The following is a 57,671-nucleotide window of genomic DNA, read 5'->3' as shown; positions in this document are numbered from 1 at the left end:
CTGGGTTGTCATGAAGGGTTTGATGTCCAAGTGATTCAACGCCTATGGGGTGGATATGGCGAGTTAGTTCGCTTAGTCTTTTCTCAAGAAAGCAGTGCGGAACTCAAGAGTGTGATTGTTAAACATGTCGCGTTGCCAGATAAAGCTGAACACCCAAAGGGTTGGAATACCAAACTCTCTCACCAACGAAAGGTACACTCTTACCAAGTGGAAACAGCTTGGTATCAGTCATTCACCCAACAATGGGATGAGCGCTGCCCTGTACCTGTTGGGCTGCAATGTGAACTAGAAGAGAATGAGTGGCTGATTGTGATGCAAGACTTAGCGGATATAGGTTTTCCGTTAACCTCTCATTTTGATGTTCTTGCTGCTTCTGACTATCAGGCACCTAGTTACACACGAGAAGAGCAAAAACAACGCGATGCTTGCCTTAAATGGCTCGCTAACTTTCACGCAAAGCATATCAATATCAATCAAGAGCAGTTGTCATCATTGTGGCAAGTCGGTACTTATTGGCATCTAGATACACGTCCTGATGAGCTCAATGCCTTGGCTGATTTACCATTGAAGAATCAAGCCAAGCACATCGACCGTTTACTCAAAGAGTGTCCATATCAAACCTTAGTCCATGGCGATGCCAAGCTCGCCAATTTTTGTTTTGATTCTGAAAGCGAGCGAGCAGCTGCGGTCGATTTCCAATATGTGGGTTACGGCTGTGCGATGAAAGACGTCGCCTTGTTCATGAGCAGCGCGATTAGGCCACAAGATTGCGCAGAGCTTGAATCAGAAGTACTAGATGCTTACTTCCACTACTTGAAAGAGGCATTGGCGTACTATCAGCCACACCTTTCATTTGATGAGGTAGAAGCAGCATGGCGACCAATGTTTTACGTGGCGTGGGCCGATTTCCAACGTTTCGTAAAAGGCTGGAGCCCAGAGCATTGGAAGATTAACCCTTATACTGAGCAGTTGACCTTACGAGTGCTCACTCAATTAGACGAACAGGAGTCCGTCAATGTTCGATAGAACCGCGAGCTGGAAAACGCCGCAAAACTTTTTATTACTGATTTCGATTGTTGTACCGATCGCGTTTTCGAGCTGGATGGCTCTGCTTAATAACTTCGTGATTGAGAAGGCGAACTTTGATGGCGCCGATATTGGTTTGTTGCAAAGTGTTCGTGAGATCCCAGGCTTCTTAGCGTTTACCGTGGTGTTTGTTTTAGCCTTCATTCGAGAGCAACGCTTTATGTTGATATCGCTGGCGATGCTGACCGTGGGCACGGCGATAACCGGTTTATTCCCTTCACTCACTGGATTGTTGCTGACTACGGTTTTGATGTCGACGGGTTTTCACTATTTTGAAACGCTGAAGCAGTCTCTGTCACTGCAATGGTTGAGTAAAGAAGAAGCGCCAGAGATGCTAGGTAAGATGATCTCCGTTGGCGCGTTGGCATCTTTAATCACTTATGGCTCTATTTGGGTGATGTTAGAGCAACTCAAACTCGACTTTGCTTGGGTGTATGGCATCACTGGCGGAATTGGTTTTGTTTTAGTTTTGGTGATGACCTTTGGCTTCCCTGAGTTTCAAACCAAGACGCCACAGAGTAAGAAGTTGGTACTGCGGAAGCGTTACTGGCTCTATTACGCGCTAACGTTTATGAGCGGTGCGAGAAGACAAATCTTCACTGTGTTTGCAGGCTTCTTGATGGTAGAGAAGTTTGGTTACTCGGCTGCCGACGTCACATTGTTGTTCTTGGTTAATTACCTATTTAACTTCTTGTTTGCGAAGCGCATTGGTCGATTTATCGGTGTGGTTGGCGAGCGTAAAGCGTTGATCTTCGAGTATGTTGGCTTGATTGGTGTGTTTGTCGGTTATGGTTTGGTGCAAAGCGCGGAATGGGCGGCGGCACTTTACGTGATCGATCACCTGTTCTTTGCATTGGCGCTGGCGATCAAAACTTACTTCCAGAAAATCGCAGACCCGGCAGACATGGCATCAACTGCTGGTGTCTCTTTCACCATCAATCATATTGCAGCGGTCGTTATTCCTGTCGTGTTTGGTGTGATTTGGTTGTCTTCTCCTGCAACGGTTTTCTATATTGGTGCAGTGATGGCCGTGGTTTCTCTAGCGCTATCTTTAAACATTCCGAAGAAACCTGAAGAGGGCAACGAAGTGCGAATGTTTAGCTGGCGCTAATGTTGGTCTCGATATTATGAAATAAGCAAAAAGCTCCAATAGTGATATTGGAGCTTTTTGTTTATGTGGGATATGTATATCTAATCCGCAAAATAGGTTTCACACGGATCAGTTTCTTACGGTTTTTAATTCGGTACGCAGCTTGAAGATTCCCTTTGGTGCTTTGGTCAGTAAGATGCCGCAAAGTAGAGGAATCATCATTACAAGTGACTGTTCAGATAGAACCTCACCATTGATGTAGCAAGAGATCAGCAGCGCAACCACTGGGAAGATTAGGAAGCAGATAGACGCTTGGAAAGGTGTCGAAACCTGACCTAATTTAAAGTAAGCCACAATGCCGCCAACACTCGCCACAAAGCCTAGGTAAACCACAGCAGAGATTGAGTCCCAAGTGAAAGATTCAATATTCACGTTTTCACCTATAGCTGATACAGCAAATAAGAATAGAGCTGCAATTAAGCTTGGTACGGCGTTGTAGGTCAGTACTTCAATACCTTTGCAGTGCTTTTGAACCAGCACATACATCACTGCGTGAATCGCAACAGCAAGGCCTAAGCAAACCGTGCCAATTAGGTAGTCATCGCCACCCATCTGCATTTCATTACCAAGGATTAAACATAGGCTCACAACAGCGGTAATCAAACCGAATATTTGGTGCTTCGCCAGTCGTAGACCTAAGAATAAGCCAGACATCAACATCACAGCCACAGGCATGTTGGCGAAGATGATCGACGCTAAACCTGAAGAGATGTATTGCTCGCCATAGATCATCAACGTAAACGGAATCGCGAAATACATCAACGCAACAATAAGCAGCCATTGGCGCTTACCTTTAGGGAACAGCAGTGGTTGGTTGAAGACTTTCGCCAATACTGCAAGCAGAGGTGCTGCAAGTAAAAAGCGTAACGCAGTAGCAAAAATAGGTGGGATAGAATGCAATGCTACTTCCATAGCGAACCAAGTGGTTCCCCAAATTAAGCAAACAGAGACAAAAAGCAAGATAGTTAGCGACTTCGAATTCATGGTGACTACTTATTAATAATTATTTTAAATCATAGGCTTGTAGCGCCTTAATGACGTGGCACAGTATAGAAAGGTAGTCGGAGAAAAGTTTTGTTTTTTTATCTCTAATTTGAGTTTTATGTGGAAATTAGATCTCTAATATGATTATTTTATAGAAAATAAATTCACTTTAGATAGCCTGAGTAAAGTCATTGTTCTTTGTGAGGTCTAATTTTGCTCAGGAAGTAATCAACTCGTCTAGTATGGCTGTTGGGTTATTGCTTTCAGCGTAGCAACAAAAAACGCGCCCTCAATGAGGCGCGTTTTTGAGCAATACGTTTAAGAGGCTGCGTCTACTGCGTAACAGGCTTAACTTGTTTGGATTGTCTTACCGCAAGGATAAGTTGTGGTAGCAGTGACATCACTATCATGCCGGTCATTAGTGAGTATTGTACTGCAGTGAATGATTCACCCATTAACACCATGCCTGTCACGATGCCAGCCACTGGGTTTGCGATTCCACCGAAGGTGAAATCAACCACCGACATACGTTGTAGCAACCACACATACATGCCGTAACCCAGCGCTGTGTTTAGGCCAATCACCCACACGAGTCCCATAGCATTACGAGTATCGAAATGAGTCACGGCATTAACATAAGGCTGCGGGTCGATGAATGCATGAACGCCAGACGCGACAGACAAAATCGTACCACCCAGAATCAACTGCCACGTTAATACCTTCCACCAGTGCATGCGGTTACCCAGTGACTTGGTAATGCTGCTGCCGATGACAATACACATTATTGCGGCGAACATTGCGCCTAAACCGATTGGGTTCAGAGCAATTTGGCTTGGGTTAAACAGTATCCACGCTAAGGTGATCAAGCCAATACCCGAAAGGGCCTGAATCAGATGCGGGCGCTGTTTTTTCACTACCCAGTGGAAGATCATCGCGAACACTGGCACAGAGATCATACCCACGCCAGAGATTGCCGAAGGCAGCGTTAGCGCCATCACGAAGATCAAGCCAAAGAAGGTCGCGATATTGATAAGGCCCAGTGTGAAAATGATTTGCCACTCGCCTTTTTTAGGCAGTGTTGGTTTTACTGCTAGCAATAACAAACCAGCAGGTAACGCACGCAAAGCACCCAATAATAATGGTGGCCACTCCTGTAGCGTAAATTGCGTCACTGCATAGGTTGTTCCCCAAAAGAACGCGGGGATCATTGCTAATAATATGTTCATTTAAAATATCTTTACGTTAAGATAACTATTGTGTGAACTGTATACTGAGAACTAGTGGTTGTAAAGTATCTTTATGTTAAACTAGTTTGAAGTAATCAGACTAACAACGGAGCGAGATTGCAAATGGATGCTATCGACCGCGTAGTAGAGCAATGGGCAAAGGAAAAGCCCGAACTAGATACTGAGCCTATGGCAATGATGGGTCGGATTATGCGTATTGCCAAGTATATGGAGACGCAAGTTGCCGAGCTTCATAAAAAATACGACATGAAGCTGGGTGAGTTTGATGTGCTGGCGACGTTGCGACGTTCTGGGAAGCCTTACCGACTGACGCCATCTGAACTGATTGGATCCATGATGCTGACATCTGGCGCGATGACCAATCGCCTTGATAAGCTAGAAGCCAAAGGGCTGATCAGTCGTGAACACAGCAAAGAAGACAGACGCAGCGTGAGTGTCCAGTTAACTAAAGATGGTCTTATTCTGATTGACCAAATGATGACTGAGCATGTTGAAACGCAGAAGAAGCTTGTGAAATCTCTGTCTGCGAGCCAGAAGAAAAATACTAACCAGCTGCTGAAAACATGGTTGAGTGCGTACGAGTAGTTTTTCTGATCTTCCTTTAGATTCAATAAAAAACCGAAGCCTAATCGCTTCGGTTTTTTTGTTCCTGTCTAAGAATTTCAAGTACAGAGAGTTAGCGAGTTAAGCTTGCAGCATCTCATCACTGAACAGTTCTGCGCAGCCAATACCATTAATGGCGCAGCTTTCATCAATGTCTGAAATGTCACCGCTGACCCCAATCGCGCCAAGTACCGTTTTGTCCTTATCTCGAATCAGTAGCCCCCCTGGTACTGGTACCATGTTTCCGTGTGCGAGCACGTTTACGGCGGAGATAAATGCTGGTCGATTATCAGCATCTTGGGCGAGTTTTCTAGAGGAACAACCCAGTGCGAGTGCTCCCCACGCTTTAGCAATCGCGATGTCTGGTCGCATCATGCTAGAGCCGTCTTGACGTTGCAGAGAAATCAGCTTGCCACCGCTGTCTAAGACGGCGACCGTCAAAGGTTCTGTGTGGATCTTGTTTCCTGCTTTTAAGGTGCCATCAATGATGGTTAACGCTTGTTGTAGAGTCAAACTTCCCATGTTATCTCCTAGTTTTTCAAGGGGCCGTGTACCAAGCTAAGTCAGCCAATCATTACGCTTGTTGTGAATATCATCGACTGATTCAGCTCGGTACAAGAGTCCTAACTGGACTCTTGTAATAGCCCATAGCTGGGTAAAGTTAGGAAGGCGGCGAACTCTTCGGCTGTAGAAAGTTGATAGAAAAGATCAGCTGTCTCTTCAAATCGACCAGCTGAATAGCGCGAGTCTCCGACTTCATGTTTTATCGTGTCTAACTCCTGGTAAAGCCAAGAGTGGAATAGTTGCTTGGTAAAGGTTTGGCCGTCATCAAGCGTGACGCCGTGGTGGATCCATTGCCAAATATTGGCTCTTGAGATCTCTGCGGTGGCGGCATCTTCCATTAGCCCGTAGATAGGCACACAACCGTAGCCTTGAATCCAAGCTTCGATGTAATACAGCACGATGCGTATATTCTTACGTACTCCTACTTCGTCGCGACTGCCCTCACAAGGCTTTAGCAACGAGTCTGCATTGATCACATGCTCCGGGCTTTGAAAATCCATTTGGTTTACTTTGCCATCTAAGTGCTTATCAAAGATCGACATTGCCAAATCAACCAGTGCAGGGTGCGCGACCCATGTGCCGTCGTGTCCGTTCTGAGATTCTCTTTGCTTATCTTCGATAACCTTGGCGGTTACACGCGCCATTTCTTGCGGATCTTTCGCTGGAATAAAGGCCGACATACCACCCATCGCCAGTGCGCCGCGAGCATGACAAGTACGCACCAACAGTTGGCTATAGGCATTTAGAAACTCTTGATCCATGCCGATCCCGTGGCGGTCAGGCAGGATGCGGTCTTTATGGTTTTTCAGCGTTTTGATGTAGCTGAAGATGTAATCCCAACGGCCACAGTTCATTGCCACGATATGATCACGCATTGCGTACAAGATCTCTTCCATTTGGAATACGGCTGGAAGCGTCTCAATCAAAACCGTCGCACGAATGGTGCCTTTGGGTACGTGGAAATAGTTTTCGGTGAAGCTGAAAATATCGTCCCACCACTGTGCTTCTTCCATGCTCTCAAGCTTGGGAATGTAGTAGTAAACCCCTAAACCTTGTTGTGCTCGTGATTGATAGTTATGGAAAAAGTACAAGGCGAAGTCCATCAAGCAACCGCCGATAGGCTGATTGTTGAATTGGATGGATTGCTCAGGAAGGTGGATCCCTCGTGGGCGTGCGATCAGCAGTGCAGGATCGTCGTTTAATTGGTAACGCTTCTGCTTCTTCTCATCGAAATAACTAATGGTGCCAAGGTTGGCGTCTCTTAGGTTGATTTGCCCTTCGACCATATTGGCCCAAGTCGGGGAAGAGGCATCCTCAAAGCAACACATGAAGACTTTCGCGCCTGAGTTTAGCGCGTTGATCACCATCTTTCTTTCGATAGGTCCGGTGATCTCTACGCGGCGATCCAGTAACTCTGGCGGCGGTGTTGCCACTTTCCATTCATTATTCTGACGAATGGATATGGTGTCCTTTCTGAAATTGGGTAACTCGCCGTTGTCATATTGAGCTTGTTTTATGTCGCGGTCATTTAGCAGGGTATGACGGCGATCTCCAAACTTATTAACAAGGGCTTCTAAGAACTTTAATGCATCTTTAGACAAGATCTCTTTGTACTCGGAGTTGTCCATCTTCCCAAGTACCTGCATACACAGCACATCTTTTCTCTCTTTCACGTCATTCATCATTGCTTGTCTCCTTTACACAATACGATGTCATTTTGTATACAAAATGCTCTTTTTAAGGATATTTATATTGTAGAAATTGTAAACAAGCAAACGGTATTTAACATTTATTTATCATTTGATCTTTTTGTAATTTATTTTTACGTAAAGATATTTTATGTAAAGCAATGAATTGTAAGCTTTTCAGGATGAGTACGTACTTAATGCGATGGGTTGATGTAACAAAATTGTTTCATTCTGGGGTTGATAAATAGCGAGGATGGTTCATAGTACACAAAAGTTGGTTTAATTGTATACAATCTGAATTGGAGGTTCGAATGGCAATTATGAAAGCGATTGAAGCAGCGGTAGAAGTGCTTAAACGTGAAGGTGTAGACATCGCATTTGGTGTTCCCGGCGCAGCAATTAACCCTATGTATGCGGCTATGAAAAAGCTTGGAGGAATCGACCACGTCTTAGCTCGACATGTAGAGGGTGCATCGCATATGGCCGAAGGGTACACGCGTACCAATCAAGACAATATCGGTGTGTGTATTGGTACTTCTGGCCCTGCGGGAACGGACATGATCACGGGGCTTTATTCGGCGTCTGCAGATTCAATCCCAATCCTATGTATTACAGGTCAGGCTCCGCGTGCTCGCCTTCACAAAGAAGACTTCCAAGCGGTTGATATTGAATCTATCGCTAAACCAGTCACTAAGTGGGCAACCACGGTGCTGGAACCTGCTCAAGTACCACGCGCATTTCAAAAAGCCTTTCATTTGATGCGTTCTGGACGCCCTGGCCCTGTTTTGATCGACTTGCCTTTAGACGTGCAGTTGGCTGAGATTGAGTTCGATATTGATACCTATGAGCCGCTTGAACCATACAAACCAAAAGCGACACGCGCGCAGGTTGAGAAAGCATTAACCATGATGTCTCAATCTGAAAAACCGCTGATTGTATCGGGCGGTGGCGTGATTAACGCTGGCGCGTCTGAATTGTTGCAGCAGTTTGCCGAGATCACTGGTGTTCCTGTGATTCCAACCTTAATGGGTTGGGGCTCGATTCCGGATGATCATGAGTTAATGGCGGGTATGGTAGGGCTACAAACTTCTCACCGTTATGGCAATGAAACCATGCTTAATTCTGATTTTGTGTTTGGTGTTGGTAACCGCTGGGCTAACCGTCATACCGGTTCTGTGGATGTTTACACCGAAGGCCGAAAGTTCGTACATGTAGACATTGAACCAACCCAAATAGGCCGTGTGTTCTGTCCTGATTTAGGCATTGTCTCTGATGCGAAAGCAGCACTAGAGCTAATGGTTGAAGTGGCGCAAGAGTGGCGTGATGCTGGCAAGCTGCCGAACCGAAATGCTTGGGCAAGTGAGTGTCAGGAACGCAAGTCGACCATGCTGCGTAAAACCAATTTCGATGAAGCGCCAATGAAACCGATGCGTGTTTATGAAGAGATGAACAAGGCATTTGGTCGTGACACTTGTTATGTGAGCACCATTGGTTTGTCGCAAATTGCTGCCGCTCAGTTCCTGCATGTTTATAAGCCGCGTAACTGGATCAACTGTGGTCAAGCTGGCCCATTGGGTTGGACAACACCAGCCGCATTGGGTGTACGAGCGGCCGATCCAAATCGCGATATTGTCGCTATCTCTGGTGACTATGATTTCCAATTCATGATTGAAGAACTGGCCGTCGGCGCGCAATTCAATCTGCCATACATTCATGTGTTGGTGAACAACTCGTATCTAGGTTTGATTCGCCAAGCACAGCGCCAATTTGATATCGACTATTGTGTACAACTGGCGTTCGATAACCAGAATGCACCAGAGCTTGAAGGCTACGGTGTTGACCATGTTGCCGTTGTTGAAGGCCTAGGTTGTAAGGCAATTCGAGTTCGTGAACCAGAGCAAATTGCGGCAGCGTTTGAGCAAGCCAAAGAGCTGATGAACAAGCACAAGGTGCCAGTGGTCGTTGAGCTGATTCTTGAGCGAGTAACCAACATTGCGATGGGCGTAGAGATCAATGCCATCAACGAATTTGAGCCACTTGCCGAAAGCCGCGGCGATGCCCCAACAGCGTTAGCGTACAAGTAATCATTAAGTCATGTGTATACGTAGAGCTGAGGTTTAGCTCTACGGAAAGTCTCCAAGAAATCGGAGCCTTACTAAGCAACCGTAGCTCCATCAAATAACCGTTGCTTCACTAAACAGTCATAGTTTCACCAAATAAAGAATAAGGACAGAGTCATGGCAAAATTTGCAGCAAACTTGTCAATGTTATTCACGGAAGTTGATTTTATGGACCGCTTTGAAGCTGCCGCAGAAGCGGGCTTTCAAGGTGTCGAATATCTTTTCCCTTACGCCTTTGATGCTCAGGCAATCAAAGAAAAACTCGACGCTAATAACCTAGAGCAAGTGCTATTCAACCTGCCCGCGGGTGATTGGGACGCTGGCGACCGTGGTATCGCGGTCGACCCTGCACGAGTTGAAGAGTTTCAAGCGGGCGTACCTAAAGCCATCGCTTACGCAAAAGCACTGGGTTGTACTCAAGTGAATTGCTTGGCCGGGATTGTTCCGCAAGGTGTCACTCAACAAGACGCGCAATCGGCGTTTGTGATTAACCTGCATTATGCGGCGAACGCGCTAGCAGCAGAGGGCATCAGCTTAGTGATAGAAGCGATCAATACCCGCGATATTCCGGGCTTCTTCTTAAACACCACTGAGCAAGCCAAAGCGATCATCAAAGAGGTAGGGAGCGATAACCTTTCTATCCAATACGATATTTATCACATGCAGATTATGGAAGGTGATCTTACGCCGACCATGCAGCAGAACATTGGTCAAATTGCACACGTGCAACTGGCGGATAACCCAGGCCGACACGAACCGGGTACTGGCGAAATCAACTACCCATTCGTGCTCAACTATCTTGATGAGCTTGGTTATCAAGGCTGGGTGGGCTGCGAATATAAACCTAAAACGACAACGACAGAAAGCCTTGGTTGGCTGCACCAGTACCGTTAATTGCGTCTGGTAACCCTCAAACGTTAAGGAGAACAACATGTCTAAAATTGCATTTATCGGAACTGGCATCATGGGTAAACCTATGGCGAGTAACCTTCAAAAAGCAGGTCACGATTTGATTCTGTCTGATCACTTTAATGCAGCACCTGCTGATCTTGTGGCAGCGGGCGCAACGGTCTGCCACTCACCAGCAGAAGCGGCTGAAGCAGCGGATATCATTATCCTAATGGTGCCGAATACCCCTCAAGTTGAAGATGTCCTGTTTGGTGACAACGGCGTCGAGAAAGGCCTCACGGCGGGCGGAGCAACTGGGAAACTGGTTATCGACATGAGTTCAATCTCGCCAATCGCAACCAAAGCCATTGCCGCTCGAATCAACGAAGGTGGTGCTTCATACCTTGATGCTCCGGTTTCAGGTGGTGAAGTTGGCGCGATAAACGCGGCTCTGACTATCATGGTGGGCGGTGAGCAAGACGCCTTTGATAAAGCACGACCTCTTTTCGAAATCATGGGTAAGAACATCACGCTGGTGGGTGATAACGGTGCAGGTCAAACCTGTAAGGTCGCAAACCAAATCATTGTGGCGTTGAATATCGAAGCCGTGTCTGAGGCACTGGTGTTTGCATCAAAAGCAGGCGCTGATCCAGCGCGAGTACGTCAGGCTTTATTAGGTGGCTTTGCTAACTCTAAGATATTGGAAGTGCACGGTGAGCGTATGGTTGAAGGCACATTCGACCCGGGCTTTAGAATCTCACTTCACCAAAAAGACCTCAACTTAGCGCTAACGGGCGCACAAGAGCTAGGGGTTGCACTACCTAATACGGCTAACGCTCAAGAGTTGTTTGGCGAGTGTGCCGAAATGGGTGGCGAAGGTTGGGACCACTCTGCGCTTATCCAAGCGATTGAGAAACGTTCTGACCACTCGATTCGTTAATCTAGTTAACGGTTTGTCCGTTTAGTGGTTAGTCAATCAACCGATTATCCGTTAATTAATTAGGGCTGCTATCGATTCGTAGCCCAACAGTTTGTTTATAAATCGCGTAGTTTCGTCTCCTTTTATACGCGTTCCTGATACGAGGCAGAGGTTGAAGTTGTTCCTTTCCAACTTGATCTTAGCAGGCACCCTTTGGCCTTGTATCGGGGTTCTTTTTTTCTCCGTCAACTAAGGAGTGGCTGATGGACATTGATGCTAAGCAGTTTCTGCAAACCCTTTTCTCAAGTGCTGTTAATCAGGCGCTACCTAAAAATCACATCGAACCTTTTCTTCCTCAAGACATTTTTTATCGCTCTGCTAACCAAGCTGGGCGAACTGTCGTTATAGGAGCAGGTAAAGCAGCCGCGTCGATGGCAGCAGAACTTGAAGCGGTTTGGCAGGCAAAGAAACAACAAGACCTTGCACTGCGTGACCTTGAAGGCTTGGTGGTGACTCGTTATGAGCACACCGCCCCTTGCGAACACATTGAGGTGATTGAAGCAGCGCACCCAGTCCCAGATGCGATGGGCTTAGAAGTGAGCCAACGTATGCTGCAATTGGTGAGTAGCTTGAGCGCAGATGACACGGTTATTTGCCTACTGTCGGGTGGCGGTTCCGCTTTGCTAAGTCTGCCCGGTGGCGACATCAGCTTGGCGGAGAAGCAACAAATCAATAAGGCGTTGCTTAAATCAGGCGCCGCCATTGATGAGATGAATTGTGTTCGCAAACATCTATCTTCGATAAAAGGCGGTCGACTCGCCAAAGCGGCGTATCCTGCAAGGGTAGTGTCACTGGCGATTTCTGATGTGCCGGGTGATGACATTAGTGTGATTGCATCGGGCCCGACCGTACCCGACACCACCACGCGTTTTGATGCGATGGCCATTTTAGAACGTTATCAAATAGAAACACCACGCTCGGCATTTGAATGGCTAAATAATCCAGAGTCAGAGACCATTAAGCCAGATGATGCCTGTTGGAAGAACGCGGAGCACCATATTATCGCCACACCAATGTCGGCATTGGAATCCGCTGCTGCAGAAGCTGAAGGTTTGGGCATTCCTGCTTATGTGTTGAGTGATTGTATAGAGGGAGAAGCGCGAGATGTTGCGAAGGTGCACGCTGCGTTGGCTAAGCAAGTGGCCAATCACAAGCACCCATTTGAGGCGCCTTGCGTGATACTTTCCGGTGGCGAAACCACAGTAACCGTTAAAGGCAATGGTCGCGGTGGGCGTAACTGTGAGTTCTTGTTGAGCCTATATAACGAGCTTAAAGGCCAAGACAACATATTTGCATTGGCTGCTGATACCGACGGGATTGATGGCGTGGAAGACAATGCGGGCGCATGGATCACGCCTCAAACATGGCAACAAGGTTCGAGCCTGTCGCTTAAAGCGCAAGACTACCTCGATGCCAACAACAGCTACGATTTCTTCAAGCAAGTCGATGTGCTTCTTACCACGGGGCCGACGCTGACAAATGTGAATGACTTCCGCGCAATATTGATTCTTTAACTTGAACAGTTCAAAAACACGGTATGGAATGGTCGCTTCTTAACAAATAGAGCGGCCATTTTATTGTTATCAATGCGGTGACCTTGAGTTCTGAGATTATCTTCTGGACTAATGAAGCACGTTGATTACTATGATTTTAGTAACGAGCTGTAAAGGATGCAATATGTCTAGGATCAGACAAAAGAATCAAGATTTAATCATCGAAGTCGCGTGTGAACAATTCGCCACTCATGGTTATGCTGCAACAAAAATGGCCGACATCGCGAAAGCGGCCGACATTCCCAAGCCTAACGTATTCTATTATTTCAGCTCAAAAGATAAGCTCTACAACGCTGTGCTTGAAACCGTCACTCAGCCTTTACTAGAAGCGTCTCGTCCGATTGAAGAGCTCAGCGATCCTGTTGAAGCCTTGTCTCAATATATTCAAACCAAGCTGATCATTTCTCGCGATCATCCACATGCCTCTAAGGTATTTGCCAATGAAGTGATGTCTGGCGCTAAAGTATTGCCGAAAGAGATTGGTGACGAGCTGTATAAGCAATCCCAGATGATCCTCGATAAGTTCTCGACATGGTCGGCGCAAGGCTTAATGGACGATGTACCAGCGCACCACCTCATGTTCACCATTTGGGCGGCCACCCAAACCTATGCCGATTTTGGCTGGCAGATTTGCAGCGTAATGCAGAAAGACCAACTCGATGATAAAGACTATGCCGATGCCGCTCAGTTCATCACACAGTTAGTGATTAAAGGCTGTGGTGTGAAAAGCTAATGTTGTTTGAACGTTTATCTAGGTGTGTGAGTGACTATAAGCGCAGAACCTCTTTTGTGACCTGTTGTGCAATAACTCATTTATCTTGAATTCGGTTCGATTAGGTATGCCATTTTATTTAAATGACAGGTTATAGTATCGCGAAAATTGGCGGCACTTACTCTTCTGAAAAGCGAAAAGCTGGAAACTTATAGATGAAGCCGCTAACAATATTACACGCACAACATTAAGGTTTAGCAATGACGCTTAAAAGCTTGGCATGCACCATCAGCGCAGTTCTGCTTGCAGGTTGCGGTTCAACGGTCGCGACGCAAACATACAACGCTGATCTGATCATCACCAACGGACAGGTTCTCACCATCAATTCAGAAATGGATGTGATTGAAGATGGTGTTGTTGTAGTGAAAAACGACCAGATCATCGCAGTCGGTACCGAGGATTTGATCACTCAATATCGCGCTGAAAAGGTGATTGACGCCCAAGACGGGATTGTTATGCCGGGTATGGTGAATGCACACAACCATTTACCGATGATCGCGTTTCGTGGCTTAGGGGAAGAGGGCATCTCGAACCGCTTGTTCGCTTACTTCTTCCCTCTAGAAGCCGAAAAGCTAAGCCGTGAACTGATTTACAACGCAACCAAGCTTGGTTCTATCGAATTGGCACAGAGCGGTGTAACCACTTATGCCGATATGTATTACCACATGGATGAAATGGCAAAAGCGACCAAAGAAGTTGGATTACGCGCCGTGCTCGGCGAAACCGTGATTAAGTTCCCGGTGGTCGATGCTAAAGAACCTTACGGTGGGATTGAGTATGCCAAAGGCTTTATTGAGCAATACAAAAGCGACGAGTTAATCACACCTGCTTATGCACCACACGCGGTGTACACCGTGAGTAAAGATAAGCTGCAAGAAATTAATAAACTGTCGGCTCAATACGATGTACCCGTGTTGATTCACGTTGCTGAATTCCCGAATGAAGAAAAGCGCATCAAAGACGAAACCAAAGCGACATCGCCAGTTGAATACATGGATGAAATCGGTGTGCTTGATGAGCGTGTAGTGATTGCTCACGGCATCCACCTTTCAGAAAATGACCAAAAGCTATTGAAACAAGCAGATGCAGGTATCTCATACAACCCAATGGCGAACGCCAAAGGGGCGACAGGCATTGCGCCTGCTTGGGAGATGTATCGTGCCGACATGCGCATTGGCTTAGGAACCGACGGCCCAATGAGCTCAAACCAAGTCGATATCATGCGCACATTAAGTTACGCAGCTAACATGCAGCGCTTAAAGCATTCTGACCGCACTATTATGATTCCTGAACAAGTGATTGAGATGGCGACATTAGGTGGCGCAAAAGCCCTACACATGGAAGACCAAATCGGTTCTCTTGAAGCCGGTAAAAAAGCGGATATCGTGATTGTCGAGACACAATCGGCGAACATGATGCCAAGTTACGACCCATACGCGACTTTGGTTTATCAAGCGAACCCAAGCAACATCGACACCACGATTGTTAACGGCCAAATCGTAATGGAAAACCGCGTGATGCAGACGGTTCAACTGGATGACATCCGCCAAAGCGTCGATGAGTTTGAAACAGATATCAAAGCCTTTGCCAAAGAGCTTTCTAAGAAGGCGATTAAGTCGAAGAGCTTGATGGATTAAGATGTAAATCGGTTTCTAAAAATCGAACTGAATGAACAAGGCCGACATCACGTCGGCCTTTTTTCGCTTTTCTAGTTAGAGAGTATTTAATTATTCATCGCCAGTTTACCTAGCTTCATTGCAGCTGCATGGTGGCGGTGCATTAGTTGTTCCATGTCTACGCCAATCACAGCGCCATCGTTCACTCGCCACTTACCTGCAACCATCACTTTATCCGCTTGTTGAGCACCACAAAGTAGTAATGCGGCCAGTGGGTCGTGGCTGCCAGAAAAACGAATATCATCGAGCTTGAACATCGCGATATCGGCTTGTTTGCCAACCTCTAGTGTACCAATGTCGGTTCTGCCCATTGCCGCGGCAGAACCGGATGTCGCCCAGCGCAATGCATCAAAGTGTGAAACGTTGGCGGAACCATATTGCAGGCGTTGTAGATACATCGCCATGCGCACTTCGGCAATCATATTAGAGCCGTCGTTTGAGGCCGAACCATCCACACCTAGCCCGACTTTTACGCCTGCTGCTTCTAGATCGTTGTTTTTACAAATACCGGAAGCCAACATCATATTGGAAGTTGGGCAGTGACTGATACCAATGCCTGCTTTACCCAAACGTTTGATCTCTTCTGGATTGAAGTGAATACCATGAGCGAGCCAAGTGCGCTCGTTCAGCCAACCCACATCTTCTAGGTAATCAACTGGGCGCAAGCCAAACTTCTCTATACAGAAGTCTTCTTCATCGAGCGTTTCGCATAGGTGCGTGTGCATCATGACGTTTTCACGCTCACTGATCTTGGCGGTCTCTTTCATCAGGTCGGTAGTGACTGAGAACGGCGAACAAGGCGCGAGCGCGATTTGAATCATCGCCCCTTCATCACGCTGGTGGTAATCACGAATCAAGCGCTGGCTGTCATCAATGATGGTTTGTTCGGTTTGAATGGTGTGTCTTGGTGGCAATCCACCCTCATCTTCCCCTAGGCTCATGGAACCTCGGGTAAATATCGCTCTAACGCCCAGTTTCTCTGCGGCCTCGACTTGCAAATCAATAGCGTGCTCAAGCCCGTCTGGTAGCAAGTAATGGTGATCGGAAGCAGTGGTACAGCCCGACATCATCAGCTCAACCAGAGCAAGCTCTGTTGCGAGGCTCATCATCTCCGAATCGAGGTTGGCCCAAACTGGGTAGAGGCTTTGTAGCCAATGGAAGAGTTCTTTATTGAGTGCGCTGGGGTAGGCTCGCGTTAGGGTTTGATAGAAGTGGTGGTGCGCATTGATAAGCCCAGGAGTCACAACATGACGAGAGGCGTCGACGCTGTGATCTACGGGTAAGGTCGGTTCTTTGTGTTTGCCAACCAGCTCAATGATTGTATTACCTTTAATGACAATACCGCCTTCTGCATCAGCCAGTGAGCCAGTGTAGATTGCGAGAGGATTCTTAATCCAGATGGTTTCCATTCATAGTAGTCCTTAGCCATCTCAGCCTTTTCAGGGAAGAGGGTCTTTATTGGTATTTGCTGTTGAAAGATAAATTCGAATCAGGGGCGTTAAAACGTTCAATGCTCTAATCATTCCCTGATTCTGTGAAAATCGGTTTTACGTTAGTCAGTGAACCAGTTAGTTCTAGACTCAGTTAATTTGAGACTTAGTTAGTTCCAGACTTAATTAGTTCGAGAGTTAGCTAGTTAGTTCGCTTTGGGCTCAGGATTTTCTGATGCCGCTTGAACATCTGTTTCTGTACTTGCTTGTCGAATCTCTAATTGCTCGTCTGAGTGTCGTTCTTCTTCAGCTTGCTCTTTCATTTCTAGCTCAACTTGCGCTTGGCTTTCGGCCAGTGCTTCTTGCTCTTCTGCTCGTGAAGACTTTGGTAAAACAAGGTTCAATAGCACCGTCATGATAGTACCGGTAGTGATGCCTGAGTGAAGAAAGTTCGCAAGGTCATGCGGCAAGTGTTGCAGCAATCTTGGTTCGAAAGTGACGGCTAAGCCAGACGCTAAACCAACACAGATTACCAAGGCATTTCGCTTGGTGTCTGCGGCCTTGATCAACATGCGGATACCCGCGTAGGCAATCATACCGAACATCACAAAACCCACACCACCTAGAACAGGTTTCGGAATCGTGACGGCAATAGCGGCTAATTTCGGGAATAAACCGCCTAAAATTAGCAAACCACCGGTTGCAGCCACTACATAACGACTTGCTACACCTGTGATACCCACAATACCGACGTTTTGACTGAACGATGCCAGTGGCATTGCCGTTAAAATCGAAGATAAGGTACTGCCAAGGCCATCGCCCAATAGACCACGTTTTAAGTCTTTACCGGATACTTGGGTTTGGCAGTTGTTACCGAGAGCCATGAAATCGCCCGTTGCTTCAGCGATAACCACGATGTACACCAAGCTCATGCTGATGATGGCACTCGCAGAAAAGGTGAAGCCATATTTGAAGGGTTCAGGGCCGCCAACCCAAGCGGCAGAACTGATTTGCTCGAGGTCGACCATGCCAAGCGATAGCGCCACAATGTAACCGCCCGCTAAACCAATCACGATAGCTGAAGCAGCAACCGCGCCTTTACAGTAAACCGATACTCCGACCACAATCCCTAAAGATACAAGGGCTAGAAACAGCTTTGGTAAGGTCGCGAATTGTTCTGTGTTGGCAGGAGCGTCTCCGACCCAATTCATGGCAACCGGTAAAATGGTTAAACCGATTAAGGTAACCACCACACCACTTACCACGGTTGGGAACAGTTTCCGAACCTTGTCCATGTAGAAGCTGGCACCAATTACCACGAATGAACCGATAAGCGCCGAGCCCATGATCGCGGCGACACCACCTTCGTTACCGATGGAAATAGCCACACCTAAAAAGGCAAAGCTTGAGCCCATTACAACAGGCAGTCGAATACCAACAGGGCCAAAACCGAGACATTGCGCGACAGTCACAATACCAGAAGCCAATAGCGCCGCGTTGATCAGCGAGACGATCTCTGTGTTAGGTAGGCCGATAGAAGCACCGACAATAAGCGGGACAGCGACGATGCCACCAATCGAGGCGAGCATGTGTTGTAAAGCAAGTAGAAGGGTTAGCCCATGAGGCGGTCTTTCATTTAGGGTGTACAGAAGTTTCATTTGATATTCCTCTGCCTGCGTTTCCGTTTACAGGCGATTGGCGGTCAAATAATGACTTCTACAAACTGCGTAGTGTCATAAAAAAGGTGCACTAACCGAGCGGATGTTTGTGCGTTCCGCTGATTAGCACAATTAGCTTTTTCTTAAAAATGGTGTTGTAACCTGTTTCTTGATAGCTCAGCCTGCGAACAGGCCAAGCGATAGTTACGTTGGGTGATTAGCCGATGAACACGAGCTTGGCGATGAAGATAGCCGCTAAGAAGTACATCGAAATTGATACGTCTTTTGTTTTACCTGTCGCCAGCTTAAGTACTGTGTAGGTAATGAAGCCCAGTGCGATACCATTCGCGATAGAGAACGTCAGTGGCATCATCAAAGCGGTAATCGCTGCGGGTGCACCGTTGGTGAAATCTTTCCAATCAACGTGCTGCATGCTGCTCATCATCACAAACGCTACGTAAATCAACGCGCCAGAGGTGGCGTAAGCCGGGATCATACCTGCAAGAGGAGATAGGAAAATCGCCGCTAAGAACAACACACCAACCACAATTGCCGATAGGCCAGTTCGTGCGCCTGCTGCAACGCCCGCTGCACTTTCTACGTAACTGGTTACTGGCGGACAACCTACACACGCACCTGCCACACTTGAGATACTGTCGGCTTTCAGCGCTTTGCTTAGGCCTTCGATCTTGCCTGTTTCAGGATTAGTTAGGTTTGCACGCTCAGCCACGCCCATCAAAGTACCCGCGGTATCGAACATGTTTACAAAAAGGAAAGCCAAGATAACGCTGATCATTGAAACATCGAGAGCGCCCATAATGTCCATTTTTAGGAACGTAGGCGCTAAGCTTGGTGGCGCCGCGAAGAAGCCGTTGTAATGCACTAAGCCAAGCATCATGCCGACGAGCGTTCCACTCAAAATACCGATTAACACCGCACCAAATACTTTACGCTCACTAAGAACAGCGATGATAAGGAAAGCGATAGCGGCCAGTAGCGCTTCAGGTTTAGTGAAGTCACCTAGTGATACCAGTGTTGCTGGGTTTTCGACGACGATACCTGCTGTTTTAAGACCAATTAGACCTAAGAACAAACCAACGCCCGCAGTCATGGAGTAACGTAAACTCACAGGGATACTTTCAATGATCCATTGGCGGACTTTGTAGAAACTCATCCCGACGAACAAGATACCTGAGATAAACACCGCACCCAGTGCCACTTCCCAGCTGTAGCCCATTTCGCTTACTACCGTGAACGAGAAGAAGGCATTCAAGCCCATGCCCGGCGCAAGTCCGACAGGCCAGTTCGCAAATAACCCCATTAACAAACAACCGATAGCTGCACCAATACAGGTTGCGACGAATACCGCTCCTGCATCCATACCCGATGCGGCCATGATTTGTGGGTTAACGAAGATGATGTAAGCCATGGTTGCGAAGGTGGTGACACCGCCGACCAACTCATTTTTCACACTGCTTCCGTGTGCCTTAATTTTAAAGAGTTTCTCTAAAATTCCGTTATTCGCATCTTGGTTGAGTATTTCTGTTTTACTCTCACTCATGTCAGCAAGTCCTTTTATGTTGTGATCCATTTATTGAATACAGCGAGATTTCAATATTAAGTTTTAAGGTTTTTTCCTAGCCGCTATTTCTTTAGCTATCAGTTGATTAGTCATCAACTTCTAACTAATAACGTTGTTAGTATTTTTATATGAACGTGTTTAGTGAGTGCACACCTTTTGGGATGTACACGTGAATTTGTTTAATATTTGGTGATTGAGCCTAGTTAGAAGTTCTAGGTCACGAGACTAACTGCCCCGATAGGTTGAGAAACTGTAAGGCGAGACGAGAAGAGGAACGTGATAATGCGCTTCTGGATCATCTAAGCCGAAACGAATAACAACATCGTCTAGGAAAGGCACGCCATCCAATTCCACGCCTTTACTTCTGTAGTAATCGGCTACGTAAAACACTAATTGATATTTCCCCGGTCGGAAATCATTCCCTGCCAGAATCGGCGCATCGGTTCGGCCATCGGAGTTAGTGATTACCGTCGCCAGCTTTTCTGTTGAGTCTTCATTGACCTTATAAAGCTCTACCTTGATCTCTGCACCCGGTAAGCCGTGAGTTGTGTCTAATACGTGTGTTGTTAATCTTCCCATAGTCCTTTAATAGCGCTTTTGGCGCTCCTCTGTTCCGTGGTTTATCTGTCTGTTTCGACCTTGCAAAGAATGCAACTGGTCACTTTGTTATCACTAACTATGTACGAACTGTACACAATTAGTAAAGGAAATTGTTGGAAAAATGTTAACTATTGTGTCGTTTTTTCTGACTTTATAGATCTTGATTATCGTTTTTTGGTGAGCTTTGACTTTATTAAGTTGTTGTTTTTAAATGGCAATAGTGCGTAAATTTAACTTGAATAACAAAATCTTTACATTGAGATAAATAATTGTATACAATAAATGTACAGGGGTAAGGTTGCTCTGTTTATCGAGAATCCATTTGGTTGAATCATTTGGCGACTCACTTAAAGAGCGGCTAAGCCAACCACTTATGTTAGGAGTACTTGGATGAATAAGGATTATTCAAGAAATTTGATCGGTTACGGAGCTAACCCTCCAAACCCTCAATGGCCAGGTAATGCGCGCGTCGCGGTTTCTTTTGTATTGAACTATGAAGAGGGCGGTGAGCGTTGTTTGTTACATGGAGATGACGAGTCTGAAGCCTTTCTTTCAGAGATCCCGTCAGCACAGCCGATCAAAGGCGAACGTCACATGAGCATGGAATCCATCTATGAATATGGTAGCCGTGCGGGTGTATGGCGTGTTCTTCGCTTGTTCGATGAATATGAAATTCCACTGACTGTTTTTGCGGTCGCTATGGCAATTGAGCGTCACCCAGACGTAGCTAAAGCCATGGTAGAAGCAGGTCACGAAATCTGTAGTCACGGTTATCGCTGGATAGACTATCAATATATTGATGAGTCTGAAGAGCGCGACCATATGACCAAAGCGATTGAGGTTATCCAACAAGTGACGGGTCAGCGCCCACAAGGTTGGTACACAGGTCGAACAGGTCCAAATACGCGTCGCTTAGTCGCAGAAGAAGGCGGCTTTCTTTACGACTCAGATGCCTATGATGATGACCTGCCTTATTGGCACACCGAGACTGGTCATCCGCAATTGGTGATCCCTTACACACTTGATGTGAACGACATGCGTTTTTCAACGGCGCAAGGCTTTAACTCTGGTGAGCAGTTCTTCCAATACCTAAAAGACACGTTTGATACCCTTTATATGGAAGGCGAAACCGCACCGAAAATGATGTCGGTTGGGTTGCATTGTCGTCTGATTGGTCGCCCCGGTCGTATTGCTGCATTAAGACGTTTCTTAGATTACGTAAAACAGCACGACAGCGTGTGGTTATGTCGTCGAATCGATATCGCCAACCACTGGCACCAACATCATCCATATCAACCAAATAACGCTAATCATCAACAGCAAAAGTAGCAGTGAAGCAAGGAGGCTTAACGTGACTGAATTTCGATCATGCCAACCAACAACCATGGACCGCGATACCTTTGTCGCTCACTTTGCTGATGTTTACGAACACAGCCCGTGGGTTGCAGAAGTGGTGTATGACCAAGGTTTGAATGCCGAAGACGACCATATCGAGAATCTTCATCTGAAAATGGCATCGACCTTGTTAGGTGCAGACCAAGGCAAACAGTTGGCTTTGATCAACGCTCACCCGGATTTAGCCGGTCGAGCAGCAGTAAACGGCGAACTCACCGAGTCGTCGACCAAAGAACAAGCGGGGGCGGGCATCGACCAGTGCAACGCCGAAGAATTTGAAAAATTCACTTCTTACAACAACAGCTACAAAAGTCGCTTCAATTTCCCTTTTATCATGGCGGTGAAGGGAGCCAATCGTTACCAAATTCTTGAGTCGTTCGAGATGCGATTAGGAAATGATAGTGAAACTGAGTTTGCTACGGCGATTCAAGAGATCAACAAGATCGCGATGTTTCGTCTCTGGGATATGTAAGTTAACGGAGTTAACAGCTATCTCAGCCCAGTCTTAGTGCGCTAAGAGCACGCTTTATAAGCGAATAAGCCACTGAGTTCTCATTTTATTATTACTTGATTAATTGGATAGGATTACACGGACATGACCCAAACATTTGAACAATACATAAACCTTGCAGACGAAAAACTCGGCGCAGAAGCTACCTTCGCAACAGACGATTTTTTTGCAGATAAAAGCCGTCTTCTCAGCCACGCAGCGCCAGAGTGGAAAGACGACTTATACGACGATAACGGCAAGTGGATGGACGGTTGGGAAAGCAGACGTAAACGTGGTGAAGGTTACGACTACTGTGTCGTTCGCCTTGGCCTAGCTGGCACCATTGCTGGCGTTGATATTGATACCTCATTCTTCACAGGTAACTTCCCACCTTCGGCATCAATTGACGCGTGTTATTCACCACAAGGTGAGCCAACAGACGCAACAGAGTGGCAAGAAATTCTGCCTTCAATGGCATTGCAGGGTGATCATCATCATCTTGAAGCAATCGAAAGTGACCAAGTATTTACGCACCTACGTTTGAACATCTACCCAGATGGCGGTGTCGCACGCTTACGTGTTTATGGTCGACCAAGTGTCGATTGGGAAGCAATAGATTCTCAGCAACAAGTTGACCTAGCATCGGTTGAACACGGTGGCCGAGCACTCGCATGTAGTGACGAACACTACGGAAACAAAGCCAACATCTTAGGCCCAGGCCGCGGTGAAAACATGGGTGACGGTTGGGAAACAGCGCGTCGTCGTACACCGGGTAACGACTGGGTTATCGTGGCACTAGGCCACCCAGGTAACATCGAACGCATCGTTGTTGATACGGCTCATTTCAAAGGTAACTACCCTGACAGCTGCTCAATTCAAGCGGCTTACGTGAAAGGCGGTACCGACGACCAAGTGGAAACACAAAGCCTATTCTGGCGTGAACTGTTGCCTGCACAAAAGCTGCAAGCGCACGAGATTCACGAATTCATTTCTGAGGTAAACGACCTTGGTGCGATTACCCACGTACGTGCAAACATATTCCCAGATGGTGGTATCAGCCGTTTGCGTCTGTTTGGTACGAAAGCGAAATAGGAAATGAGTATGAGTAATGGAATACGTCGTTTATCCATCGAACCGTTAACCAAGCAGGCTTTTGCAGAGTTTGGCGATGTTATCGAGTCCGATAATAGTGATTTCTTCATGATCAACAGTGGATCAACACGCCGCTACCACAAGTTAGCGACAACGGATGTGCAAGACCAAGACGGAGAAGCCATCATCAGCATCTTCCAAGCCACACCGTTGAGCTACCCACTGACCATCAAAATGTTAGAGCGTCATCCACTTGGCTCTCAGGCATTCATTCCATTACTTGGTCAACCCTATTTAATTGTTGTTGCGCCAAAAGGCGACGATCCAACATTAGCCAATAGCCGAGCTTTCTTGAGCAACGGCCGTCAAGGAGTGAACTATCACAAAGGGGTGTGGCATCACCCAGTTCTCGCCCTCACCGATCAAGACCAGTTCTTGATCGTCGATAGAGGCGGCGAAGGGCATAACTGTGACGAAGTTTATTTCGACAGCGACCGAGTGGCATTGCATTTGGACGACTTGCCAACGGACGACAATAAGGAAGAGCAACGCTTAGCTAAAGCGTTGTGATACAGGAGTTTATTATGGATCCGCATATTACAGAATGGTTGAACTTAGCAATACGCTGGGCTCACATGATTGTTGGTGTTGCGTGGATAGGCGCATCATTTTACTTTGTTTGGTTAGAGAACAACCTTAACCGAGTAAACCCAAAAACGGGCCTTTCAGGCGACTTATGGGCAATTCACGGCGGTGGTATTTATCACCTAGAGAAGTACAAACTTGCGCCACCAGAGATGCCAGAGCACCTGCACTGGTTTAAATGGGAAGCCTACTTCACGTGGATCACCGGTGTGTGTCTACTGGGTGTGGTTTACTACCTCAACGCTGAGATTTACCTGATTGCACCGGGCTCTGGCCTTGATTCAACAACGGCAATCGCGATTGGTATTGGTTCATTCGTTGCTGGTTGGTTTATCTACGATCTACTGTGTGACTCACCATTAGGTAAAACCCCCGTGTTGCTTGGTGTTGTGCTGTTTGTGCTGCTTGTTGCTGCGACCTATGGTCTAACCCAAGTGTTCAGTGGTCGTGGCGCTTACATCCATGTTGGTGCGATCATTGGTACCATCATGGTGGGTAACGTATTCCGCGTTATCATGCCTGCGCAGCGTAACTTGGTGAAAGCGATAGAAGAGAAGCGCGAACCGGATCCGGCACTGCCAGCGAAAGGCTTACTGCGTTCTCGTCACAACAACTACATGACACTGCCAGTGCTGTTCATCATGATCAGTAACCACTTCCCAAGCACTTATGGCTCGGAATATAACTGGCTGATTCTTGCTGGCTTAGCGATCTTCAGTATCTTAGTGCGTCACTACTTCAACACGCGTCATGGTAGCCAAAAGTTTGCATGGACAATACCAGTAGCAGCATTGGGTATGATCACGCTTGCGTTTGTTACCTCACCTTACGCGAAAAAACAGATGACTCCGGTTGTGCAAGCACCAGTGGTTCAAGAAGTGCAAGTCAGCGCGACTGAATCGGCGACAGAAGAGGCTGTTTCGAACAGCACAGCTTCAACTTCGGCAGATGCCCCAGTTGTACCTGCAGACCACGCAATGCAAACGGCTAGCGCAGGCGTCAGCTTTGAAACCATCAACAAGGTCATTCAAGAGCGCTGTTCTGTGTGTCACTCTTCAACCCCTAGTCACGCCGCTTTTGCTGCTGCGCCTGCGGGTGTGATGTTTGATACCCCAGAAGAGATTAAAGCCAACGTACCAAGGATTGTTGCTCAAACCGTAACAACCAAGGTGATGCCGCTCGGCAACATGACTCAAATGACCGACGAAGAACGCGCACTCATCGGCACTTGGGTAGAGCAAGGCGCTACGCTTCAATAATGATGTGAATCCTTTACCTAAGAGCATGAGTCTTAGGTGAGGCTTGGGGAGAGTTTGGTTTCGGGCACGCGCCGAACTCATCCCACCCTGTTTCCCCGGTTCCTATAACCGGGGTTTTTGTTTTTCTAGGAGTGCTCAAAAGCATCTCGAATAGCTTTAATTCAGCCGCTACTTCCAAGTTGATTACTTAATAATCTTGCGGCTGTTACGTTGCCAACTATTTATCTCATCTTTCGTATATCGACTTGTCTTTTGTATGCGTTCAAGTTCATTGTGTGTGGTAATATATTTTCTTTTAAAATTAGCCAACTAAATGAAATCCTTGTTTGAACATTTTGCAAATGCTACGAGACATATGCAGAACGTTTACATTACTGTCTTCTTAACAGCAGTGGTGTTATTGAAAATCACATTGTCAATTTATACGTCTTCCACAGATACTACTTTGGCTGATTATGTTGCCGGAAACCTTTTGCCAGAGCTCTCTGGAATGATCATTGAGCTAGTGGTTATTCTCTTTGTCATTGATGCTATTCAAGGTAAAGAATTAAAGCGCCGAGAAGAGGCCGGCAGACTAGAAAGCTTGCGCAAGCAAATTATGCTTGAACGCCGTCTTCGAGCTCAATTGAGGTTTCTTACGAGACGTATTTTTAATGATGTTGAGCTTTCTGATGGAAAAATGGGGGCTAGCTTTTTGTTTCATGCCGCTGAACATGAGAAGAATCAACAGATACTTGAAGAGTTTAAGAGTTCTTTGGTAGAGGAACTTCATAGTGACTTGTTTAAAGAGAATCTACTTGAAGTATGCTTGACTGAGCAGCCTCTAATTCTTGCATTATCACCAGTTTGTTCGGAGCTTAGCGACCGCCATGTTAAGGCTTGGATGTCTATTGCTCATTATCTTCAGCAGATTAATGCTGGCAATAATATTACTCAAAACACAGACAGGTTGATTGCATGGATCGCGTTTTTTGATAAGCAAACCGTTAGCCAAGGTTTACTTGTTTAGGTATGGCTTTATAGCGTGATTTTTGTATCAACAAGATCGAGAGCTTTTGTTAAAGACTACTGCATGAGGAGTATGTTACTCATTTTTCGATGTAGCAATTAGGTTCTTAAAGGTTTACCACTAAAATTTGGAGTTTATGTATGCCGTATGAATTAAGTTCGAGGTTGGTTATTGGTGTTGCTTCTAGTGCAATGTTTGATTTGACAAAGTCTGATTCAGTTTTTCGTACAAAAGGCGAAGAAGAATATAGAAAATATCAATCCGATAATATAGATGCACCTTTAGATAAAGGGGTATCTTTTTCGTTTGTAAAACGACTACTCTCTCTAAACAATTTGAGTAATGATCCAGAGTCTGACCCATTAGTTGAAGTCGTCTTATTGTCACGAAATGACCCTGACACAGGACTTCGAGTTATGAAGTCAATTAAACATCATAATTTACCTATTTCACGCGCAATTTTTATGCAAGGTAAGTCTCCGTATGAGTACATCCCTGCATTAAGTATCTCTTTATTTTTGTCTGGTAACTCTTTTGATGTCAAAGAAGCGATTGCGTTGGGTTACCCGGCTGGTCATGTAATGAAATCGACAATTATTGATGGCGATGATGATGACTTAAGAATTGCGTTCGACTTTGATGGAGTTCTTGCTGATGACGAATCAGAAACTGTTATGCATACCACAAATGATCTTAGCCAATTTCATGAACATGAAACAAGGAATGTTTTACAGCCTCATAACCCTGGCCCATTGAAGGAATTTTTAGTCAAGATATCAGCTATTCAAAAAATAGAAGAAAAGAAGAAGCAATCAGAACCAGATTATAAAAATAGACTAAGGGTATCAATTGTGACTGCTCGAAATGCTCCCTCGCATGAAAGAGCGTTAAACACGTTGAAAGATTGGGGAGTAATGACAAATGATGCGTTTTTCTTGGGTGGTGTTGATAAAGGGTTAGTCCTAGGCGTTCTTAAACCCCATATATTCTTTGATGATCAATCTGGTCATTTAAGTTCTACTAGTTCTGTAGCTCCTTCAGTTCATATACCGTTTGGTGTCAAAAATTCGGAGTCAGTTTTAGAAAAAGAGCTTGCGTAAAAGACATTAAAAGTACGAATAGGTGTTTATAACGATCATTCATATCGTTGGTGGGTCACCTAATTGATTATGTTGTTTCTAACATTAGGGAAATGTTTTTACGTAGGAAATTCAGTATAAGGTTCTTGATATGAATCTCTACCCATGGCATTTTTAGTCCGAATTGACTTTAGTTAGGACAAAAAATGGAAGACTTGATAGTCGCGTATTTTAGGGCATTGAGCTCATTCTTTAGGTATCTGTTTCAGTCGATATTGATTGAGTTCATTGGTTACGGAGCTGGCTGGATAGTCTGTAAAGTATTCACATTAGGGCGCTTCCCTCCATTGGTTCCAACCGAAAAAGAGCGAACCAGAATCTCTTATATCGGAGCTATTAGCATCGTGTTGCTTCTGTTAGCAATTGGTGTGTTCAATAGTTTGTGATTCGGAGTAAGGATATATGAAATTTTACCCCGCGAAGCAATACCAAGCAGCTTGCCACGAGCTGTTTGTCCGATACGAACGTGACATTAAAAAACTAGTCCCTAATGCGAGAATTGAGCACGTAGGCGCATCTTCTATTCCTTTTGCCGTGTCTAAGGGCGATCTAGATATCTTCGTTGGTGTTGAGCTTAATGAGCTTGAGGATGTTATAGAGAGACTCACAACACTCGGCTTCAATGAGAAACTCGATACCTTAAGAACGCCGGAACTGTGTATGTTGGAGTCTACATCAGGGGATGATGTGGCGTTGCAAATAGTTGCCAATGGTTCTGAGTTCGAATGTTTTCTAAGGTTTCGTGACAAGCTACGTACGGATCCGGAATTAGTGGAGCAATACAACACCCTCAAAATGTCTTGTGAAGGTTGGTCGCAAGAAGAGTACCGTGAAAAGAAAGCGGATTTCATTGAGTATGTATTGGAGCTGAAATAGCCAGTCGCCTTGTGATAGATTGAGTGAGGTTAGTGCCACAGCCATGGCTTTCCATTTCCCACCAATTCCTCTAGGTAGGCTTATGATTACAATTAGAAAAGCGGTTGAGTCTGATGCTCAGGATATTTTCGATATTCGAAGCCGCGCCATTATCGAAAAGTGTTCCGCTTATTACTCAGAAGAACAGCTGTCAATATGGACGCAGGGTGGAATGTCTGATGGATTCATAAGCGATGTAGTCCAAACCTTTCACGTTTCAGAAGTTGATGGTCGAGTGATTGGCAGCGGTAAGATCAACATCGAAACCGGTATGGTTGATGCTATTTTTGTTGCCCCAGATTTTTCCGGAAAAGGCGCAGCGAAGCAGATGTTGCAGTTCTTAGAGGAACTCGCGATTCAACACAATTTGCCGTTAATGAAGTTAGAATCGACTCTGAATGCCGCTGCGTTTTATCGTGCGTGTGGCTTTATTGGTGATGAACTTTCCACTTATCACTCTCCTAGAGGTATTAGCCTCGATTGCATCCCGATGGAAAAGCCGTTAGTTGCTTAAATAAACAGCGCCAACGCCAATTGTTGGTGCTGTTTTTACTTTCCTCTTACACTCTTTTCAAATATCGAATTTAGTATCAAATTTCTCTTTGTTATACAGGCAAGTCTCTCATTATGAAGAACTTCTTTGATAGCGAACTCATGCTCTCTAGCTCTTTGAATTTCGTTTTGCTATCGCTTGGGCTAACGCTCCTTTTTCATCTTCCGATTTGGTGTGGGTTCAACTTGAGCCGACGAAAATGGAAGCTCATGGATTATTTATGGCCGTTCTTGGCGGGTATCGGGATGCTGGGTGCGGTGTCTGAGATTCGTGCGAAAGTAGCGGGCGATTGGGTTGAAACCGAACAAACCAGAGCGGTGGCGATTTTAGAATCGGTTCAGCAGTTTTCTTTGGATAAGCTGCGAAGTGATACCTGCACAGGTCAACCATCTTTGGATAATCACGCTCAGCACCATGAAGCGTGTTTGTGGTATTTGAATACGGCGATCACGTTCAAAGACGTTGATTTCACCTTGTTACCCAACGCATCGGATTTTACAGTTCCTGCGCCTAGTGTATCGCTGGTGGAAAGTGATGCCGTGTGGGTGGATGGTATGCTGAGTCAGTATGAGATGCAGAAAAACCAATACATAAAAACCAGAGAAGCGCAGGTGAAGCAGCCATTAGAAAGCCTCTTCTGGTATGTGAGTCCTTACTTAGTCTGTTTCGCTATTGCGTTGCGTTTGACGAAAGTGACCGCAGAGCTCAAATTAGATAAGTGCGCATAGTTTGAGTTCCTATACCCAGATAGAAAAGGTGAAGTAATGAATGTGAGTGAGTTTTCTCAGTTGGTGGGTTTGTCAGCCCACACGCTTCGCTACTATGAAAAAATCGGCTTGTTGAAAAATGTTCAGCGAAACAGCAGCGGGCATCGAGTCTATACATCGAAAGACGTTACCTGGATTGAGTTCGTGAAGCGCTTAAAAGACACCGCAATGCCACTGGATGAGATTTTAGAATACGCAAAGCTAAGGGAATTAGGGCCAGAATCGACTTCGCAGCGCCAAGTGTTGCTCGAACAACATCAACAGAATTTGAGGTCCCATATCGAAGAGCAGCAAAAGCATCTGGCTGCGCTAGAGCAAAAAATTAGTTTGTATCGAGATGGAAAAGTCCGTTGACTTAGAGTCGACTCTAACTTGTAAGGTGTTCCTGTGAACTATAAATACAGGAACAAACTCATGAATCAATCACGTTTCGACATTGGCTTAGAAAGACTTAATCATATCGACGGAGAAGCAGGGCAACAGGTTATTGAAAGCCTGCAAGACATCTGCCCTGATCTTGCAAAATATACTATCGAGTATCCTTTTGGTGATATCTATTCACGCCCCGGTTTGGATTTGAAATCACGAGAGATCGCGACCGTCGCTGCCCTTACCGCACTCGGTAATTGTGTCCCTCAGCTTAAGGTGCATTTGAATGCGGCACTCAATGTAGGATGCAGTGAAGAAGAGATTAAAGAAGTGATACTGCAGATGTCGGTGTATGCGGGATTCCCTTCGGCATTAAATGGCATGTTCGCATTTAAAGAGGTGCTTGCGGAGAGAAACACAGCTTGAGATAAATAGAAAATATAGTCTGAAAAGGGAGCGTCAACTTTGCTAAGTTGCGTTCCCTTTTTATTGATTGGCTAAGTTTTAAAGGTCGTAAACCTGAAGGTTCGCGGTTCTTTAAGATGACATAGACAGCGCGAATGACAGCAAGATAGGTAAAGTCACCACACTCAGGAAGTTGCCGAACAACACCATAGATGCGACCTTGGGAGGCTCGACATTGAACCTTTCTGCAAACAGGTAGTTCATCACGGCAGGTGGCAGCATGGTGAACAGCACCATCATTTGTAGGTGCAGCGTTGGCAGCGGGATAAAGAAGTAGATGATGGCGAAGGCGATGGCACCAGTGAACAGCGATTGAGCCGTACACAGCAAGCCAACTTTTAATCCACTTAGCTTCAAGTTCACCATTTGCGAACCCAACGACAACAGCATGATAGGCACGGCTGCTTGGCCGAGTAGCGATGTGGCTTCATAGATTGGATTCCAGACTGCAATTCCAGACAGGTTGAGCGTCATCGCTAATGCTGCGGCTAAGAATATCGGCATCTTGAGGATCTGTTTGATCGGGTTACCTTCACTCAGCAGTGCTAAACCGACACTAATATGAACACACGCCGATACCACAAACAGCAGTACTGCAGGGGCTAATGCACTCTCACCAAAGGTATACGTGAATAGGGGAATCGCGAGGTTGCCACTGTTGCGGAACATGTGTGGCGGAGCCCAAGCTTTGAAGTTGAGCTTAAAGATCTTACAGATTGGTATCATCAATAAAGCAGGCACCAACACCGCGACCAAAGAGGCGGTGATGAGTGGCAGTTGTTCGGTGTCGAGAGGCATGGTGGTCAGCGATGCAAATACTAGCGCAGGAATACACACATCCATGTTGATGCGATTGATCGGTTTGAAATCGGGCTTGAGCCAACGACCCACCGCAAAGCCAGCACTGGCTAAAGCAAAAACGGGAAACAGAATGCTGACGACCTGTTCGAACATAGAATTCCTTTCTAAGCGAGAGTGATGATTTGTTTTAAACGGACAAATTACAACCTAATGCCATTAAACCTAACCTATCAACATAAGGCAGCCGCGTCATGGGTGTGGAGCACACCACGAGCAATTATTTGTATTTCTTTGAATTAGGGACAAAAAAAGACCAGCGGCGTTAACGGCTGGTCTTTAAAAGCTAGGCGAATCTGGACGGGTTCTTAACAACAAAGGTTACCTAGCGTGTGTTTATTAGCGAACTAACTAACGAGCTTCTTGTAATCTTTGAAATTCACATCGTAGGCTTTCTCGCCGTAGATGTAAGTCTCGCTGACGGTTCTGTCGTCACCCAGGCTCATCAATACAAATAGCTTCTCTTCAAGCTTGGTCGCTTGTTCCATTCTAAAGCGCATCAATTGTGTGGCGTGTAAGTCCAACACCACGAAATCGGCTTCTTTTCCTACTTCCAAGTTGCCAATCTTGTCTTCTAAATGCAGTGAACGTGCACCACCTAATGTGGCTAAGAATAGCGACTTAGCTGGGTGCAATTTCTTATGTTGAAGCTGCATGATCTTATAGGCTTCACTCATGGTTTGTAGGATTGAGAAGCTAGTGCCTGCGCCGACATCAGTCCCCATACCAACACGAATGCCGTGCTCTTCCATTTCTGGTAATCGGAATAAACCTGAGCCTAAGAACAGGTTAGAGGTCGGGCAGAAAGCAATGGCAGATTCCGTGTCGGCTAGGCGCTTACATTCGCAATCAGACAAGTGAATGCCATGGGCGAAAACCGAACGTTTGTGCAGTAGGCCATAGTGGTCATACACATCCAAATAGCTGTCGCGCTCTGGGAACAGTTCTTTTACCCATTCAATCTCTTTCTCGTTTTCAGAAAGGTGAGTGTGCATGTACACGTCTGGATATTCTTCTAGCAGTTTACCGACAGTGGCAAGTTGCTCTGGTGTGCTGGTTGGCGCAAAACGAGGTGTCACCGCGTAAAGCAAACGGCCGCGGTTATGCCATTTCTCAATCAGTTCCTTGGAGTCTGCGTAGCCAGATTCTGGTGTGTCGGTGAGGTAATCAGGCGCATTGCGATCCATCAATACCTTACCTGCGATCATGCGTAGGTTGCGCTTCTCAGCTTCTTCAAAGAACACGTTAACCGACTCTTTGTGCACGGTACCGAACACGAGTGCAGTGGTGGTACCGTTGCTTGCTAATTCGTCTAGGAATAGCTTCGCCACTTTGTGTGCATAAACTGGGTTTTTGAAGCGTTTTTCTTCTGGGAAGGTGTAGTTCTCTAACCAATCAAGTAGCTGCTCACCGTAAGACGCGATCATCCCTGTTTGAGGGTAGTGGATGTGCGTATCAATAAAGCCAGAGGTAATCAGCTTGTCTTTGTATTTTTTTACTTCGAGTGTTTTTGGTTGGCGAGCCAATACCTCATCGGCATGGCCTAAGTCGACGACATGGCCGTTCTCAACCACTAAAACACCGTCTTCAAAATAGTCGTAAGACTCATCGATACCGACGTCTTTTGGGTCGGCGACGCTGTGTAAAATGCTGGCGCGATAAGCTTTGCGTTGCGTTGTCATGTTTACTTCCTTTTAATGACTTCAGCGACGTTATGGCCACTGAAGCTTTGCGACTTTTATTAGGCGATCTTCTCTTCCAATGGTGGTTCGCCTACGTCGCTTGGTTGACTGTGTTGATCGGTCAAATCCTGATTTCGATATTGTTTGGTTGGGCGCTTTTGTTCAAGTGCTTGCCCTTGATAGTGTGCGATCAGTTCACCTGCAACCGATACTGCAATTTCGGCAGGATGTTTGCCATTCACCGCACTAATGCCAATCGGGCAAAGCATAGTTTCAATTTGCTCTTGGCTATAGCCGCGTTGCTCTAAGCGGAAGTCGAACTTCTTGCGCTTAGTGAGCGATCCAATCATGCCAAAGTAACGGCTGTCTTCACGGTCGATAATGGCTTTGGTTAGGTCAAAATCGAGCTGATGGTTGTGCGTCATCACTAGGTAATAGCTGTTCGGTGGCATGTGTTTCACTTCGCCAACCGGATCGTCTGAGACAAGCTTCTTCACACCGTGTGGTAGCGCTTCAGGGAATACTTCTTCGCGTTCATCAATCCAGGTCACGCGGAAGGGTAGGGTTGCGACAATGTGCAGCAGCGCTTTGGCAACATGACCTGCGCCAAACAGCACAAGATGGTTCTGCTGAGTGCCAATCGGCTCAAAGCTTAACGTTGCCATTCCGCCACAACATTGACCTAAACGAGCACCTAGGTTGAAGCGTTCCACTTTGAGTGATTTCTCACTGGCAATCAGCATCTCTCGAGCCATTTTAGTGGCCACATGTTCAAGGTGACCACCACCAATCGTAGCGATGATTCGGTCACGAGTGACAAGCATTTTGGTGCCCGCATCGCGTGGAACGGAACCTCTGTCTTCAAGAACCGTCACCATCACACACGGTTCGTAGTTCTCTTCCAGTTTTGCCAGTTCGTGAATCCAATTATCCTTAAACATACGTCCTCCTAAATCCCTTTATGCTTCCTAAGCTATTTATAGGTGCTCTAAGCTATTTATTGCGCCCTAAGCGGTCTATATAAACCGAGCCCTAAGCTGTTTCTGATTGAGCATCGACCGAAGTCGGAGCCGTTTCAGTGACCTCCTGTATCGCCATCAGAATACGCTCTGGCGTTGCTGGTGTGTTGAGCTTAGGAATCGCTCCATCAACGGCCACGTAGCTAATCGCATCTTTCAATGCACTCCATACCGACATACCCAACATGAAAGGTGGCTCACCCACGGCTTTCGAGTTGAATACTGTGTCTTCTGGGTTGCTGCGGTTTTCCAAAAGGTGCGTTCTGAAATCAATTGGCATATCAGCAATCGCAGGGATTTTGTAGCTTGCAGGGCCGTTGGTCATTAAGCGGCCTTGCTGGTTCCACACCAACTCTTCCGTTGTTAACCAACCGACACCTTGTACAAAGCCACCTTCGACTTGGCCGATATCAATCGCCGGGTTCAATGAAGCGCCTACGTCATGCAGAATATCGACACGCAGAATCTTGTTCTCGCCAGTCAGGGTATCGATGATGATTTCTGAACAAGAAGCACCATAGGCGTAGTAGTAGAACGGACGACCACGCGCCTTCTCGTGATCGTAATAGATCTTCGGAGTGCGATAGAAGCCAGTGCTTGATAGCGAGATTTGGTTGAACCAAGCCAGTTCAACAAATGAGTTGAAGGTCATGATCTCATCGCGGATCTGCACCATGCCGTTTTTAAACACCACTTCTTCAGGCCACACTTTGAAGTGCGAAGAAGCGAAGTCGATCAGGCGCTGCTTAATGGTTATTGCGGCGTTTTGCGCGGCCTTACCGTTGAGGTCGGCGCCCGATGAGGCTGCGGTTGGTGATGTGTTCGGAACTTTGTCTGTGTTTGTAGCGGTGATCTGGATACGTTCGACATCGACTTGGAACTCCTGTGCAACGATTTGTGCCACTTTGATGTTCAAGCCTTGCCCCATTTCCGTACCACCGTGATTCAAATGAATACTGCCATCGGTGTAGATATGGATAAGCGCACCTGCTTGGTTCAAGAAAGTCGCAGTAAACGAGATGCCGAATTTCACTGGTGTGATAGCAAGGCCTTTCTTCAAGATAGGGCTCTGCCTGTTGAACTCAGCGATTTCTTTACGACGTGCGTGATAGTCACTGCTGCGTTCAAGCTGTTCGGTTATCTCAGGTAAAAAGTTGTCTTCAACGGTTTGGTAGTAATGGGTCACATTACGGCCTTCTTCGCCGTAGTAGTTCGCTTTACGTACTTCCAAAGGATCTTTTTTCAGGTAACGCGCAATCTCGTCCATGATGTGTTCAATCGTCATCATGCCTTGCGGGCCACCAAAGCCACGGTAAGCGGTGTTCGATGCGGTATTGGTTTTGCATCGATGACCGACCACAGTTGCATCGCCTAGATAATAAGCGTTGTCTGAGTGGAACATCGCGCGGTCGACAATAGAACTTGATAAGTCTGGTGAGTAACCACAGTTACCTGTAACGGTAATGTCGGCACCTTGAATCACACCGTTGTCGTCAAAACCGACTGTATATTGATTGTAGAACGGGTGGCGTTTACCGGTTTGCTGCATGTCTTCATTACGCAGCAGACGCATTTTGGTCGGTCGGCCTGTAAGGTGGGCAATCACCGCAGCCATACAGGCTGGAGAGGCTGCTTGAGTCTCTTTACCACCGAAACCACCACCCATACGACGCATATCAATCACGACTTTGTGCATCGGCACGCCAATCACTTCCGCAACCAGCTTTTGAACTTCGGTCGGGTTCTGTGTAGAGGTGTAGACGATCATGCCGCCGTCTTCGGTTGGCATTACACTACTGATTTGCGTTTCTAGGTAGAAGTGTTCTTGGCCACCGATCTCTAGGTCACCAGAGATCACGTGTTTCGCTTTTTTCAGTGCTGCTTTTGAGTCACCACGCTGTTGAGTGTGGCTTTCTGTTACGAAGTGCTCTTTTGCCAGCGCTTCTTTCACATCAAGAATGGCTGGTAGCTCTTCGTATTCAATAACGGCTGCGTGCGCGGCTTTGCGTGCGGTTTCTAGATCGTTAGCTGCCACAGCAATCACAGGTTGGCCGTAGTATTCTACTTTGCCATCGGCAAGCAGTGGGTCGCCCGGTAGGATTGCACCAATGTCCAATTCACCTGGTACGTCTTTGGCTTGAATGGCAATCGCCACGCCTTCAAATTCGTAACACGGTGATAAATCTATATTGGTAATGTTCGCGTGTGCTTGAGTGCTCAGGCGTGCGTAGACGTGCAGCTGATTTGGGAACTCTAGGCGGTCGTCAATGTATACCGCTTCGCCCGTGACTTGCTTGGCTGCACTGTCGTGTTTTACGCTTTTACCTACGCCAGTTTTTAGGGCTTGTTTTGCAATGGTAACCATCTCTTCGTGGGTCATCGCATTGCTCTTGTGAACAGAGGAATTTGATTTAGACATAAGACGTTACCCTTGTTTCGATTTGGTTGTTTTTGTTCTGCTGTTCAATGAAGTAACGACGCAACATATTGGCTGCCGACAATGAACGGTATTCTTGGCTGGCACGGAAATCAGATAGCGGCTCAAAGTCGTTATACAGTTCCTGCATCGCTAACTTAATATTAGCGTCTGTCCATGGTTTGCCTAATAACGTATTTTCACAACGCGCCGCGCGCTTAGGTGTTGCAGCCATACCGCCGAAAGCGATACGAGCGTAAGAAACCTTGCCGTCTTCGATTTGAATATCAAACGCACCACACACCGCAGAGATGTCGTCGTCTAAACGTTTAGACAGTTTGTAAGCTCGGAAGCTGTCGTTAGTTGGCTTAGGAATGATGATCTGTTCAATGAACTCACTCTCTTTTTGCGCCGTCACTTTGTAGCTGATGAAGTAATCTTCAATCGGCATGGTGCGTGACTCGTCACCGCAACGAAGTTTGATCTTTGCGTTAAGGGCAATCAGCAGAGGAGGGGTGTCACCGATAGGCGAAGCATTCGCTACATTACCGCCGATGGTGCCTTGGTTACGCACTTGCAGTGAAGCAAAGCGATGCAGCAGTTCACCAAAATCTGGGTAGTGTTTTTTCAATAGTGAGTAAGAATCACTGATAGGCAGGTTGGCACCAATGATTAGATCGGTGTCGGTCTCTTCACATACCTTCATGTCTTCAACAAGGTTCACGCTGATCAGTGTTTCAATCTCACGATGGAATTGCGTCACTTCCAGCGCTAAATCCGTACCGCCAGCAACCAGCTTAGCGTTCGGGTGGGCTTGAAAAAGCTTGGCCAACTCATCGGTGCTTTTTGGGGAAAAAGCGGTGAGGTGACCAAGGCGTAAGTTGGCCTCAGTGTCTTGAATGCTTTCTAGCTTCTTGATGGTGTTGCGTTCAAGTTCAGCAAATTGGTCGATCAAAGGTTGGTCTGTTGAAAGTGACATCGCAGCATCAACAATTGGTCGGTAGCCTGTACAACGACATAGGTTACCCGCCAGTGATTCCATGACGTCTTCTTTGCTCGCATCGGGTTTGTTTTTGCCTAGCGCAAACATCGACATGATGAAGCCCGGCGTGCAGTAACCACACTGTGAACCGTGAAAATCAACCACCGCTTTTTGCACTGGGTGCAATGAGCGATCTCGATTTTGCAGATCTTCTACTGTGATCAGTTGCTTGCCATGCAGCGCTGAAACGAACGTAAGGCAAGAGTTCACCGAGCGGTATTGCAGTTGTCCATCAACCACTTCACCCAGAACTACCGTACATGCGCCACAGTCGCCCGACCCACAACCTTCTTTTGTACCCGTCTTATTTATCTTGGTACGAAGGTAGTTGAGCACTGTCATATTTGGCGACAGATTATCTTCGCGTCTTATTTCCTGATTGAGCAAAAAAGTAATCAAGAGACCTCCTTGTAAATCGACATATTTCCATGTGTATTCTTTTTGACTTCTAGGTCAATAATTATCCATCCTGACCCTGCGGTCAACTATTTATTTACAAAAATGTAACAAATATGACTTGTCGTGAATTGTATACAATTTAATTTTGGTCATAGTCGTCTGTTTTATAAGGGTTTGGATTGAGATTGAACAGTTTTATGGTGTGAATGAATAGATAGCTATGTATACAAGATAAAGACAAGATTTATGGCACTGTTGGGAGTGATTCTGTAGAGGCTAAGATCGTTGTTGAGGGCAGAATAGACTGTATTTTTAGATGGATGTGAGTCGATCGTCGTATTTATTTTTAGGGGAGAGGGCATAAAAAAGAGAAGTAAACGCAGAGGCTTACTTCTCTCCTGTATTGTTAATAAAAAGCTGTTAACAAAAAGCTGTTAACAGATGGTTATCAATCGTTTGTTGAATCGTCTATGACTTACTCTTAAGCAGATCTGAGAACACGACATGCAGATCACTAGAAGCTGTGCTGCTGTCTAGGTTGAGCTTCGAACGAATATGGCTTAGGTGTTCTTGCATCAACTCTACGGCTTGTTGTTCATTGCCTGACTCTATCGCATCCAGTAAGCCTGAGTGTTCGTCTAGAGAACAGTTCGAGTGGTTGCCCGTTTCGTACTGAGCGATCAGCAGTGAAGTTTGCGATACCAAGCTGCGTTGGAAAGCCAGCAGTGGCGCGTTCTCTGCCATTTCAGCCAATTTGATGTGGAACTCACCAGACAAACGTAGGCCAGAGCCGTAATCGCCTTGGTCGAAAGCACAGTTCTCTTTCGCGACTAATTTTCTGCATTCTTCTATTTGAGCTTTGGTTGCGTTTTTCACCGCCAGCTCAGTGATAGCAATTTCCATCACTTCACGTGCTTTAAAGATTTGTTTGGCTTCGTCAACCGTTGGCGCAGCAATCACGGCTCCTCGGTTAGGACGGATCACCACAACTTGTTCTAAAGAAAGACGCAGCAAGGCACGGCGGATAATAGTACGGCTAACGCCAAAGATTTCTGCTAGTGCTTCTTCGCTTAATTTGGTGGCTGGTGGCAGCCTTTGTTCTAGTATCGCGTCGAAGATATGGCAGTAAACAACATCGTCTTGAGTCTGGCCTGTTACTTTCGTTTTTACACCTTTGGAGACAGAGTTTTTGAGAACTGTCATAGAGATAAGGGCCCTTGTTTAGTCGAGTTGGGTTGGTCGAGAATAATTCATGAGTATTACTCTATATTGTATACATTTATCTATACAATGCCACTGGATGAAAGTGCGATGCACGCTTATTTGTTAATGAATTATAACATTTAGTTTGCAGGGAACTGTGTGCAATCTTTAGCTTTAAGCCATTTCTAATCCAACTAAACTCGATTATCACCGCAGCTGTAGGCAACGATTTGGCTGATTTCGCTCAAGCTACGACCTGACTGTTGTTGCCATTCGTTGAAGGCTTTACCCGCTGCCAGTTGTGCTCGCTTGGTGTTACGACCGCTATCAACCACGTCTGTGCTGCGTAGGTGTGCTTCAACATCTGATGACAAGATGAAGGTATCTTTACCCATTTGGCGCAGAGTGTAGGCACCAGTGTTACCGCCTAATCGCTTGCCGTGTTTCTTCAGATAATCCCAAAGTTCAGTGATACGTTCTGATGGCCAGTCGGCAATCATTTGTGAGAAGGAATCCGCTTCACGCTTGGCATTGTGGATCATCATTGCGTTGGCAGGGATGGTCATCACCTTGGTGAGGTGGCGAATAATGCGTGGATCTTGCGCTTTTTGTTCCCACATCTCATTCGGCAGCATCAGCATTTTTTCGATATTGAATTCAAAGAACACTTCTTCAAATTGCGGCCATTTCTTTCTCACCACATTCCACGAAATACCACACTGGAATACTTTTTCAGTAAAGGCGGCTAGCCAACGATCGTCGGTGATTTGTGATAGCTCGGCTTGTGAAAGGGGCGCACGAATAATTTTTTCGAGTTCGGCCGCTCCGCCTTTGCGGTGAGCTGCACGTTGGTAAATAGTATCGAATTTTTCTTGGGTCATGAAGGTTCCAAATTACATCTGTGTATCTTGAGTATGTAGCCAATGCTTAATGATATGGGGTCAAATCTAGTAATTAAAACGAACTAGCTAAGCTTTAATTCCATTTGATATAGAGGCCAGGTTTTGCCATTGAATTCTTTGAACTTGGGTTCTTTGTCGACCACTTGAAAGCCAGCTTTGTCGTAGCAACGTTTTGCTCCGATATTCTGCTGAAATACCGCCAAGCTGATGGTGGTGACATCAGGGATTTGTTTCGCAGCGTCTAATGCACTTTCTATCATGGATTGCCCAAACCCTTTGCCTCGTTGGTTTGGGTGAATGGCCACTCGGCAGAATCGAAGTTCACTGTCTGACATACGTTGAAACTCCATAAACCCGCTCAGTTCTGAGTTATTGCCGTTCGAATTCAGTTCAGAGAGAGCACTAGACTCAGAGAAGGTATATAGCTCAACTTGAGGCTCTTGAGAGCGTTCGATGATGGAGGCGGCTTCTAACGGCCAACCAAAGGTTCGTCCGCCCCACAGTACATAGTCTTCGAGTGATGTGAACCAAGTGACGATCTCATTGGCATCGGAGGCTTTAAAGCGGTTTATTTCCATATCCTTGTCTCTTCCTTATCGCGTGTCTCTTTTTCTAAACCGCTAAACTTCCGTGCCCAACTGCTCAAGAAAGCCACGCATGTAATCGGTGCGCTTGTTGGCTTCTAACTTAGCGGATTCTGTATTCATGGTTTCAGCGAGCTTAAACAGCTTCACGTAGAAGTGGTCGACGCTGTAATGCTTGTCATCTAAGTCACGATGTTCAGCGAACGGGTCTTCGTGGTTATACAGTTCAGCGTTAAAGCTCTGACCCACATACAAACAGCGAGCGATACCAATTGCACCGAGCGAATCAAGGCGATCGGCATCTTGGACGATCTGAGCTTCTAAGGTTTCAGGTGTGATGTTGGCACTGTAGCTGTGCGTGACAATGGCATGATGGATCTCATCAAGATAGGACGCGGGATAGTCGATAGATTTGAGGAAAGAGATCGCCTTGTCTGCTGCCATTTGCGAGCTTTTGGCTCTGTCTGGATGGTTCTTAGGAAAGGTGAAACAATCATGAAGGTAAGCGGCGGGTAAAACGACTTCAAGCTTAGCCTGTTCTTGAGCACACAAAGCCTTAGCGGTTTTGACTACGCGCTTAATGTGGCTAATGTCGTGTGCTGCATCTTGTGTCATTTCTCGTTGTGCAAAATCAAGCAGTTGGTCTTCAAACTTTTCCTTCACGCGTCTCTTTCTCCCTATGTAGACGTTAGCAATCTTGTTGATCACCTAGCATTTATTTCACATCGACTTTAACAGTTTCAAGCGCGAGTTTTTATCTTTTATAAAAGGAATACCTACAAAAAAACCGACTCTGTGAGTCGGCTTAATAGAGGGGCTTGTCTACGTTGATAAAAGCATTATCAACGGCAGTCAGAGCTTAAGCTGCAGCTTGTTGAAGCTGTGCTAGCACATCATGCAGAGAAGGGCTGATGGTGTGTCCAAGCGCTTTCACTTCGTCACATGGCTCTACTAAATCAGGGATCTGGAAGCTGATCATGTTGGCTGCCATAGAAGCGCGAATTCCGTTGTTCGAATCTTCGAACGCTAGGCAGGTTTCAGGCGCAACACCTAGGCGTTCAGCCGCCAGCAAGTAAATCTCTGGGTGAGGCTTGCCGTGAGTCACTTCGCAGCCTGTGCTTAATGAAGTGAAGTAAGAATCTAGGCCAGCCAGCTCAAGCTTCTTCTTCGCGATATCAAGCTGAGTGGAGGTCGCCACCGCGATTGGAATGTCATTCGATTTTAGCCATTCAAGCAGTTCAATCACGCCATCTTTTACTGGGATTGCTTGGTTTTTAACAATTGCACTGTAGCGGGTGCGCCATTCATTATTCAGCGCTGGGTAATCTAGCCCTTCACCGTAACCGTTTCGAAAAATCTGTTCGATGGTTTTTGCGTTACAGCCAATGATGCCTAGGTAAACATCCTGCAAAAACGGAACACCTTGCGCGTGACATGCTTCTTCAAAAACCTGCATACAAAGTCGCTCGGTGTCGAGCAGCAGCCCATCCATATCAAAAATAGCAGCTTGAAAATTCATATCCGTGGTTCTTAATGTGTTGTCATCGTGAAGGCAGGTATTTTGACATAGTGTCTAGTGATAGGCGAGTCAACGTTCAGTAAGAATATATCCAATCGGCTCGGCAATATGCCTCTGCATGACTTTAAATGTGATTGATTGTGGTTGAAATAATATCGTTCAGTTATGAGCCTTGTGTTTTATAGGCCATCCAGATCTAACAGAAACAATTATGATTATTCCACATAACAAATCTAGCTTGTGCGTCTGGCTTCTTATTACATTTCATAAACTTACAGGTCGGTTTGCGTGACCATAATCTTATAAAAAACAATTACCGGGAGCCTGCAATCATAGTGTGACCAAGCAATAAGTAAATGGCTGAGCTTAGGGAGAAAATAACATTAGTCCACATTTTTAGCAGGGTTGCTTATGTTGTATTTTGAGTTTTTATTTTTATTAGTCGTCCTTTATATCGGATCTCGGTATGGCGGTATTGGCTTAGGTGTTGTTTCGGGTATTGGTTTGGTTATCGAGGTGTTTGTCTTCAAGATGCCACCAACCTCTCCACCTGTCACCGTAATGCTGATCATCCTCGCCGTTGTTACTTGTGCTTCGATTCTCGAAGCGGCAGGTGGCTTGAAATACATGCTGCAAGTGGCGGAAAGGGTGCTAAGAAAGAACCCGAAACGCGTTACCCTGATAGCTCCGTTCGTGACTTACTCGATGACTTTCCTATTGGGTACTGGCCACGCGGTTTACTCTATCATGCCGATCATTGGCGATGTCGCACTGAAGAACGGGATTCGTCCTGAGCGTCCAATGGCAGCTGCGTCTGTCGCGTCTCAACTAGCTATTACCGCATCACCAATTTCAGCCGCTGTGGTGTACTACCTCGCGCAGCTTTCTGATATTCAACACTCTATTACACTGCTTTCCATTTTGATGGTGACGGTGCCTGCAACGCTGTTTGGTACGTTTTTGCTTTCTTTGTACAGCCTGAAACGCGGCAAAGAACTGAACGACGATCCTGAATACCAAGCTCGTCTAAAAGATCCTGAGTGGAAAAAGCGTATCGAAAGCACTACTGCGACGTCTTTGGATGAAGTGCTGCCAACCTCGGCTCGTAATGCGGTTTTGATTTTCCTATTGTCGATTGTGGTGATTGTTATCGTGGCGATGGTGCCTGAGATCAGAACCATCGTTGACGGCGACAAGCCAATCAAGATGTCGGTGATCATCCAAATGATGATGCTCTGCTTCGGCGGTATCATTTTGCTGGCGACTAAAACTGACCCGCGAGATGTGCCAAACGGTGTGGTATTCAAATCGGGTATGGTGGCGGCGATTGCGATCTTCGGTATCGCTTGGATGTCGGATACCTACTTCCAATACGCAATGCCTCAGTTCAAGTCTGGCATCGTGGAAATGGTGACCAACTACCCATGGACGTTCGCACTAGCGCTATTCATCGTATCGGTTGTGGTGAACTCTCAAGCAGCAACTGCACGTATGATGCTACCGGTTGGCCTTGGATTAGGACTAGACCCAGCCCTGCTTATCGGCTTGATGCCAGCGGTTTACGGCTATTACGTTAGGTTCCCCGTTAATGATTCATCGAAAGGTATGAAGGTACAGACAAATAAAGAAATGTTCGCATAAAAACATATGAATTACCTGTGAGAGTTGCCATTTGAAAAACATATGAATTTCTCCCTAGAATTATCTTAATAACATTTGAATAATTCATATCTTTTGGGTCAATTAAGTGGGGGCAACTAGTGCTGTTCATTCTGTATGTAAAAACTACGAATCAGCAACTAAAAATGTTGACTTTGAATGATCTTTTTCCTTTCTATTTACCCATAAATCTAATAATTTGAACAAAATACTCAAACAACCCTACCCTAAACAACCGAGTCGATGTGGCTGCATTCTTGTAAATACGCCCTTTAGCATCTAGCTCCATTACTGAGCAATCATTCCAATGTATGGCATTCTTACTGTAATCAAGCCTTCCTAATGCTTTACCAGCCGCTTCCAATTCACTTAGTGACGCCCCATTGTTAACTAATTCATGAATCGTCAAACCAAGTGCCTGCCAGACCTGTGGCGACAAGTGATACCCAGAACGATCTTTGAGAAAGATCTCTTGCAATGATTCAAGCCATGCCCTCAAAAAGAAAGTAATTTTCTCCATATAGTCATCAGACAAGGCAGAAGTAAGACTTATCCCACTAGGCAATTTAATGTCTTTCGACATTTTGCTGTACTCCTGCGTTCCCACTCCGGCAACAGCACCAACCAGAAACTTAAAAAGTACGTATTGCGTGGTGATATAACGCTCTGAAATTTTCACATGTTTGGAGTCAAAATTCACACCACCATAAGATTCAATATCAGCGTCTCGTATCAGCTGATCAATAAAAGGCTTCAATGGAAAGTCATCATCGGGTAGCAAATTCTTTCCACCAAGAAGATGTGGGAGGCTCAGTGATGACTCAAAAATACTGCTCTTTTTAAATAGTTCAATGACATTATCAGTATTCAAACCTTGTTTAGTATCGAACACAATGCGGACCTCTACCTCCTCCATTGCTAAACGCTGTCTCTGCTCACTTCGTTGATTTGCTTCTTTAACAGTAAGCCTAGAACTAAATAAGAAGGTTTTTAATCCTAAGATCTTGCAGATAGCAGTCAAGCCCAAAATGTTACCGACGACATATGTATTAGAGGTGTTGTAAATCAAGGTCGGTAACTGGTGTGATGTATTAGTAAGAGTAGGTTTATCGATAACTGCAAATGTCAGCGACAAAGGCGCACTTACCGAATTGTCAATAGCGTTTTTTTGTAGTTCAGACTGTATCTGTTCGACTTTTTCAATATTTTTCGCGTTCACAGCAGCATCAATCGCCCACCTCAATTGTGGCAAGAGGTTACTGGTTGAAAAGTACGAAGCAACCTCAGCCATCGGCATTGTGGTAATCAAAGTGTGCTGCGTCCGACCATGTGAACGAAACAACATGCCACTAATTTTTTTATCAGAAATACTCAAAACTTTTCATCCAGTTACTGAAAAAGTGGACTTTAACTCAAAAAAACAACTTGATCCGACATGCTTGTCGGATCAATACTAATCAAAAGAGTTAAAGCGCAAAATGCTCCTAATAGCGATAATGCCACAGATAAAAGGTCAAAATATGAAAGACAAAAATACCGATAATCATAATGAGATATCAGGTGAGATCTTAGAAAGCTCTATCGTTGATAGTTTGTTTGTTAAATACGACGAGAAAGAAAGTAATAGCTATTTAGCTAGCTCAAAAGAACTATTAAAAACAGCAGAATCGCTACCTCCTCAACAGCTTGAAGGCATTTTTAAATCTAGGGCTCGCTATTACTCAGGGGTAAGAGCAGTTAAAACAACACTGAAGCATACTGTCATCTATATCAGCCCTCAGATTGCACGAGACATGTTAAAGTTTTCCCGACGTGGAGCAATTAACCCTAATAATAAGAATCGAAAAATAAGCAAAGCGAGAGTTAAGAAGTACGTAGAAATAATGAAAAAAAGAAAATGGTGCCTTACTGGTGAACCAATTATCATTTCTGTCGAAGGCGAGATTCTCAATGGTCATCATCGCCTAGAAGCTTCATATGAAGCGAATGAAGGTTTCATTGCTCCTGTTATTTACGATGTAACTGACGATCTGTCATTTGCGAATATTGATGTGGGTAATATGCGCTCTAGATCGCAGGTATTAGAGATGGCTGGGGTTCTAGTGAACGCTCAAGTGTTATCTCGTGTAGCTATGCTATCAAAAGCCTTTGATATGACGTCTAACCCTTATGCATTCAGAGGAACTCAAGGCACATCTTTCCAACCTTCTGAAATATTAGCATATGTTGAAGAAAACGAAGAACTTGCATTATCTGTTGATTTTATTTCTAAAATAGTAAAACGACATAAACTTGAGACTCAAGTATCTGAGGCGATTTACGCTTTCGCTCATTACATGATTAAACAAAAGCTAAAGGATTATGAACTGAACAAAACACTGCCCCTGTCACCAGAAACCTACCTCACTCGGATTATTTCCTCCCTAGGGCTGGAGTCTGAAGATGACATTGAATATCAGGTCCGTAATTACCTACAATCACTAGTCCATGAGTCAACAAGTTACTCTCTTCTATGCAAGTTATCAGCTATTTTTAAAGGGTGGAACCTGCATTTAGACATCCCTGTTTCAGGTAATAAAGTGAGTGTTCGCCGGGTCGCTCGATATCGAAGAGATAGTGATGGCAATAAAGTTCCAATGACATCCGCAGGGAATATTAATGAAGCATTCACAATCCCATGTGTTGAAAAAGGGCCCGCTCCCAAGAAAATCTTGAAACAAGCCAACGTACAGACATTGGAGAAGTAAGTTTGGTTAACATAGACTTATCCGTTCCGGAGTTGGAAGAGTTCATACTCAATGACAGCACTCCATTCAAGGTGGTTGACCCAACTAGCCTACCCAAAAAAACGCAGCTTGCAATGTGCGAGTTTATGAGGGGAAAAACAGCTCCACATCTTTTGTACATCTATTCCCATGACTATGCGTCTTTCCGAAATTTAGTTATTTCAGGAAAAATAATTATCAAGTGAAAAAAGTGAAGATGGGAAGCTACTATGCCTGCCATCTTCGATTACTTTACTTATACCACCCATCAGCCAGCACTTCAGCTTGTTCTAACACAAGCTTAATCGCTTCTTCAGCCGCATCTGGCGGGTATTTCCATCTGCGTAGCAATCGACGAACAAGATTTCGCATACGAGCACGAACACTATCCCTCTTTTGCCAATCAACCGTAGCTGACTTACGCAGTTGATGAGTTAATTCAATAGCAAGTTTACGTAAGTTATCATCACCAAGTTCTCTAACCGAGGACTCGTTATCAACCAATGCGCGATAGAAAGCAATTTCATCGACAGAAAGGTTGAGCTTATCTAGCAACTCTCCGTCTTCTTGCATCTCTTTTGCCCACTGAATCAGCTCTTCAATAACCTGAGCCGTCTCAATACTACGGTTATGGTATTTTTGCAGCGTCGACATAATGCGTTCAGAGTATTTCTTCTCCTGAACGACATCGTTCTTCATGCGAGCTTTAACCTCATCACGAAGCAGCTTTTCTAATAGCTCTACCGCGAGGTTCTTCTCTTTCATGTTCTTAACGTCTTCTAGGAACTCTTCAGAAAGAAGCCCTATATTTGGCTTATCAAGACCAACCATTGTGAAAATGTCATCAACACCATCGGCTACCACAGCATTATTTAGAATTTGCTTCAATGCTGTATTGCGCTCCTCATCGGTGCGTTTCTTGTCTACCGTTGAGTGCTTGATAAAAGCTGTTTTTATCGCAGAGTAAAAGGCAATTTCGTTCTTATAACCGTGAGTTTCATCCATGGTGCTACACAGTGAATATGCTTTAGCCAAAGCCGCCATCACATCGAGGAATCGCCTCTTTCCGTCCCTGACTTGTTTTCCGTTAGCGTCAGTATGAGATAAACCTGACAAATGGTTCACTGCTCCCGGTAACAAGCGCAATGCATCCGTTTCAAAGTCTGGACGGTAATTGAATACCTTTGTATCAACGGGTGTTGCGAACATACCTCGAATGATATCAACTTTTTCCATCAATACTGAAAACGCTTCTGCCGTATCGACGGTGGGTTGTCCTTTGCCTTGGCTGTTGGTATAGGTTTTCAATGCATTTTTAAGCTCATTTGCGATACCAATATAATCGACAACCAAACCACCGGGTTTATCTTTGAATACTCGGTTAACACGAGCAATCGCCTGCATCAGGTTATGCCCTTTCATTGGCTTGTCGATATACATGGTATGACAACAAGGCGCATCAAATCCTGTTAACCACATATCTCGAACGATAACGAGTTGAAGCTCATCGTCAGTATCTTTGTAACGCTTCTCGAATAGTTTTTTTGTTTTCTTATCATGGATGTGAGGCTGCATCTTTTCTTTGTCTGATGCAGAGCCAGTCATCACAATCTTGATTGCACCTTTATCGGTATCTGGGTGATGCCACTCTGGTTTAATTGCCACAATAGCATTGTAAAGATCGACACAGATTTCTCGACTCATCGAAACAATCATCGCCTTACCGGGAAAGGTCGACGTTCGAGTTGTGAAATGTTCAACGAGATCTTTTGCGACTTGTTCAATACGAGGCTCTGCGCCTACAAGTTTTTCTAACGTTGCCCATTCTGATTTTACTTTTTCACGATCTGCCGTTTCTTCATCTTCACCGATTTCATCTTCAACTTTATCGTTAAGTTGCTCAATTTCATCTTGGTTAATATCAAGCTTAGCGAGGCGAGATTCGTAGTAGATAGGCACAGTGGCACCATCGTCAACGGCATCTTGAATATCATAGATAGAGACGTACTCACCAAAAACACCACGCGTGTCTTTGTCATCCATTGCGATAGGTGTCCCTGTAAAGCCTATGAATGAAGCATTAGGCAATGCGTCACGCATATACTTGGAATAACCATAAACGTACTTGTGACCCGTTACAGTGCCATTTTTGTCCTTCACTTCCACCATCTTTGACTTGTTGCCATACTGGCTGCGGTGCGCCTCATCAGAAACGACAACAATATTACTTCGTTCAGATAGTCGAGGGTGCTCTGTCTCTTCATCTAATAAAGCGAACTTTTGAATCGTCGTGAATATGATGCCGCCAGATTGACGATTTAAAAGCAGATCACGTAACGCATCACGATCATCCGCTTGTTGAGGAATTTGCTTTAACGTCTCTTGCGCCATCCCAAAGGTGTTGTAAAGCTGACCATCTAGATCATTTCGATCAGTTACCACCACAATCGTTGGGTTATTCATGGATGCTTGCTGTAACAGTTTACTCGCGTAGCAAACCATAGAGATGCTTTTGCCACTACCTTGAGTATGCCAAACAACCCCAGCCTTACCACTGCCTTGCTTAATCTTTTCTAGTGCAGGGATAGTGCTCTCAAGGAAGTGACCAGAGGTATTGGCGGCACGAACCGTCGCCTCAACAGCCGCTCTCACTGCGTGGAACTGGTGATAACCTGCAATTTTCTTGATGATTTTGTCGTTGTCGGTTTCGAATAGTACAAAGTAACGAATATAGTCGAGGAGTAGATCTTGCTTGAAAAAGCCACGAACCATGGTTTCTAATTGAAACTCCAATAACGGTCTATCATCCTCTGTAGCAACGGTTTTCCAAGGTAAGAATCGTTCTTTATTAGCCGTTAATGAACCAACACGAGCCGTCCAGCCATCGCTAACAATCAACGCTTCATTGAAAATAAACAGATCTGAAATTTCATCTTTGTAGGTTTGAAGTTGATTAAAGGCATTCCAAATGTCGGCATGTTCATCTGCTGGATTTTTCAACTCAATAACAGATATGGGTAGGCCGTTAATAAACACCACAACATCAGGGCGGCGATTCCCTTTTGTACCTGTAATAGTGAACTGATTCACGATAAGGAATTCATTATTATTAGGCGTTGTAAAATCCATTAACTGAGCGTGAGTATGCTTTGTCTTCGATTCACCATCTTCAACAGCCGAGTATTCGACAGGCACCCCTTCAATCACAAACTTGTGGAAGGCACGGTTGTTTTTAATGAGAATGGGCGTATCGGGGGAAGATACCGTGTTAACCACATCATTCAGTGCCTCTATCGGAAGCTCTGGATTGATGATTGTTAACTGATTTAATAGCCTCTGTTTTAATACCACTTGGTGGTAATCGTCACGCTCTGGATCGTCGCCATCAGGTGCGATGTCATAGCCATTTTTATAGAGGTAACCTTGGTCGGTGAACCACCTAATACATTCTTGTTCTAACTGGTCTTCTGTGATCAAAATTAGCCCTTACTAGTCAGATGATGCATTTCACGATAAAAGCCACCGAAGGTATCACTCTCAACTAACAACTTCTGTAATGCCTGCATTTCCTTAATGAACATTTCAGTTTGCTGATCCAAGTTTTGAGTCCCCTCAACAAAGCTCGATAGCTTTTTATAGATAACAAGAGGATGCCACGAGTTAAGTTTATTTCCTGACTCCGTTCTGTCGCTTAGTTCCCAATCACTAGGTAACTTTTCTCGAAGCTCTTTCACCATCAAATCATAGTAACCGTTAGATTTAAGCTTTGATTGGAGGGTTTTATTCACGCTCAAGACCATCGCAGCAATAGGACCACTTTTCAACAAGTCATGAACCAAGTGATCATCACCATTGATAATAAATCCACAAAACACACCGGGGATCCAACCGCTTTGATCGTTTATTGTGTTTACTGATGAAAACTCTAAACCGATTCGCCCGAATGCATCGTATCGGCCACGAGCATTTCGGTGTCTTGGAGGATGGTTGAAATTAACGGTTTGATTGCTTTCACATATAGCCCAAGACCTCTGCACAGTTCTGCGAACAATCTCATAAAGCTGTTTATCTATGTTCTGGACTTCATTGTAGTAGGCAATAGCTAACGGATTTAATGGTGTTGAGTTCACTAAGCCATTGCTTTTCAATAATTTTACAAACTCATTACGTAACCAGTTTTCAGTGCCATTGCTAGATACATTTTCTATTAAAGTTGCAATTTCATACCAGCATACTGCCAGATCTGGTGATTGACGATGTTGCCCCGAGTGCCCTGTAACAAGAGCAATCAAAAACGGCTTACTTAAGTGTTCTTCGGCAAATTTTCGATAATTGCTCAACTGTTTGTTATGTAATTCAGACCAAACCTTGTGTTCAAAGATAAGACAAAAGTCATCATCTGTTGAACTCCACAGTAAGTCAGGATACTTACCACCGAAATTGACTTGCGTTTCAACATCAGAAGATAAAGATAACTTGATGATCTCAGTTTTATGCTGAGGTACTTTGCTAGCCAATACCTCAACGTATGCTTTCCTAACTGCTTCATCATGTTTTAGCAGCCACGCAAAAGCTTCAGTAATGAAGTTTTCTGTCGGAGATGTCTGATGGCTGGATGCATACTTGCTTACATTAACGAGTAAACTTTCCATTTTTTATCCTCAAGAAAGCCTCAATACTCAATGAAGTTGTGAGGCTATTTTATATATGCAGTTTTTTAGCCCAGCTCGATTTCGCCGGAAAGCAATTTAGGAAGCAAGGTATCGCGGAGCTTGGCAAGCTGTTCATTTTCTTCTTTGATAGCTCGAATTTTTGCATACAGAGGTGCAACTACATCATAGAAGCGTTCATTTATTTCCTTAGGTGCTTTAATGAACGGAATACTATTCATGTTGCGTTGGTTAATCTTCAACTGCACGGCACCAGTTACATAAGCATTGATGTTTGTTTGTTGGAAAAACAGCATCAATTGCTCTGTCGAAATAGACTTAATTCCTTGAAGAACGTGGGCATGGTTATTGACCCAAGCAGGCCCCCATATGTATTGAATGAATGGGGTGCCGTCATCTTTCATAACTGAACCATCTTCACCAATAAGTAAATAGATGTCATCAAAGATGGCTTCATCAACATAGTCCATCACAGATGTTGCACCATAGTAAGGTATCGAGCCTTGCTTCTGTTCTCGCTGCCTTTTTGATAATGGGATTCTTTTTTTATCGGAGCACTCAGAAACCTTGCCGATATTAGTTAGTTCCCACCCCTCAGGTATCAAACCCAACTCAGACTCAACGAGCTTTTCTGGGAATAGCGAGGCAGTGACAGCATCCATTCCTTCAGGTTGCTCACCATTCATCATGGCTTTGACTGGATCGAAGTCGACAAACCATGACTTGAAGATGGCTTGTGCCATTTCTTCTAGGGTGTGGTTGATTTTGACGTTGACCACCAATTTTTGTGAAAGTGCACTCCAATTGCTAGTTATTGAGTTCATAGCTCCTGATGTTGGAACTAAAACTGGCAAAGCGGATAATATTGAAGTGTTTAAGTTAGGCATTGTTGCGCCTACAGCATGTCTAACAATCCACTCTCTAACATAAGGGTGACAGAGGTAGGCATGTAGAAACTCAGGACTTATTTGTTTAGATTGAAGACGTACCCTTAAACAGCCAGTACCACACAGCCAACCATCTTCTAGCTCAGTGATCAAAGAACACTTTTCAACATCACCTCTACGGCTATAAACAATATCCCCTGTTTGCACTTTATATTTTGACAAGCGTTCGATATCTTCAGGACTTACACGTGCTATATCACTGTCATCGACACCGTCAATTCTAATGTTTTTAGGCATTATTGACGGGATACCATTTTCTACATAATCGGCTGCGTGAAGCTGACTACCGAAAGGCCCCGTCTGAATGCCACCTCCAAATTCTTTTACCAACTCACCGAGCGTACAACTTCTCCAACCATCTGGTACAGAGCCAAATAGTTCATTAAAGTTCATAACCCAACCCCGCTAGGTTCTTCTTAATCTCAGCTTCTAGCGTTGCCGATTCTGCAAATTGCTCACTTAGCTTTGAAGTTAGCGTCACCATCTTTTCACCAAATGGAATACCATCGTCTTCTTCTTCAGCAGCACCAACGTAACGACCCGGAGTCAGTACAAAATCATGCTTAGTAATCTCTTCTAGCGTCACTGACTTGCAGAAACCAGCTAGATCTTCATAAGCTACGCCATGAATTTCTTCACCTGTTTTCCAAGCGTGGAATAGATCAGCAACTTTCTTGATATCATCAAAGCTGAAATCACGTAATACACGATCTTTCATATAACCAAGGTTACGTGCATCAATAAACAACACTTCACCTTTACGGCCACGCAGCTTACGACCTGCCTTATCAACGCGAGGGTTCTTGTTCTTAGTTAAGAACCAGATACAAGCAGGAATCTGTGTGTTGGTAAACAGTTGACCGGGAAGTGCAACCATACATTCAATCAAGTCATGCTCGATTAACGCCTGACGAATAGTGCCTTCATTGTTGGTAGTTGAACTCATCGAACCATTTGCCAACAGAAGCGCCTGAGAGCCTTCAGGTGCTAGGTGGTGAAGCATGTGCTGCATCCATGCGAAGTTAGCGTTACCTGATGGCGGTTGGCCATATTTGAAGCGAGGATCGTTATCATCTACGCCAGTGTTCCACTCTTTCATGTTGAATGGAGGGTTAGCCATGATGAAGTCAGCACGTAAATCTGGATGCTGTACATTGGTGTAGGTACTTGCAGGCTCTTTACCGAAGTCGTAATCAAGACCACGGATCGCCATGTTCATCGCCGCTAGTTGCCACGTGGTATGGTTGTATTCCTGACCGTAGATAGAGATCTTCTGCTTCTGAGTAAGGGCATCAACCTTCTTCTCGTTTGCATGACGTTCAATGAACTTCTCAGACTGCACAAAGAAACCACCAGAACCCATTGCAGGGTCATAGACACGGCCTTCAAACGGTTCAATCATCTCAACAATCAGCGTTACGATAGAGGCTGGCGTGTAGAACTGACCACCTTTTTTACCTTCCGCCAGTGCGAACTGACCAAGCATGTATTCGTATACGTGACCTAAGATGTCTTTACTGTTTAGGTCAGCATGAACAAACGGGATGGTAGCGATCAAGTTGATTAGCTCGTTCAACTTCGATTGGTCAATCTTCAATGAAGAATATGACTTGTTAAGTACACCTTTCAATTTCGGGTTATCGCGCTCGATCCCTTCAAGTGCATTGTCAATTAAATGGCCAACAGAAGTGATCTTCTTAGCTTTACCATTGATATCTAGCTCAGCACCGCCAATAACCAATGGGCCGTTATCTTGCAGGAACTGCCAACGAGATTCCGTAGGTAGCCAAAACACGTTTTTCTCTGTGTAGAAATCACGTTGTTCTAGCTCGATAGCAATCTCTTCTGCTAACTCTTCTTCAGAGTAATCAACAGGATCTAAGTAGTATTCGTGCTCAGGGTTAGCAATGTCGGCTTTGATCTCACCCTGACGCAGCTTAAACGCATCAGAGACGTATTTAACGAAAATTAGACCTAATACTGCGTGCTTGTACTGCGCAGCGTCTAGCGTTGATCGTAGCTTGTCTGCTGCGTTCCAAAGCTTGCCTTCAAGCTCTTTCAAATACTGTTGTTCTGTTTGATTCATTAGAAGTTTTCTTGTTATAGAAATATTCCGTCAATCATACCACTGGATGCAGCATTGTCTTTGATTTCTGCCTTACTTAAAGAGCATTTTTATGAAGTAAGGAGCACATTATGGAAGCTTGGAATAAAGGAAAGCGTGTAGGTCAGAAGAAAGCCTTCAAACTAGAGGACATCTGGCGCATCCGTATTCGACTTGAATTGGAAGAACGCTTATTTGAGTTGGCATTGTTTAATCTTGCCATCGACTGCAAGTTGAGATCCTGTGATTTACGTAACTTGAAAGTCCAAGATGTCAGTCGCAGTGGCTGCGTAATGTCGAGAACCATCGTTAAACAGCAGAAGACCCAGCAAGAAGTGCACTTCGAGATCACACCCAAGACTCAGCAAACTTTGTCACAATGGATCATTCAAAACTCGTTGTCACCAACAGACTATCTGTTTCCAAGCCCACGCCGTGAAGGACAACCGATCTCGTACCATTACTACACCACCATGGTTAACCGCTGGGTTACTGATATAGGACTCGATAAAACGCAATACGGCACGCATTCACTACGCAGAACAAAGGCTTCTTTGATCTACGCTAAAACCAAGAATCTTAGAGCTATTCAATTACTTCTTGGTCATGCTAAGTTAGAAAGCACGATTGAATACCTTGGTGTCGAGATTGAAGATGCGCTAAGGATTTCAGAGAGTTGTGAGACGTGATTTTTCATATAAGTACTCTATATGAAAAAGCCCCGCTAAATAAATAGCGAGGCCATATAGGGTGGTCAAGACGACTGTGGGACAAAGCACCAATCCAGAAGCGAGACCAATCTTTCGGTTTATCAGCCAGTTAACTAGAACTAACCAATCAAAATCTGTATTCTTGTCAGAACTATAGCAAAACTCACCATTAGGAGCAACTCTTGAAAGTTGATACTGGCATACTTAGTCAAAGCCTGACCATTACCGAATCTTTCTTTCTTGGTGCGTGGTTCAACATGACTCATGAATTAAGTCTAGACAGTGAGAGAGCTAGTTTCCTTCATTCCATAAATGGATGTCAAGAGTTGTTGGTTCTTCTTGATTTTGGTGAAGCTTACGGCGGTGCAAACAAAAGGTATGTTGTAGCTAGCGAGCTAAATAACATATTAAATACAGACCCAATAGTCACAAAGCCTGCATTTAATAAGCTAACAAAAAAATGCTCTCGCTTACCACCCCAAACGATCAAGGAGAAGGTGAAGCTCCGGTAAACAAAGCACCAGAGCTAGTGCGCTCCCATCTAGTGGAGTATGTGGATCAATTACAAAAGCACTATATCGAAACTGGCCTCGATTACCTAGAAAGCTTGGTTTTCCCTGAACACCCAAATGATAGCCATGAACACCTTGAAAAAATCCTAGTTGTTACAGAGTCAATTATCTCAGGATTAATTGCTTCAGGCTATAGTATCAATGAGTTACATAACTATTACCGACATCTACTAACTAAATTCGATGGTGAAGAGCAATTTAGCGATAGATACCAGCACCTAAAAACCGTCTTGCTGGAAGAAAGTAAAGAATACGAAATTGAATTGTCAGTCAGCAATAAAGAATTAGCTGAACGCTTAGCTCATGGTTCAACATGGACATTTGGTTCAATGAGCTTAAAGCGAAGCTCTAGTAATGATAAAACCTTGAATGCGGTAATGAAGATAAGTGCAAGATCGCGAATCGCGGCAGGTATAAAAGCGCATGATAAACTTGGGGAAATTCTAGATGCATTAAGCTTTGCAATCCCAAATATTAACCTATCAATTGCAAAGAATTTCAAATCGATTGATACATCGACCCAGATAGAAAAACAAATTCGTCTTCACTCTCCAATACCTAATCATATTCACAAGATGGACAATGATGAGCTACGAAGGTTTATCGGTTCACTCGATAACTCTTTGACGGATACAAAGTTAGCTGGAGCTTATCGTCAACTGAGGATCAACACATCTACTGAGAATATTGAGACTAGATTTGTTGGTAACTGGACTGCCTTAGAAGCCTTAACTCGCGATGTGCCGCTAAAGACCCATAAACCCGGCGATGATGAAAAAGTTACTCTGGCTGCCGTACCACCAATTGCTATTGACTATGTGATCAAAAGGTTGCGGACATATAAGGTGGCACTTACTCATATAAACAAGACTCTCTTTACGCTAGATAACGGGGAGCAATTTGACATTAGTAACTTAACTATTTTGGAAATGTTTTCAACCTTCCGCTGTTCAGAGAAATCGAACAAGATATTACAAGAACTCAACGACTTTCCTTTTTTTAAGTATCGCTTAAATTCATTTGCAAAGCTTTGTCAAGACTCCTTGAGCTTAGCCAAAAATATTGACAAGCATACTCAAAAGGTTTCACTGCAAATTAAACGCCTATACCGTGCAAGAAATATACTGGTTCATGATGGGGGGCGCGTCAAAAACCTAGAGCTGCTATGTGCGTATGCAGAACACTATCTAAAATGTAATTTGAATGCAATTACGGCAGTAATTGCATCGAAACCGACGGTGACAAATAGTCAGGTTGCATTACTAAGATTGGCAGATGAACTTAAGGATGTGAAACTGCACTTGAACCCTGCAATCAAGGAGTTAAAGAAAAAGCAAAAGAATGGTAAAGACCCAGAAAAACAATATAAAGATCAGAATTACAACAAAACTGAAGAACTTGAAGCCTTAATAAGCTTATTTGTTCAATAAACTAACAAGTCCAACGCTTCAAAAGTAAGTTATGCCTTAGAGGTTTATTCTAAGGCGCTTTTGTCCCAACACTGTGCTTTGATATCAGCATTCATCCACGGGCAATCCCATGGTTTTCTGTATGCACAGAGTAAACTAACAAATCAATTAGAATTGTTGTTATGTGGAGCTTTGCAAAGGAGTAGTAATTTGGTATATACAGGAACTGACCGTCAGCATGACAAAATGGAGTGGGAAGCTCAAGACGAACGCGCTTATAATGAATTTGAAAAATGGTATTATTTTCAGCAGAGAAGACCAAAAGATATCGACGAGATAACTTGGGAGTTAATCTGGGGAAATCTTCAAATTATGCGAGATAATTATTACGAAATTTCTAAGATTGCCAGAAATTTAAGTAGCAAACTCTCAACTACTTTGATTCTTAGTCGTAGCCCCTCTCATAATATGTTCGTTCGGCGTTGTTGCCTAAATCAATTGAACCTTTTTCGAGTCCTGCGATCTGATCCTTT

At 45.0% G+C, this 57,671-nt stretch carries 50 protein-coding genes and 1 pseudogene (1 of these 51 running past the window's edge); 28 read left to right on the top strand and 23 right to left on the bottom strand.

Annotated features, from left to right (window positions below):
• Positions 1–1,026, top strand: the 3' portion of a protein-coding gene (locus ACED46_RS09200) for a phosphotransferase (RefSeq protein ID WP_017061579.1). The gene continues 123 nt to the left of window position 1, outside the view; the window shows 1,026 of its 1,149 coding nt (coding positions 124–1,149); the start codon falls outside the window, past its left edge; the stop codon is at positions 1,024–1,026.
• Complete coding sequence (locus ACED46_RS09195) at positions 1,016–2,197, top strand: MFS transporter (protein WP_371721310.1); 1,182 nt, start codon at positions 1,016–1,018, stop codon at positions 2,195–2,197. The genes ACED46_RS09200 and ACED46_RS09195 overlap by 11 nt, the downstream gene beginning before the upstream one ends.
• A 108-nt stretch (positions 2,198–2,305) precedes the next feature.
• Here ACED46_RS09195 and ACED46_RS09190 read toward each other — a convergent pair whose 3' ends face one another.
• The gene (locus ACED46_RS09190; protein ID WP_371721309.1) at positions 2,306–3,220 is read right to left on the bottom strand and encodes a DMT family transporter; all 915 of its coding nucleotides are present in this window, start codon (positions 3,218–3,220) and stop codon (positions 2,306–2,308) included.
• A gap of 332 nt (positions 3,221–3,552) precedes the next feature.
• Complete coding sequence (locus tag ACED46_RS09185; RefSeq protein WP_017071977.1) at positions 3,553–4,446, bottom strand: DMT family transporter; 894 nt, start codon at positions 4,444–4,446, stop codon at positions 3,553–3,555.
• A gap of 123 nt (positions 4,447–4,569) precedes the next feature.
• Between ACED46_RS09185 and ACED46_RS09180 the strand changes: the two genes are divergently transcribed.
• Complete coding sequence (locus ACED46_RS09180; RefSeq protein ID WP_136982344.1) at positions 4,570–5,052, top strand: MarR family winged helix-turn-helix transcriptional regulator; 483 nt, start codon at positions 4,570–4,572, stop codon at positions 5,050–5,052.
• Between the two features lie 99 nt (positions 5,053–5,151).
• On the opposite strand, the gene ACED46_RS09175 is transcribed toward ACED46_RS09180, so the two are convergent.
• Both ACED46_RS09175 and aceB read right to left on the bottom strand, forming a co-directional pair.
• Positions 5,152–5,592 carry a heme-binding protein gene (locus ACED46_RS09175; RefSeq protein ID WP_008220964.1) on the bottom strand — a complete coding sequence of 147 codons (441 nt, stop codon included), beginning with the start codon at positions 5,590–5,592 and terminating at the stop codon, positions 5,152–5,154.
• 101 nt (positions 5,593–5,693) lie between these two features.
• Positions 5,694–7,319: a malate synthase A gene (gene aceB, locus ACED46_RS09170; protein WP_371721308.1), complete on the bottom strand. Its 1,626-nt coding sequence runs from the start codon at positions 7,317–7,319 to the stop codon at positions 5,694–5,696.
• Between the two features lie 314 nt (positions 7,320–7,633).
• On the opposite strand from aceB, the gene gcl reads away from it, so the two are divergent.
• From gcl to ACED46_RS09140, 6 genes are all read left to right on the top strand, one after another.
• Positions 7,634–9,406 carry a glyoxylate carboligase gene (gene gcl, locus ACED46_RS09165; protein WP_371721307.1) on the top strand — a complete coding sequence of 591 codons (1,773 nt, stop codon included), beginning with the start codon at positions 7,634–7,636 and terminating at the stop codon, positions 9,404–9,406.
• Between the two features lie 153 nt (positions 9,407–9,559).
• Positions 9,560–10,336, top strand: a complete 777-nt coding sequence (gene hyi, locus ACED46_RS09160) for a hydroxypyruvate isomerase (protein ID WP_371721306.1) — start codon at positions 9,560–9,562, stop codon at positions 10,334–10,336.
• A 37-nt stretch (positions 10,337–10,373) separates the two neighbouring features.
• Complete coding sequence (locus ACED46_RS09155; RefSeq protein WP_017111423.1) at positions 10,374–11,270, top strand: 2-hydroxy-3-oxopropionate reductase; 897 nt, start codon at positions 10,374–10,376, stop codon at positions 11,268–11,270.
• Between the two features lie 242 nt (positions 11,271–11,512).
• A complete protein-coding gene (locus ACED46_RS09150; protein WP_371721305.1) occupies positions 11,513–12,823 on the top strand; it encodes a glycerate kinase in 1,311 nt (436 codons plus the stop codon).
• 163 nt (positions 12,824–12,986) lie between these two features.
• Complete coding sequence (locus ACED46_RS09145; RefSeq protein WP_102332259.1) at positions 12,987–13,595, top strand: TetR/AcrR family transcriptional regulator; 609 nt, start codon at positions 12,987–12,989, stop codon at positions 13,593–13,595.
• Between the two features lie 239 nt (positions 13,596–13,834).
• Positions 13,835–15,271 (top strand): amidohydrolase, encoded by a 1,437-nt coding sequence (locus ACED46_RS09140; protein ID WP_371721304.1) that lies wholly within the window; start codon positions 13,835–13,837, stop codon positions 15,269–15,271.
• 86 nt (positions 15,272–15,357) lie between these two features.
• Here ACED46_RS09140 and ACED46_RS09135 read toward each other — a convergent pair whose 3' ends face one another.
• The 4 genes from ACED46_RS09135 to uraH all read right to left on the bottom strand — a co-directional run bounded on the left by ACED46_RS09135 (position 15,358) and on the right by uraH (position 20,559).
• Positions 15,358–16,719 carry an 8-oxoguanine deaminase gene (locus tag ACED46_RS09135; protein ID WP_371721303.1) on the bottom strand — a complete coding sequence of 454 codons (1,362 nt, stop codon included), beginning with the start codon at positions 16,717–16,719 and terminating at the stop codon, positions 15,358–15,360.
• Positions 16,720–16,946: 227 nt separating this feature from the next.
• The gene (locus ACED46_RS09130) at positions 16,947–18,398 is read right to left on the bottom strand and encodes a nucleobase:cation symporter-2 family protein (RefSeq protein ID WP_371721302.1); all 1,452 of its coding nucleotides are present in this window, start codon (positions 18,396–18,398) and stop codon (positions 16,947–16,949) included.
• Positions 18,399–18,615: 217 nt separating this feature from the next.
• Positions 18,616–19,959 (bottom strand): NCS2 family permease, encoded by a 1,344-nt coding sequence (locus ACED46_RS09125; RefSeq protein WP_371721301.1) that lies wholly within the window; start codon positions 19,957–19,959, stop codon positions 18,616–18,618.
• A gap of 246 nt (positions 19,960–20,205) precedes the next feature.
• A complete protein-coding gene (uraH, locus tag ACED46_RS09120; protein WP_017083063.1) occupies positions 20,206–20,559 on the bottom strand; it encodes a hydroxyisourate hydrolase in 354 nt (117 codons plus the stop codon).
• Between the two features lie 411 nt (positions 20,560–20,970).
• On the opposite strand from uraH, the gene puuE reads away from it, so the two are divergent.
• From puuE to ACED46_RS09055, 13 genes are all read left to right on the top strand, one after another.
• Positions 20,971–21,909 carry an allantoinase PuuE gene (gene puuE / locus ACED46_RS09115; protein WP_108150150.1) on the top strand — a complete coding sequence of 313 codons (939 nt, stop codon included), beginning with the start codon at positions 20,971–20,973 and terminating at the stop codon, positions 21,907–21,909.
• Positions 21,910–21,931: 22 nt separating this feature from the next.
• Entirely contained in the window at positions 21,932–22,447 is a 516-nt protein-coding gene (uraD, locus tag ACED46_RS09110; protein ID WP_017086622.1) for a 2-oxo-4-hydroxy-4-carboxy-5-ureidoimidazoline decarboxylase, read from the top strand.
• 123 nt (positions 22,448–22,570) lie between these two features.
• The gene (alc, locus tag ACED46_RS09105) at positions 22,571–23,557 is read left to right on the top strand and encodes an allantoicase (RefSeq protein WP_004732858.1); all 987 of its coding nucleotides are present in this window, start codon (positions 22,571–22,573) and stop codon (positions 23,555–23,557) included.
• Positions 23,558–23,566: 9 nt separating this feature from the next.
• Complete coding sequence (locus tag ACED46_RS09100) at positions 23,567–24,127, top strand: ureidoglycolate lyase (protein ID WP_004732859.1); 561 nt, start codon at positions 23,567–23,569, stop codon at positions 24,125–24,127.
• Positions 24,128–24,141: 14 nt separating this feature from the next.
• Positions 24,142–25,461, top strand: coding sequence for a urate hydroxylase PuuD (locus tag ACED46_RS09095; protein WP_371721300.1), 1,320 nt, complete (start codon positions 24,142–24,144; stop codon positions 25,459–25,461).
• 355 nt (positions 25,462–25,816) lie between these two features.
• Entirely contained in the window at positions 25,817–26,470 is a 654-nt protein-coding gene (locus ACED46_RS09090) for a hypothetical protein (RefSeq protein WP_102566037.1), read from the top strand.
• A gap of 140 nt (positions 26,471–26,610) precedes the next feature.
• Positions 26,611–27,570 (top strand): 5'-nucleotidase, encoded by a 960-nt coding sequence (locus tag ACED46_RS09085; protein WP_102566036.1) that lies wholly within the window; start codon positions 26,611–26,613, stop codon positions 27,568–27,570.
• Positions 27,571–27,755: 185 nt separating this feature from the next.
• The gene (locus tag ACED46_RS09080) at positions 27,756–27,995 is read left to right on the top strand and encodes a hypothetical protein (RefSeq protein WP_371721299.1); all 240 of its coding nucleotides are present in this window, start codon (positions 27,756–27,758) and stop codon (positions 27,993–27,995) included.
• A 16-nt stretch (positions 27,996–28,011) separates the two neighbouring features.
• Positions 28,012–28,485 (top strand): GrpB family protein, encoded by a 474-nt coding sequence (locus ACED46_RS09075; RefSeq protein ID WP_371721297.1) that lies wholly within the window; start codon positions 28,012–28,014, stop codon positions 28,483–28,485.
• A gap of 82 nt (positions 28,486–28,567) precedes the next feature.
• Positions 28,568–29,038 (top strand): GNAT family N-acetyltransferase, encoded by a 471-nt coding sequence (locus tag ACED46_RS09070; protein ID WP_371721296.1) that lies wholly within the window; start codon positions 28,568–28,570, stop codon positions 29,036–29,038.
• A gap of 248 nt (positions 29,039–29,286) precedes the next feature.
• Positions 29,287–29,805: a hypothetical protein gene (locus ACED46_RS09065; RefSeq protein ID WP_371721295.1), complete on the top strand. Its 519-nt coding sequence runs from the start codon at positions 29,287–29,289 to the stop codon at positions 29,803–29,805.
• A 36-nt stretch (positions 29,806–29,841) separates the two neighbouring features.
• Positions 29,842–30,198, top strand: coding sequence for a MerR family transcriptional regulator (locus tag ACED46_RS09060; protein ID WP_017076955.1), 357 nt, complete (start codon positions 29,842–29,844; stop codon positions 30,196–30,198).
• Between the two features lie 60 nt (positions 30,199–30,258).
• Complete coding sequence (locus ACED46_RS09055; protein WP_371721294.1) at positions 30,259–30,639, top strand: carboxymuconolactone decarboxylase family protein; 381 nt, start codon at positions 30,259–30,261, stop codon at positions 30,637–30,639.
• A gap of 111 nt (positions 30,640–30,750) precedes the next feature.
• On the opposite strand, the gene ACED46_RS09050 is transcribed toward ACED46_RS09055, so the two are convergent.
• The 10 genes from ACED46_RS09050 to ACED46_RS09005 form a co-directional block, all read right to left on the bottom strand.
• Positions 30,751–31,632 carry an AEC family transporter gene (locus tag ACED46_RS09050; protein WP_004732869.1) on the bottom strand — a complete coding sequence of 294 codons (882 nt, stop codon included), beginning with the start codon at positions 31,630–31,632 and terminating at the stop codon, positions 30,751–30,753.
• A gap of 251 nt (positions 31,633–31,883) precedes the next feature.
• A complete protein-coding gene (gene guaD, locus ACED46_RS09045) occupies positions 31,884–33,218 on the bottom strand; it encodes a guanine deaminase (protein WP_371721293.1) in 1,335 nt (444 codons plus the stop codon).
• Positions 33,219–33,277: 59 nt separating this feature from the next.
• On the bottom strand, positions 33,278–34,159 hold the full coding sequence (xdhC, locus tag ACED46_RS09040; RefSeq protein WP_017061606.1) for a xanthine dehydrogenase accessory protein XdhC: 882 nt from the start codon (positions 34,157–34,159) through the stop codon (positions 33,278–33,280).
• 91 nt (positions 34,160–34,250) lie between these two features.
• Positions 34,251–36,656, bottom strand: a complete 2,406-nt coding sequence (xdhB, locus tag ACED46_RS09035; protein WP_371721292.1) for a xanthine dehydrogenase molybdopterin binding subunit — start codon at positions 36,654–36,656, stop codon at positions 34,251–34,253.
• The gene (gene xdhA / locus ACED46_RS09030) at positions 36,649–38,094 is read right to left on the bottom strand and encodes a xanthine dehydrogenase small subunit (RefSeq protein ID WP_032549154.1); all 1,446 of its coding nucleotides are present in this window, start codon (positions 38,092–38,094) and stop codon (positions 36,649–36,651) included. The genes xdhB and xdhA overlap by 8 nt, the downstream gene beginning before the upstream one ends.
• A 468-nt stretch (positions 38,095–38,562) precedes the next feature.
• A complete protein-coding gene (locus ACED46_RS09025; protein ID WP_010432768.1) occupies positions 38,563–39,297 on the bottom strand; it encodes a GntR family transcriptional regulator in 735 nt (244 codons plus the stop codon).
• Positions 39,298–39,491: 194 nt separating this feature from the next.
• Positions 39,492–40,178: a DNA-3-methyladenine glycosylase I gene (locus ACED46_RS09020; protein ID WP_371721291.1), complete on the bottom strand. Its 687-nt coding sequence runs from the start codon at positions 40,176–40,178 to the stop codon at positions 39,492–39,494.
• 83 nt (positions 40,179–40,261) lie between these two features.
• Positions 40,262–40,777 (bottom strand): GNAT family N-acetyltransferase, encoded by a 516-nt coding sequence (locus tag ACED46_RS09015; RefSeq protein ID WP_371721290.1) that lies wholly within the window; start codon positions 40,775–40,777, stop codon positions 40,262–40,264.
• Positions 40,778–40,819: 42 nt separating this feature from the next.
• The gene (locus tag ACED46_RS09010; RefSeq protein ID WP_017069080.1) at positions 40,820–41,446 is read right to left on the bottom strand and encodes an HD domain-containing protein; all 627 of its coding nucleotides are present in this window, start codon (positions 41,444–41,446) and stop codon (positions 40,820–40,822) included.
• A gap of 196 nt (positions 41,447–41,642) precedes the next feature.
• Entirely contained in the window at positions 41,643–42,302 is a 660-nt protein-coding gene (locus ACED46_RS09005; RefSeq protein ID WP_017069081.1) for an HAD family phosphatase, read from the bottom strand.
• Between the two features lie 411 nt (positions 42,303–42,713).
• On the opposite strand from ACED46_RS09005, the pseudogene ACED46_RS09000 reads away from it, so the two are divergent.
• Positions 42,714–43,874 (top strand): annotated as a pseudogene (locus tag ACED46_RS09000) (anaerobic C4-dicarboxylate transporter); the annotation flags it as partial.
• A 262-nt stretch (positions 43,875–44,136) separates the two neighbouring features.
• On the opposite strand, the gene ACED46_RS08995 reads toward ACED46_RS09000, so the two are convergent.
• Entirely contained in the window at positions 44,137–45,258 is a 1,122-nt protein-coding gene (locus ACED46_RS08995) for a hypothetical protein (protein ID WP_371721319.1), read from the bottom strand.
• Between the two features lie 223 nt (positions 45,259–45,481).
• On the opposite strand from ACED46_RS08995, the gene ACED46_RS08990 reads away from it, so the two are divergent.
• Complete coding sequence (locus tag ACED46_RS08990) at positions 45,482–46,708, top strand: ParB/RepB/Spo0J family partition protein (RefSeq protein ID WP_145575488.1); 1,227 nt, start codon at positions 45,482–45,484, stop codon at positions 46,706–46,708.
• Positions 46,709–46,978: 270 nt separating this feature from the next.
• On the opposite strand, the gene ACED46_RS08985 is transcribed toward ACED46_RS08990, so the two are convergent.
• The 4 genes from ACED46_RS08985 to ACED46_RS08970 form a co-directional block, all read right to left on the bottom strand.
• Positions 46,979–50,203, bottom strand: a complete 3,225-nt coding sequence (locus ACED46_RS08985; protein ID WP_371721288.1) for a type I restriction endonuclease subunit R — start codon at positions 50,201–50,203, stop codon at positions 46,979–46,981.
• 2 nt (positions 50,204–50,205) lie between these two features.
• Complete coding sequence (locus ACED46_RS08980; RefSeq protein WP_371721287.1) at positions 50,206–51,378, bottom strand: hypothetical protein; 1,173 nt, start codon at positions 51,376–51,378, stop codon at positions 50,206–50,208.
• A gap of 65 nt (positions 51,379–51,443) precedes the next feature.
• Positions 51,444–52,736, bottom strand: coding sequence for a restriction endonuclease subunit S (locus ACED46_RS08975; protein ID WP_371721285.1), 1,293 nt, complete (start codon positions 52,734–52,736; stop codon positions 51,444–51,446).
• On the bottom strand, positions 52,726–54,429 hold the full coding sequence (locus ACED46_RS08970) for an N-6 DNA methylase (protein WP_371721283.1): 1,704 nt from the start codon (positions 54,427–54,429) through the stop codon (positions 52,726–52,728). The genes ACED46_RS08975 and ACED46_RS08970 overlap by 11 nt, the downstream gene beginning before the upstream one ends.
• Before the next feature lie 110 nt (positions 54,430–54,539).
• Here ACED46_RS08970 and ACED46_RS08965 point away from each other — a divergent pair, with 110 nt between their 5' ends.
• The 4 genes from ACED46_RS08965 to ACED46_RS08950 all read left to right on the top strand — a co-directional run.
• Entirely contained in the window at positions 54,540–55,136 is a 597-nt protein-coding gene (locus ACED46_RS08965) for a tyrosine-type recombinase/integrase (RefSeq protein WP_016792310.1), read from the top strand.
• A 203-nt stretch (positions 55,137–55,339) separates the two neighbouring features.
• The gene (locus tag ACED46_RS08960) at positions 55,340–55,669 is read left to right on the top strand and encodes a hypothetical protein (RefSeq protein WP_371721282.1); all 330 of its coding nucleotides are present in this window, start codon (positions 55,340–55,342) and stop codon (positions 55,667–55,669) included.
• A 41-nt stretch (positions 55,670–55,710) separates the two neighbouring features.
• Positions 55,711–57,159: a hypothetical protein gene (locus tag ACED46_RS08955; protein WP_371721281.1), complete on the top strand. Its 1,449-nt coding sequence runs from the start codon at positions 55,711–55,713 to the stop codon at positions 57,157–57,159.
• A 189-nt stretch (positions 57,160–57,348) separates the two neighbouring features.
• Positions 57,349–57,671: hypothetical protein (locus ACED46_RS08950; RefSeq protein WP_371721280.1), on the top strand; the 323-nt coding region annotated here is incomplete at its 3' end.

Source organism: Vibrio sp. 1S139 (assembly GCF_041439475.1).
GTDB lineage: Bacteria > Pseudomonadota > Gammaproteobacteria > Enterobacterales > Vibrionaceae > Vibrio > Vibrio crassostreae_C.
This window is presented reverse-complemented; position numbering and strand designations above follow the sequence as displayed.

What these genes read in the sequence shown, in the direction of transcription:
- ACED46_RS09185 (WP_017071977.1), bottom strand. Translation starts at nt 4,446, where the DNA reads ATGAACATATTATTAGCAATGATCCCCGCGTTCTTTTGGGGAACAACC.
- ACED46_RS09130 (WP_371721302.1), bottom strand. Translation starts at nt 18,398, where the DNA reads ATGAAACTTCTGTACACCCTAAATGAAAGACCGCCTCATGGGCTAACC.
- ACED46_RS08975 (WP_371721285.1), bottom strand. Translation starts at nt 52,736, where the DNA reads ATGAACTTTAATGAACTATTTGGCTCTGTACCAGATGGTTGGAGAAGT.
- ACED46_RS09070 (WP_371721296.1), top strand. Translation starts at nt 28,568, where the DNA reads ATGATTACAATTAGAAAAGCGGTTGAGTCTGATGCTCAGGATATTTTC.
- ACED46_RS09075 (WP_371721297.1), top strand. Translation starts at nt 28,012, where the DNA reads ATGAAATTTTACCCCGCGAAGCAATACCAAGCAGCTTGCCACGAGCTG.
- ACED46_RS09080 (WP_371721299.1), top strand. Translation starts at nt 27,756, where the DNA reads ATGGAAGACTTGATAGTCGCGTATTTTAGGGCATTGAGCTCATTCTTT.
- ACED46_RS09065 (WP_371721295.1), top strand. Translation starts at nt 29,287, where the DNA reads ATGGATTATTTATGGCCGTTCTTGGCGGGTATCGGGATGCTGGGTGCG.
- ACED46_RS09060 (WP_017076955.1), top strand. Translation starts at nt 29,842, where the DNA reads ATGAATGTGAGTGAGTTTTCTCAGTTGGTGGGTTTGTCAGCCCACACG.
- gcl (WP_371721307.1), top strand. Translation starts at nt 7,634, where the DNA reads ATGGCAATTATGAAAGCGATTGAAGCAGCGGTAGAAGTGCTTAAACGT.
- aceB (WP_371721308.1), bottom strand. Translation starts at nt 7,319, where the DNA reads ATGATGAATGACGTGAAAGAGAGAAAAGATGTGCTGTGTATGCAGGTA.
- puuE (WP_108150150.1), top strand. Translation starts at nt 20,971, where the DNA reads ATGAATAAGGATTATTCAAGAAATTTGATCGGTTACGGAGCTAACCCT.
- ACED46_RS09095 (WP_371721300.1), top strand. Translation starts at nt 24,142, where the DNA reads ATGGATCCGCATATTACAGAATGGTTGAACTTAGCAATACGCTGGGCT.
- xdhC (WP_017061606.1), bottom strand. Translation starts at nt 34,159, where the DNA reads ATGTTTAAGGATAATTGGATTCACGAACTGGCAAAACTGGAAGAGAAC.
- ACED46_RS09050 (WP_004732869.1), bottom strand. Translation starts at nt 31,632, where the DNA reads ATGTTCGAACAGGTCGTCAGCATTCTGTTTCCCGTTTTTGCTTTAGCC.
- uraH (WP_017083063.1), bottom strand. Translation starts at nt 20,559, where the DNA reads ATGGGAAGATTAACAACACACGTATTAGACACAACTCACGGCTTACCG.
- ACED46_RS09085 (WP_102566036.1), top strand. Translation starts at nt 26,611, where the DNA reads ATGCCGTATGAATTAAGTTCGAGGTTGGTTATTGGTGTTGCTTCTAGT.
- ACED46_RS09135 (WP_371721303.1), bottom strand. Translation starts at nt 16,719, where the DNA reads ATGGAAACCATCTGGATTAAGAATCCTCTCGCAATCTACACTGGCTCA.
- ACED46_RS09195 (WP_371721310.1), top strand. Translation starts at nt 1,016, where the DNA reads ATGTTCGATAGAACCGCGAGCTGGAAAACGCCGCAAAACTTTTTATTA.
- ACED46_RS09190 (WP_371721309.1), bottom strand. Translation starts at nt 3,220, where the DNA reads ATGAATTCGAAGTCGCTAACTATCTTGCTTTTTGTCTCTGTTTGCTTA.
- ACED46_RS08965 (WP_016792310.1), top strand. Translation starts at nt 54,540, where the DNA reads ATGGAAGCTTGGAATAAAGGAAAGCGTGTAGGTCAGAAGAAAGCCTTC.
- ACED46_RS09155 (WP_017111423.1), top strand. Translation starts at nt 10,374, where the DNA reads ATGTCTAAAATTGCATTTATCGGAACTGGCATCATGGGTAAACCTATG.
- ACED46_RS08995 (WP_371721319.1), bottom strand. Translation starts at nt 45,258, where the DNA reads ATGCCGATGGCTGAGGTTGCTTCGTACTTTTCAACCAGTAACCTCTTG.
- ACED46_RS09145 (WP_102332259.1), top strand. Translation starts at nt 12,987, where the DNA reads ATGTCTAGGATCAGACAAAAGAATCAAGATTTAATCATCGAAGTCGCG.
- ACED46_RS09150 (WP_371721305.1), top strand. Translation starts at nt 11,513, where the DNA reads ATGGACATTGATGCTAAGCAGTTTCTGCAAACCCTTTTCTCAAGTGCT.
- ACED46_RS09175 (WP_008220964.1), bottom strand. Translation starts at nt 5,592, where the DNA reads ATGGGAAGTTTGACTCTACAACAAGCGTTAACCATCATTGATGGCACC.
- ACED46_RS09015 (WP_371721290.1), bottom strand. Translation starts at nt 40,777, where the DNA reads ATGGAAATAAACCGCTTTAAAGCCTCCGATGCCAATGAGATCGTCACT.
- ACED46_RS08970 (WP_371721283.1), bottom strand. Translation starts at nt 54,429, where the DNA reads ATGAATCAAACAGAACAACAGTATTTGAAAGAGCTTGAAGGCAAGCTT.
- ACED46_RS09180 (WP_136982344.1), top strand. Translation starts at nt 4,570, where the DNA reads ATGGATGCTATCGACCGCGTAGTAGAGCAATGGGCAAAGGAAAAGCCC.
- ACED46_RS09090 (WP_102566037.1), top strand. Translation starts at nt 25,817, where the DNA reads ATGCAGAACGTTTACATTACTGTCTTCTTAACAGCAGTGGTGTTATTG.
- ACED46_RS09020 (WP_371721291.1), bottom strand. Translation starts at nt 40,178, where the DNA reads ATGACCCAAGAAAAATTCGATACTATTTACCAACGTGCAGCTCACCGC.
- ACED46_RS09055 (WP_371721294.1), top strand. Translation starts at nt 30,259, where the DNA reads ATGAATCAATCACGTTTCGACATTGGCTTAGAAAGACTTAATCATATC.
- hyi (WP_371721306.1), top strand. Translation starts at nt 9,560, where the DNA reads ATGGCAAAATTTGCAGCAAACTTGTCAATGTTATTCACGGAAGTTGAT.
- ACED46_RS09140 (WP_371721304.1), top strand. Translation starts at nt 13,835, where the DNA reads ATGACGCTTAAAAGCTTGGCATGCACCATCAGCGCAGTTCTGCTTGCA.
- ACED46_RS09100 (WP_004732859.1), top strand. Translation starts at nt 23,567, where the DNA reads ATGAGTAATGGAATACGTCGTTTATCCATCGAACCGTTAACCAAGCAG.
- ACED46_RS08990 (WP_145575488.1), top strand. Translation starts at nt 45,482, where the DNA reads ATGAAAGACAAAAATACCGATAATCATAATGAGATATCAGGTGAGATC.
- xdhB (WP_371721292.1), bottom strand. Translation starts at nt 36,656, where the DNA reads ATGTCTAAATCAAATTCCTCTGTTCACAAGAGCAATGCGATGACCCAC.
- ACED46_RS09025 (WP_010432768.1), bottom strand. Translation starts at nt 39,297, where the DNA reads ATGACAGTTCTCAAAAACTCTGTCTCCAAAGGTGTAAAAACGAAAGTA.
- ACED46_RS09125 (WP_371721301.1), bottom strand. Translation starts at nt 19,959, where the DNA reads ATGAGTGAGAGTAAAACAGAAATACTCAACCAAGATGCGAATAACGGA.
- alc (WP_004732858.1), top strand. Translation starts at nt 22,571, where the DNA reads ATGACCCAAACATTTGAACAATACATAAACCTTGCAGACGAAAAACTC.
- ACED46_RS08980 (WP_371721287.1), bottom strand. Translation starts at nt 51,378, where the DNA reads ATGGAAAGTTTACTCGTTAATGTAAGCAAGTATGCATCCAGCCATCAG.
- ACED46_RS09005 (WP_017069081.1), bottom strand. Translation starts at nt 42,302, where the DNA reads ATGAATTTTCAAGCTGCTATTTTTGATATGGATGGGCTGCTGCTCGAC.
- guaD (WP_371721293.1), bottom strand. Translation starts at nt 33,218, where the DNA reads ATGACAACGCAACGCAAAGCTTATCGCGCCAGCATTTTACACAGCGTC.